The 56,936-nt window shown below is 63.9% G+C and carries 50 protein-coding genes (2 of these 50 only partly in view); 34 read left to right on the top strand and 16 right to left on the bottom strand.

Annotated features, from left to right (window positions below; translation table 11 throughout):
- The 4 genes from J2X56_RS11595 to J2X56_RS11580 form a co-directional block, all read left to right on the top strand.
- Window positions 1-1,332: the 3' portion of a methyl-accepting chemotaxis protein gene (locus J2X56_RS11595; RefSeq protein WP_310160414.1), read on the top strand. The gene continues 885 nt to the left of window position 1, outside the view; the window shows 1,332 of its 2,217 coding nt (coding positions 886-2,217); the start codon falls outside the window, past its left edge; it ends in the stop codon at window positions 1,330-1,332.
- A gap of 15 nt (window positions 1,333-1,347) precedes the next feature.
- On the top strand, window positions 1,348-3,537 hold the full coding sequence (locus tag J2X56_RS11590) for an ATP-binding protein (RefSeq protein WP_310160411.1): 2,190 nt from the start codon (window positions 1,348-1,350) through the stop codon (window positions 3,535-3,537).
- A gap of 116 nt (window positions 3,538-3,653) precedes the next feature.
- Window positions 3,654-4,388, top strand: a complete 735-nt coding sequence (locus J2X56_RS11585; protein WP_034330510.1) for a ZIP family metal transporter — start codon at window positions 3,654-3,656, stop codon at window positions 4,386-4,388.
- Between the two features lie 254 nt (window positions 4,389-4,642).
- On the top strand, window positions 4,643-5,584 hold the full coding sequence (locus tag J2X56_RS11580; protein ID WP_252695731.1) for a LysR family transcriptional regulator: 942 nt from the start codon (window positions 4,643-4,645) through the stop codon (window positions 5,582-5,584).
- Between the two features lie 25 nt (window positions 5,585-5,609).
- Here J2X56_RS11580 and J2X56_RS11575 read toward each other — a convergent pair whose 3' ends face one another.
- The 3 genes from J2X56_RS11575 to J2X56_RS11565 all read right to left on the bottom strand — a co-directional run bounded on the left by J2X56_RS11575 (window position 5,610) and on the right by J2X56_RS11565 (window position 8,794).
- The gene (locus tag J2X56_RS11575; RefSeq protein ID WP_310160407.1) at window positions 5,610-6,467 is read right to left on the bottom strand and encodes a sulfurtransferase; all 858 of its coding nucleotides are present in this window, start codon (window positions 6,465-6,467) and stop codon (window positions 5,610-5,612) included.
- Window positions 6,468-6,533: 66 nt separating this feature from the next.
- Window positions 6,534-7,451, bottom strand: coding sequence for a DMT family transporter (locus tag J2X56_RS11570; protein WP_034330513.1), 918 nt, complete (start codon window positions 7,449-7,451; stop codon window positions 6,534-6,536).
- Window positions 7,452-7,672: 221 nt separating this feature from the next.
- On the bottom strand, window positions 7,673-8,794 hold the full coding sequence (locus tag J2X56_RS11565) for an aromatic ring-hydroxylating dioxygenase subunit alpha (RefSeq protein ID WP_121043832.1): 1,122 nt from the start codon (window positions 8,792-8,794) through the stop codon (window positions 7,673-7,675).
- Window positions 8,795-9,061: 267 nt separating this feature from the next.
- Between J2X56_RS11565 and J2X56_RS11560 the strand changes: the two genes are divergently transcribed.
- The 3 genes from J2X56_RS11560 (at window position 9,062) to dxs (ending at window position 12,237) form a co-directional block, all read left to right on the top strand.
- A complete protein-coding gene (locus J2X56_RS11560) occupies window positions 9,062-9,346 on the top strand; it encodes an exodeoxyribonuclease VII small subunit (protein WP_051156416.1) in 285 nt (94 codons plus the stop codon).
- Complete coding sequence (locus J2X56_RS11555; RefSeq protein ID WP_134223278.1) at window positions 9,346-10,293, top strand: polyprenyl synthetase family protein; 948 nt, start codon at window positions 9,346-9,348, stop codon at window positions 10,291-10,293. Before J2X56_RS11560 ends, J2X56_RS11555 begins: the two co-directional genes overlap by 1 nt.
- A 78-nt stretch (window positions 10,294-10,371) precedes the next feature.
- Window positions 10,372-12,237 (top strand): 1-deoxy-D-xylulose-5-phosphate synthase, encoded by a 1,866-nt coding sequence (gene dxs, locus J2X56_RS11550; RefSeq protein WP_310160397.1) that lies wholly within the window; start codon window positions 10,372-10,374, stop codon window positions 12,235-12,237.
- 147 nt (window positions 12,238-12,384) lie between these two features.
- Here dxs and J2X56_RS11545 read toward each other — a convergent pair whose 3' ends face one another.
- Window positions 12,385-12,939 (bottom strand): cob(I)yrinic acid a,c-diamide adenosyltransferase, encoded by a 555-nt coding sequence (locus J2X56_RS11545; RefSeq protein ID WP_034330523.1) that lies wholly within the window; start codon window positions 12,937-12,939, stop codon window positions 12,385-12,387.
- A gap of 305 nt (window positions 12,940-13,244) precedes the next feature.
- Between J2X56_RS11545 and J2X56_RS11540 the strand changes: the two genes are divergently transcribed.
- From J2X56_RS11540 to J2X56_RS11510, 7 genes are all read left to right on the top strand, one after another.
- Window positions 13,245-14,660: an FAD-binding oxidoreductase gene (locus J2X56_RS11540; protein WP_088755702.1), complete on the top strand. Its 1,416-nt coding sequence runs from the start codon at window positions 13,245-13,247 to the stop codon at window positions 14,658-14,660.
- A 125-nt stretch (window positions 14,661-14,785) separates the two neighbouring features.
- Window positions 14,786-15,676 carry a LysR substrate-binding domain-containing protein gene (locus J2X56_RS11535; protein WP_121043818.1) on the top strand — a complete coding sequence of 297 codons (891 nt, stop codon included), beginning with the start codon at window positions 14,786-14,788 and terminating at the stop codon, window positions 15,674-15,676.
- A gap of 249 nt (window positions 15,677-15,925) precedes the next feature.
- A complete protein-coding gene (locus J2X56_RS11530; RefSeq protein ID WP_039786927.1) occupies window positions 15,926-17,413 on the top strand; it encodes an FAD-linked oxidase C-terminal domain-containing protein in 1,488 nt (495 codons plus the stop codon).
- A gap of 2 nt (window positions 17,414-17,415) precedes the next feature.
- The gene (glcE, locus tag J2X56_RS11525; RefSeq protein WP_166675791.1) at window positions 17,416-18,489 is read left to right on the top strand and encodes a glycolate oxidase subunit GlcE; all 1,074 of its coding nucleotides are present in this window, start codon (window positions 17,416-17,418) and stop codon (window positions 18,487-18,489) included.
- Between the two features lie 24 nt (window positions 18,490-18,513).
- Window positions 18,514-19,755 (top strand): glycolate oxidase subunit GlcF, encoded by a 1,242-nt coding sequence (glcF, locus tag J2X56_RS11520; protein WP_039786929.1) that lies wholly within the window; start codon window positions 18,514-18,516, stop codon window positions 19,753-19,755.
- 204 nt (window positions 19,756-19,959) lie between these two features.
- A complete protein-coding gene (locus J2X56_RS11515) occupies window positions 19,960-22,074 on the top strand; it encodes a phosphocholine-specific phospholipase C (protein ID WP_310160384.1) in 2,115 nt (704 codons plus the stop codon).
- A gap of 344 nt (window positions 22,075-22,418) precedes the next feature.
- Window positions 22,419-23,714: a dicarboxylate/amino acid:cation symporter gene (locus J2X56_RS11510; RefSeq protein WP_121043809.1), complete on the top strand. Its 1,296-nt coding sequence runs from the start codon at window positions 22,419-22,421 to the stop codon at window positions 23,712-23,714.
- Window positions 23,715-23,795: 81 nt separating this feature from the next.
- On the opposite strand, the gene J2X56_RS11505 is transcribed toward J2X56_RS11510, so the two are convergent.
- The 4 genes from J2X56_RS11505 to J2X56_RS11490 all read right to left on the bottom strand — a co-directional run bounded on the left by J2X56_RS11505 (window position 23,796) and on the right by J2X56_RS11490 (window position 27,735).
- Window positions 23,796-24,248 (bottom strand): PPC domain-containing DNA-binding protein, encoded by a 453-nt coding sequence (locus J2X56_RS11505; protein ID WP_227022731.1) that lies wholly within the window; start codon window positions 24,246-24,248, stop codon window positions 23,796-23,798.
- Between the two features lie 2 nt (window positions 24,249-24,250).
- Window positions 24,251-24,820 (bottom strand): hypothetical protein, encoded by a 570-nt coding sequence (locus J2X56_RS11500; protein WP_134136577.1) that lies wholly within the window; start codon window positions 24,818-24,820, stop codon window positions 24,251-24,253.
- The gene (locus tag J2X56_RS11495) at window positions 24,817-26,433 is read right to left on the bottom strand and encodes an acyl-CoA synthetase (RefSeq protein ID WP_310160479.1); all 1,617 of its coding nucleotides are present in this window, start codon (window positions 26,431-26,433) and stop codon (window positions 24,817-24,819) included. The genes J2X56_RS11500 and J2X56_RS11495 overlap by 4 nt, the downstream gene beginning before the upstream one ends.
- Window positions 26,434-26,553: 120 nt before the next feature.
- A complete protein-coding gene (locus tag J2X56_RS11490; RefSeq protein ID WP_209567590.1) occupies window positions 26,554-27,735 on the bottom strand; it encodes an acetyl-CoA acetyltransferase in 1,182 nt (393 codons plus the stop codon).
- A 754-nt stretch (window positions 27,736-28,489) separates the two neighbouring features.
- Between J2X56_RS11490 and J2X56_RS11485 the strand changes: the two genes are divergently transcribed.
- The 4 genes from J2X56_RS11485 to J2X56_RS11470 all read left to right on the top strand — a co-directional run bounded on the left by J2X56_RS11485 (window position 28,490) and on the right by J2X56_RS11470 (window position 33,212).
- Window positions 28,490-29,524 (top strand): TRAP transporter substrate-binding protein, encoded by a 1,035-nt coding sequence (locus J2X56_RS11485; protein WP_034329140.1) that lies wholly within the window; start codon window positions 28,490-28,492, stop codon window positions 29,522-29,524.
- A gap of 105 nt (window positions 29,525-29,629) precedes the next feature.
- Window positions 29,630-31,513, top strand: a complete 1,884-nt coding sequence (locus tag J2X56_RS11480) for a TRAP transporter large permease subunit (protein WP_034329143.1) — start codon at window positions 29,630-29,632, stop codon at window positions 31,511-31,513.
- Between the two features lie 117 nt (window positions 31,514-31,630).
- Window positions 31,631-32,401 (top strand): SDR family NAD(P)-dependent oxidoreductase, encoded by a 771-nt coding sequence (locus J2X56_RS11475; RefSeq protein WP_034329145.1) that lies wholly within the window; start codon window positions 31,631-31,633, stop codon window positions 32,399-32,401.
- Between the two features lie 10 nt (window positions 32,402-32,411).
- Entirely contained in the window at window positions 32,412-33,212 is an 801-nt protein-coding gene (locus J2X56_RS11470) for an SDR family NAD(P)-dependent oxidoreductase (RefSeq protein WP_310160374.1), read from the top strand.
- A 107-nt stretch (window positions 33,213-33,319) separates the two neighbouring features.
- Here the strand turns inward: J2X56_RS11470 and J2X56_RS11465 are convergent, their stop codons facing one another.
- Window positions 33,320-34,228 (bottom strand): LysR family transcriptional regulator, encoded by a 909-nt coding sequence (locus J2X56_RS11465; RefSeq protein WP_121043788.1) that lies wholly within the window; start codon window positions 34,226-34,228, stop codon window positions 33,320-33,322.
- A 192-nt stretch (window positions 34,229-34,420) separates the two neighbouring features.
- On the opposite strand from J2X56_RS11465, the gene J2X56_RS11460 reads away from it, so the two are divergent.
- The 4 genes from J2X56_RS11460 to J2X56_RS11445 all read left to right on the top strand — a co-directional run bounded on the left by J2X56_RS11460 (window position 34,421) and on the right by J2X56_RS11445 (window position 39,409).
- The gene (locus J2X56_RS11460) at window positions 34,421-35,548 is read left to right on the top strand and encodes a sigma-54-dependent Fis family transcriptional regulator (RefSeq protein ID WP_134136583.1); all 1,128 of its coding nucleotides are present in this window, start codon (window positions 34,421-34,423) and stop codon (window positions 35,546-35,548) included.
- A 266-nt stretch (window positions 35,549-35,814) separates the two neighbouring features.
- Window positions 35,815-38,100: an EAL domain-containing protein gene (locus J2X56_RS11455; protein WP_134136584.1), complete on the top strand. Its 2,286-nt coding sequence runs from the start codon at window positions 35,815-35,817 to the stop codon at window positions 38,098-38,100.
- Complete coding sequence (locus tag J2X56_RS11450) at window positions 38,097-38,993, top strand: phosphate/phosphite/phosphonate ABC transporter substrate-binding protein (RefSeq protein WP_121043779.1); 897 nt, start codon at window positions 38,097-38,099, stop codon at window positions 38,991-38,993. Before J2X56_RS11455 ends, J2X56_RS11450 begins: the two co-directional genes overlap by 4 nt.
- 35 nt (window positions 38,994-39,028) lie before the next feature.
- A complete protein-coding gene (locus tag J2X56_RS11445) occupies window positions 39,029-39,409 on the top strand; it encodes a gamma-glutamylcyclotransferase (RefSeq protein ID WP_121043776.1) in 381 nt (126 codons plus the stop codon).
- A gap of 13 nt (window positions 39,410-39,422) precedes the next feature.
- On the opposite strand, the gene J2X56_RS11440 is transcribed toward J2X56_RS11445, so the two are convergent.
- Together J2X56_RS11440 and J2X56_RS11435 are read right to left on the bottom strand one after the other, a co-directional pair.
- Window positions 39,423-39,908, bottom strand: coding sequence for a glutathione peroxidase (locus J2X56_RS11440; RefSeq protein ID WP_039786962.1), 486 nt, complete (start codon window positions 39,906-39,908; stop codon window positions 39,423-39,425).
- An 85-nt stretch (window positions 39,909-39,993) separates the two neighbouring features.
- Window positions 39,994-41,022, bottom strand: coding sequence for a type IV pilus twitching motility protein PilT (locus tag J2X56_RS11435; RefSeq protein ID WP_134136586.1), 1,029 nt, complete (start codon window positions 41,020-41,022; stop codon window positions 39,994-39,996).
- Between the two features lie 72 nt (window positions 41,023-41,094).
- Between J2X56_RS11435 and J2X56_RS11430 the strand changes: the two genes are divergently transcribed.
- From J2X56_RS11430 to J2X56_RS11415, 4 genes are all read left to right on the top strand, one after another.
- Entirely contained in the window at window positions 41,095-41,796 is a 702-nt protein-coding gene (locus tag J2X56_RS11430) for a YggS family pyridoxal phosphate-dependent enzyme (protein ID WP_134136587.1), read from the top strand.
- A gap of 85 nt (window positions 41,797-41,881) precedes the next feature.
- Complete coding sequence (gene proC / locus J2X56_RS11425; RefSeq protein ID WP_121043767.1) at window positions 41,882-42,694, top strand: pyrroline-5-carboxylate reductase; 813 nt, start codon at window positions 41,882-41,884, stop codon at window positions 42,692-42,694.
- Window positions 42,694-43,452, top strand: a complete 759-nt coding sequence (locus tag J2X56_RS11420; protein ID WP_121043764.1) for a peptidoglycan DD-metalloendopeptidase family protein — start codon at window positions 42,694-42,696, stop codon at window positions 43,450-43,452. The genes proC and J2X56_RS11420 overlap by 1 nt, the downstream gene beginning before the upstream one ends.
- A 61-nt stretch (window positions 43,453-43,513) precedes the next feature.
- Window positions 43,514-43,741, top strand: coding sequence for a hypothetical protein (locus J2X56_RS11415; RefSeq protein ID WP_088755680.1), 228 nt, complete (start codon window positions 43,514-43,516; stop codon window positions 43,739-43,741).
- Between the two features lie 7 nt (window positions 43,742-43,748).
- Here J2X56_RS11415 and J2X56_RS11410 read toward each other — a convergent pair whose 3' ends face one another.
- Together J2X56_RS11410 and ubiA are read right to left on the bottom strand one after the other, a co-directional pair.
- Entirely contained in the window at window positions 43,749-44,408 is a 660-nt protein-coding gene (locus tag J2X56_RS11410; protein ID WP_121043761.1) for a thiopurine S-methyltransferase, read from the bottom strand.
- 72 nt (window positions 44,409-44,480) lie between these two features.
- On the bottom strand, window positions 44,481-45,335 hold the full coding sequence (gene ubiA, locus J2X56_RS11405) for a 4-hydroxybenzoate octaprenyltransferase (RefSeq protein WP_121043758.1): 855 nt from the start codon (window positions 45,333-45,335) through the stop codon (window positions 44,481-44,483).
- Between the two features lie 296 nt (window positions 45,336-45,631).
- Between ubiA and ugpB the strand changes: the two genes are divergently transcribed.
- From ugpB to J2X56_RS11385, 4 genes are all read left to right on the top strand, one after another.
- Complete coding sequence (ugpB, locus tag J2X56_RS11400) at window positions 45,632-46,945, top strand: sn-glycerol-3-phosphate ABC transporter substrate-binding protein UgpB (RefSeq protein ID WP_121043755.1); 1,314 nt, start codon at window positions 45,632-45,634, stop codon at window positions 46,943-46,945.
- A gap of 175 nt (window positions 46,946-47,120) precedes the next feature.
- Window positions 47,121-48,005, top strand: coding sequence for a sn-glycerol-3-phosphate ABC transporter permease UgpA (gene ugpA / locus J2X56_RS11395; RefSeq protein WP_088755676.1), 885 nt, complete (start codon window positions 47,121-47,123; stop codon window positions 48,003-48,005).
- Window positions 48,006-48,057: 52 nt separating this feature from the next.
- Window positions 48,058-48,909, top strand: a complete 852-nt coding sequence (ugpE, locus tag J2X56_RS11390) for a sn-glycerol-3-phosphate ABC transporter permease UgpE (RefSeq protein ID WP_034341291.1) — start codon at window positions 48,058-48,060, stop codon at window positions 48,907-48,909.
- Between the two features lie 34 nt (window positions 48,910-48,943).
- Entirely contained in the window at window positions 48,944-50,038 is a 1,095-nt protein-coding gene (locus tag J2X56_RS11385) for a sn-glycerol-3-phosphate import ATP-binding protein UgpC (protein ID WP_310160342.1), read from the top strand.
- Between the two features lie 80 nt (window positions 50,039-50,118).
- On the opposite strand, the gene J2X56_RS11380 is transcribed toward J2X56_RS11385, so the two are convergent.
- Window positions 50,119-51,066 (bottom strand): LysR substrate-binding domain-containing protein, encoded by a 948-nt coding sequence (locus tag J2X56_RS11380; RefSeq protein ID WP_121043749.1) that lies wholly within the window; start codon window positions 51,064-51,066, stop codon window positions 50,119-50,121.
- A 244-nt stretch (window positions 51,067-51,310) separates the two neighbouring features.
- On the opposite strand from J2X56_RS11380, the gene ppk2 reads away from it, so the two are divergent.
- On the top strand, window positions 51,311-52,222 hold the full coding sequence (gene ppk2, locus J2X56_RS11375) for a polyphosphate kinase 2 (protein WP_034341306.1): 912 nt from the start codon (window positions 51,311-51,313) through the stop codon (window positions 52,220-52,222).
- A gap of 111 nt (window positions 52,223-52,333) precedes the next feature.
- Here ppk2 and J2X56_RS11370 read toward each other — a convergent pair whose 3' ends face one another.
- A complete protein-coding gene (locus tag J2X56_RS11370) occupies window positions 52,334-52,876 on the bottom strand; it encodes a hypothetical protein (protein ID WP_034341298.1) in 543 nt (180 codons plus the stop codon).
- Between the two features lie 328 nt (window positions 52,877-53,204).
- On the opposite strand from J2X56_RS11370, the gene J2X56_RS11365 reads away from it, so the two are divergent.
- Window positions 53,205-54,362 carry a metallophosphoesterase gene (locus J2X56_RS11365; protein WP_121043746.1) on the top strand — a complete coding sequence of 386 codons (1,158 nt, stop codon included), beginning with the start codon at window positions 53,205-53,207 and terminating at the stop codon, window positions 54,360-54,362.
- A gap of 6 nt (window positions 54,363-54,368) precedes the next feature.
- On the opposite strand, the gene J2X56_RS11360 is transcribed toward J2X56_RS11365, so the two are convergent.
- Window positions 54,369-55,325, bottom strand: a complete 957-nt coding sequence (locus J2X56_RS11360; RefSeq protein ID WP_310160336.1) for a GlxA family transcriptional regulator — start codon at window positions 55,323-55,325, stop codon at window positions 54,369-54,371.
- Between the two features lie 101 nt (window positions 55,326-55,426).
- Between J2X56_RS11360 and J2X56_RS11355 the strand changes: the two genes are divergently transcribed.
- Together J2X56_RS11355 and J2X56_RS11350 are read left to right on the top strand one after the other, a co-directional pair.
- Window positions 55,427-56,674 carry an MFS transporter gene (locus tag J2X56_RS11355; RefSeq protein ID WP_121043741.1) on the top strand — a complete coding sequence of 416 codons (1,248 nt, stop codon included), beginning with the start codon at window positions 55,427-55,429 and terminating at the stop codon, window positions 56,672-56,674.
- Window positions 56,675-56,732: 58 nt separating this feature from the next.
- Window positions 56,733-56,936: the 5' portion of a TetR/AcrR family transcriptional regulator gene (locus J2X56_RS11350; protein WP_039787399.1), read on the top strand. It continues 396 nt past the right edge of the window; only the first 204 of its 600 coding nucleotides appear in the window; the start codon lies at window positions 56,733-56,735; its stop codon lies beyond the right edge, outside the window.

Raw genomic sequence — 56,936 nt, 5'->3', positions numbered from 1 at the left:
TACCAGCCGCAGATCGCCGGCATCCTCGGCAACCTGCAGAATTTCATCGCGGCCAAGCGTTCCGAGCAACTGGTGTTCATGGAAAACGAAACCTTGAAACGCCACCTCACCGAATTGCAGGATGCCTACCGCGTCGCCCTGAAAGCGCGCTCCTGGACCTTCTGGGCCATGCTGTGCGCCATGGCAATGGCCCTGCTCAGTGCCATCGGCATCGCCCTGGTGCAATTGCAGAGCAGCCGCAATAATGCCGCCGCCGCCGAAGCCCGCCGCCAGGAAGCCGAACTGCAGCGCCAGCTGGCCCAGCAGGAAGAAGAAAAGGCCATGCGCGCCAACCACCTGACCCAGGCCGCCGTGCTGCGGCTGATGACCGAGCTGCAGCGCGTGGCCGATGGCGATCTGACGGTGCACACCACGGTCTCGGACGACGTCACGGGTGCCATTGCCGATTCCGTGAACTACACCGTGGAAGCCCTGCGCGGGCTGGTCGAACAGGTCACGCAGATGGCCGCCAAGGTGGCCTGGAGTTCCGAGCACGTGCGCGGCACCACCACCGAGCTGGGGGCCGCTGCCCGTGCGCAGGCCCGGCGCATCCAGCGCATCGCCCAGGCCATGCTGGAAATGTCCAACCAGATCACCGGCATCTCGGTGTCGGCCGATGAATCCGCGGATGTGGCCCGCCACGCCGTGGTGGTGGCCGAGCGCGGCGCGCGTGCCGTGGAAGATGCAGTCAAGGCCATGGATGGCATCGGCGAGCAGATCCGCGAGACCTCCGAGCGCATCAAGCGCTTGGGCGCGTCCTCGCAGATGATCGGCGAGATCACCGACCTGATTTCGGATATCACTGAACGCACCAATGTGCTGGCCCTCAATGCCGCCATCCAGGCAGCGTCGGCGGGCGAGGCCGGGCGCGGCTTCTCGGTGGTGGCCGAGGAGGTGCAGCACCTGGCCGAGCGCTCCAGCGCCGCCACGCGCGAGATCGGCGCGCTGGTGCGCATGATCCAGGCCGATACCCGCGACGTGGTGGTTGCCATGGAAAAATCCACCAATGGCGTCACCGATGGTGCCGTGCTGTCGGACGCGGCCGGCAGCGCCCTGGCCGATATCCGCAGCGTCTCCAAGCGCCTGGCCGACCTGATCCAGGGCATGGCGGTATCGACCCGCGAACAGGCGGTCTCGGCCAATGGGGTGGCCCAGCAGATCCAGGGCATCCTGAGCGAGAACGACATCATCGAGCAGAGCCGCGAACAGGTCGCCTCGCTCTATGAAGAACTGTGGGATGCGGCGCGCCAGCTGGAAAGCTCGGTCTCGCGTTTCCGCGTCAAAGTTTCCTGAGCCGGTGCTGCTGCCATGATCCTCGGTACCGACAACGCAACAGTCCAGACTCAGGCCGGATCCGGCATCCGGTCCGGCGCGGGCGATGAGCGTCTGCGCGAGACCCTGCGTCCGCTGCTGGCCATCGTGCGCCAGCAAAGCGCCGCCTGGTGTGCCCGCCTCGACCAGCAGCAAGCACGTCCCGGCCTGCCGGCACTGGCCCTGCGTACGCTGGCGGCGCTGCGTGACTATGCCGGTGCCAGCGGTGCCGCTGCCTTTGCCTCCTCCGCCTCGGCACTGCTGGAGACCTTGCAGCAGCAGGGCAGCGATGGCAGCTCACACGCAGGCACCCGCAGTCTGCTGGAAGCCGGCATCCATTCCCTGGCCAGCCAGCTGGAAGGCCCGCTTGCCCCGGCCAGCGAACCGCAGGCACCGGAGCTGATCGATCCACTCCTGCTGCCGGTCTTCCTGGAAGAAGCACAAGAGCTCATCGCCGGTATCGGCGAGACCTTGCTGGTGCTGTCGGAGGGCGGACAGCCTGGTGCGGTCGATGCCAGTCTGCTGGCCGAACTGGCGCGCCCGCTGCATACGCTCAAGGGCAGTGCGCGCATGGTGGGGGCCTTGCACCTGAGCCGCTGCCTGCACGACATGGAAGGCGCCCTGCAGCGTCTCGGCGAGGGCAGCCCTGCCCCCCGGAGCGTGGCGGCGCTGCTGGCCTTGTATGACCAGGCCGTGGAGCATTTCAGTACGCTGGAACAGGGCATGGCCACGTTGTCGGCAGCCGGCACACAGGCCGCCCCTTCCGCCTTGCCCGGCACCGCAGCGGCAGAGGGGCGGCTGACCGCGCCCTTGGTCCGTATCCGTACCACCGTGCTGGACAAGCTGCTGAATCAGGTAGGTGAAGTTTCCATCAGTCGTGCCCAGCTGGACAACGAAATCGGGGCCCTGCAGGGCGACGCGCGCCTCTTGGGTGAAGATTTGGACGCCATGGCACAGCAGCTGCAGCGATGGCAGCGCAGTTGGGAGCAGGGCAGCCTGCAGCCCCGGGACGAGGCCGCGACCGGCCTGACCGAACTGGCCAAGGCCATGGAAGCCGCCCTGGGTGCTGCCGTGGCGCGCCAGAAGCGGCTGCTGCAACGGGTGGTGAGAACCCGCGAAGGCCTGCGCCAGCAAGGCCGCACCACGCGCGAGCTGCAGCAGGAGCTGATGCATGCGCGTATGGTCAAGTTCAACAGCATGGAGCCGCGCATGCAGCACCTGGTGCGCCAGGTCGCGGCTGAAACCGGCAAGCCACTGGTACTGGACCTGTCGGACTGCCGGCTGCAAATCGACCGCGCCATCCTGGAACGCCTCATGGGCCCGCTGGAACACCTGTTGCGCAATGCCGCCGTACATGGCATCGAAGAAGCGCCGGTGCGCCGCGCGGCCGCCAAGCCGCCCAATGGCTGCCTGCGCATCCAGGCGGGGCACGAGGGCAATGAAGCCGTCATCCGTGTCAGCGACGACGGCCGCGGGCTGGACCTCGCCGCGATTCGCCACAAGGCGATGCAACGCGGATTGCCGGGCGTGGAACAGTGGAGCGAAACGCGCCTGGCCGAGCTGATCTTCGAACCCGGCTTCAGTACGCAATCGCAAGTCTCTGCCCTGGCCGGACGCGGCATCGGCATGGATGTGGTGCGCGCCGAAGTGGCGGCACTGGGCGGGCGCATGACGGTGCATTCGCGGCCCGGCCAGGGCGTGCTCTTCACGCTCTACCTGCCGCTCTCGCTGGCGGTGCAGCAGGTCTGCCTGCTGCATCACGGGCAGCAGCAGTACGCCATTCCTTCCACCCTCATCGACAGCGTCATCCAGTTGCGCAGCGACCAGGCGCGCCAGGCCCTGGCGCGGCGCGCCCTGGAGCTCCATGGCCGCGAGCTGCTGTTGCATCCGCTGCACGTCCTGCTGGACGAGCCGCCGCCGGTGCCGCTGCCAGGCACCAGTGATGCCGGTTCGGCCTTTGCCTTGCTCATCAAGAACGGCGATGAACTGATGGTCATCATGGCCGACCACGTCAGCGGCAACCGCGAAGTGGTGGTCAAGCCGGTCGGGCCGCAGGTGGCGACCTTGGCCGGCATGGTCGGGGCCACCGTACTGGGGGACGGGCAGATCGTGCTCATCATCAATCCGCTGCTGCTGGCCGGCTCGCGCCGCGTCGATGGCAGCGGCCGGGCGGCGGGCGTACAATAGCGGGCTTTGGCTGCGCGGCTGGCACGCCTGCCATTTGCCCCTGCATCGTCTTTCGCCCGAGGTCCGTCATCGACTCCACACTCGTCTCCATCCTGCTGGCCACCACCCTGGCCGGCGTGGTCAGCATTACCGCTGCGGCGGTGTTCTCCTTCGCGCTGCTGTCGAAGGTGGTCGAGCGCATGGTCAGCCTGTCGGTGGGCATCATGCTGTCGACCTCGCTGTTGCATGCGCTGCCGGAAGCCTTTGAATCGCAAGCCGAACCGCATACGCTCTTCGCGGTGCTGCTGGGTGGCCTGCTGGTGTTCTTCCTGCTGGAGAAGACGGCCATCCTGCGCCACTCGCACCACCACGAAGACGATGGCCACGGCCATCACCACGGTCACGACAAGAAGGAAGCCGGCAAGGCCGGCTGGATGATCCTGGTCGGCGACGGCCTGCACAATTTCACCGATGGCATCCTGATTGCGGCGGCTTTCCTGGCGGATCCGCACCTGGGCCTGGTCACCGGACTGGCCATCATCGCGCATGAGATCCCGCAGGAAATCGGTGACTTCATCGTGCTGCTCAATGCCGGTTTTTCGCGCACCCGCGCCTATGTCTACAACCTCATCTGCAGCCTGATGGCGGTGGCCGGCGGCGTGCTGGGCTACTTCATGCTGGAACGCGGCATGGAGTGGATTCCCTTCGTGCTGGTGTTTGCCTCCTCGGGCTTCATCTACATCGCCGTTTCCGATTTGATGCCGCAGATGCAGCGCCGCGCCACGCTGCGCGAGACGATCCCGCAGGTGATCCTGATTGCAGCGGGCGTGCTGATCGTGCTGGCACTGACGCATCAGGCGCACGTTCACTGAGGGCATCCGGCCGCGCGGACGCGTCGCGTTGCCGGCGCAATATCCAGCGCATGCCCACGCTGCAGACCAGGCCCAGCAGGCCGAAGAAAAACAAGAGATCCTGGAGCACGATCCATCCTTTCATCGCCTGAAGGCGGGGTTGCGGATGGCTTCACTGTAGGGGTGCCGCGCGCGGTACGCCAATATCAAATCAGCCGGCCCGCCATCTCGAAACGAGATGGATGCGCCGGCGAAACCGGGCAGGGGAGAACAGCATGATTTCCATCCGGCAGTTGCGCTACTTCGTCGAGATCGTCGAGGCACGCGGCTATACCCGCGCGTCCGAGCGCCTCTTCATCGCGCAATCAGCGTTGAGCCGCCAGATCAAGGAGCTGGAAGCAGACCTCGATGTGCTGCTCATCAAGCGCGAGGCCAAGGCCTTCGAGCTGACCCAGGCGGGCCAGGATTTCTATGAACGCAGCCGCCGCATCCTGCTCGACCTGGACCGCGCCGTAGCGCAGGCACGCACCATCGGCAAGGGCGAGCACGGGGCCTTGCGCCTGCTGCACTCCAGCTCGGTGCCGCTGTCGGCACCGCTGGGTCCGACCCTCAATGCTGCGTTGAAGGATTTCCCCGGCATCTCGCTGGAAATCTCGCAGGCTCCCTCCGAATACCAGGCCCGCGAGATCGTCGAAGGCAGTGCCGATATCGGCCTGGCGCGTTTGCCCATCCTGCGCGCGCATCCGAATCTGGAGAGCACCGTGCTCTACCGTGAGCGTCTGGTGGCGGCCGTACCTGCCACCCATCGACTGGCCGCGCGCAGCGAAGTGGAGATTGCGGAATTGCGGGATGAATTCTTCGTGACAGTGCCCCACCGCGATCGCGGCGGACTGAGTTATCTGGTAGCCGAGCGCTGTATTGCGCACGGTTTCTATCCGCGTGTGGCGCGTGCCACCTCGCGCAAGAATTCCTTGCTGAGCCTGGTCAATGCGGGCTTCGGCATCGCTGTCGTACCGCAGAGCATGGCCAGTATTTCACTCTCGGCGGGCGTCAGTTTTCCCGCGCTCAAGGATGCCGATTTCCATTCGGAGGTGGCCCTGCTGCGCCGACGCGATGCGCCGGCCATGGTGCAGCAGTTCGTGGAAGCTTTCGTGACCCGCCTGCAGGAGGCGGGGATCACGGGAATGACAGGTATCGTTGCGCCCGACCTGCCATAGGGTGCAGCACGCCTCCCTGCAAGGATCAGTTGCCGGTGGCCACCGGACGCTGCGGATCGGAGCTCCATTCGCTCCAGGAACCCGGATACAGATGCGCGCCCGGCAAGCCCGCCACTTCCAGCGCCAGCAGGTTGTGGCAGGCGGTCACGCCGGAGCCGCATTGCATGACCGCAGCCTGCGGATCACCCACCACCGACAGCCATTCCTCGCGCAATTGCGTGGCACTCTTGAAGTGGCCATCGGCCTGCAGGTTGTCCTTGAAGAAGCGGTTCTTCGCGCCCGGAATGTGCCCGCCCACTGCATCGATGGTTTCGTTCTCGCCACGGAAGCGATCCGGTGCGCGCGCGTCGACCACTTGCAGGGTTTGGCTCTTGAGATTGTCGAGCAGGGCTTGCGCATCCACGGTCTTGACCAGCGAGGACAGATCCTGGATGTTGCCCGGCGCAGCCGGTGCCGGCGTCTCGCTGGTCAGCGTTTCACCCAGCGCCTGCCAGGCCGCCATGCCGCCATCGAGCACGGCCACGTCGCTGTGGCCGATCCAGCGCAGCAGCCACCACAGGCGTGCGGCATACATGCCACCGTGGGCGTCATACGCCACCACTTGGGTGTCATTGTTGATGCCCAGGTCGCGCATCGCCTGCACGAACTGCTGGCGGTCCGGCAGCGGATGGCGGCCATGGAAGCGGCCGGCGGCATCGGTCTTGGGACCGGAGAGCAGCTCATCCAGGTGGGCGAAGCGGGCCTGCGGAAGATGGCCGACGGCATAGGCTTCACGGCCGTAGGCGGGGTTGGTCAGGTCGTGACGGCAGTCCACGACCACAACGTTCAGATACTGCGCACGCGATTTCAATTCGCTGGCGCTGATGAGGGTCTGGTAGGTCATGCGGCTCTCCTTTTGTTCATAAGCCCTGCAAGCGGGCAGGATTCAGGGATTCATGGATTCCTGGATTCAGACTTCGGTGGCGATCGGGTCCACCTTGGGTACGTTCTTGGCCACGGCTTGGCTCTTGCGCTGGTTGCGATACGTCGCCAGCATGCCGCTGGCCAGGATGATCGCCATGCCCAGCCAGCCGATCCAGCCCGGCGCATCATCCCAGATCAGCACGCCGAAGAGGCTGGAAAAGACGATGCCCGTGTATTGCAGGTTGGCCGTCACCAGGGTATTGCCGAGCCGGTAGGCGCGCGTCATGGCGATCTGCGCCGTGGTGGCCGTCAAGCCTATCATGAGCACCAGCAGCGCACCGATCCAGGAGTGGCTGTGCCACAGCGGCACGCGTCCCGTCACCACGCTGCCGACCAGGCCGGCCAACACGCCCGTGGCAGAAAAGTAGAACACCACGCGGTACTCCGGTTCCCCCAGCAGGCCCAGCTTGCGTACTTGCAAGTAGACCAGTGCCGAGAGCACACCTGAGGCCAGCGAGATGGCACCGCCCAGCAACTGCTCGGCATTGAGCGATGGGCGCATCAGCAGTGCCACCCCGAGGAAGCTCAGCGCCACCGTGCCGGCCAGGCCCCATTCGAATTTCTTGTGGCCCTGCCACCAGCCGGCCACGAACAGCATCACCGCAATCCAGATCGAGGACATGTAGTTCAGCGTGGTGGCCGTGGCGATCGGCAGCAGGCTGAAGGAATAGAACCACATCCACAGCGAGACCACGCCCACACCGCCGCGAATGAAGTGATCGCGCGGGAAAGGCGTGCGCAGCGTACCCCCGCGCAGGCGGATCAGGCAGAGGATGAAGAGCACGCCGATCACGCCACGGCAGAGCACGATCTCGGAGGTCGTGTAGTACTGGCTGGCGAGCTTGACGCACACGCCCATGACGGCAAAGAGGAATGAGGCGACGAGCATCCAGAGCGATTGCATGGCGGCGGTTCAGTAGTGTGAGGGGAGAGTGGGGAAGGCGCACGCGTGGCGAGCACCAAATAAAACGGCAGCCCCGGCGTGAACCGGGGCTGCCGTCTTGCAGCTGGAGCGGGAGGGGCGGATGCGGGAGGGCGGGCGACAATGACGGCGCAGACTACGTCCGTCGTGAGCTTGCCGCGATGCCTGCATCTGCTTTCCCCCTGCGCGGCCTGTTGGCCTGGTTATGGTGTGCTGGTTCCTTGCGGCACGTCCAGCTGCTGGCGATACCACTCGTGGAAGTGCTGCATGCCGTCTTCCATGGGCGACTGGTAGGGACCGACTTCGCTGGTGCCGCGATCCATCAGTATACGACGGCCGGCATCCATGCGCAGGGCGATCTCGTCATCCTCGACGCAGGTCTCCATGTAGGCGGCGCGCTCGGCTTCCACCAGCTCGCGCTCGAACAGGGCGATCTCTTCCGGATAGTAGAACTCCACCACGTTGGTGGTCTTCTGCGGACCGGTCGGCCAGAGCGTGGACACGACCAGCACGTGCGGATACCACTCCACCATGATGTTGGGATAGAGCGTGAGCCAGATGGCACCGTACTTGGGCGGCTTGCCGTTGGAGAATTGCAGCAGCTTTTCCTGCCACTTGGCATAGGTCGGCGAGCCGGACTTGATCAGGCCGTGGTTCACGCCCACGGTCTGCACGCTGTAGTCGCGGCCGAATTCCCACTTCAGGTCGGAGCAGCTGACGAAGTTGCCCAAGCCAGGATGGAAGGGCTCGACGTGGTAATCCTCCAGGTAGACCTCGATGAAGGTCTTCCAGTTGTAGTCGCACTCGTGCACTTCGGTGTGGTCGTACAGGTAGCCGGAGAAGTCCAGGTCGCGCGTCACGCCCAGATGCTTGAGCTTGTCGGCGATGTTGACGCCGTTGTTCTCGAACAGCAGGCCATTCCAGCTTTGCAGCGGGGTCTTGGACAGGTTCATGCACGGCGTCTCGCCGAAATGCGGCGCGCCGATCAATTCGCCCTTCAGATCATAGGTCCAGCGATGCAGGGGGCAGACGATGTTGCTGGCGTGACCGCGGCCATCGAGCATCTTGGCCTGGCGGTGGCGGCAGACGTTGGACAGCAGTTCAATGCCCTGCGCATTGCGCACCAGCATGCGGCCTTCGTTTTCCCAGGGCAGCGTGGAGTAGTCGCCAGCCTCGGGCACCATCAGCTCATGGCCGACGTAACGAGGTCCCTGCTGGAAGAGTTGTTTCAGTTCCCGCTGATGGAGCGGTTCGTCAAAGTAGACGTGGACTGGAAGTTGCGCGTTTGAACGCGCCAATTTGGCAAAAGTAGCAAGATCGGACATTTCCGCCCCCAAATTAATTTGCACCAACCTAAGGAAGAAAATCCGCAAAAACCTATGTTCAAATAATATGAAGAGGAAATTTTGGACAGAACCGAGGATTATGCCACAAAACCCCCATAAGGGGCCGGATTTTGTGGCCAAAATGCCAGTAAATTGGCCGAATTTACAAGCTCGGCTCGAAATCCGCTGACATTTCCACGCCCTCGATTGACTTGGGCATCGCCGGTTTGTTCTAAAATACCGGGTTGGAATTTTGAATGGGTCGATATGCCTAGAACCTCTGCCGCTGCTTCCTCTGCTGCCGCCTCTGCGGCGAGCGCCGCCTTGCCTGCTTCTTTCGAGGAAGCGATGGAAGAGCTGGAGCAGCTCGTGGCCCGCATGGAAGCCGGCGAACTGCCGCTGGAAGCCTCGGTGGCTGCCTACAAACGCGGCTCCGAACTGGTGAAGTTCTGCGCCGGCCAGCTCGACAAGGTGGACAGCCAGGTCAAGCTGCTCGAAGGCGACATGCTCAAGCCGTTCAATGCGGCGGACGCTGCTGGCGGGGACGACTGATGAATGCACAGATGCCGGCCGCCAGTGCGCAGGCCCCGCTGACGTTTGCCGACTGGATGCGCCAGGTGCAGGGCGGCATGGAAGACGTGCTGGACCGATTCCTGCCCGCGACCTCGGTGGTGCCGGCGCGCCTGCACGAAGCCATGCGCTATACCGCAATGGATGGCGGCAAGCGCGTGCGTCCGTTGCTGGTCTATGCTGCCGGGGACATCTTCGATACCCCGCGCGCGCTGCTGGACCGGGCTGCGGCGGCCGTGGAGATGATCCACGTGTATTCGCTCGTGCATGACGACATGCCCTGCATGGATGACGATGCCCTGCGCCGTGGCAAGCCCACGGTGCACGTACAGTACGATGAAGCGACTGCGCTGCTGGTCGGCGATGCGTTGCAGGCGCAGGCCTTCGATACCTTGTCGGCCCCGCTGGAGGCCGAGCTTGGCAAGAGCGATGCCGGCGTGACGGCACGCCAGCTGCGCATGGTGAACCTGCTGGCCCAGGCGGCCGGTTCGGTGGGCATGTGCGGCGGCCAGGCCATCGACCTGGCCAGCGTGGGCATGACCCTGTCGCTGGCCGAGCTGGAACAGATGCATCGCCTGAAAACCGGTGCTCTGCTGCGCGCAGCGGTGCTGCTGGGCGCGCTGGGCGGCAAGGCGCTCAGCGCCGACGAGAGTGCAGCGCTGGACGAGTATGCGCGGGCCATCGGCCTGGCCTTCCAGGTGGTGGACGACATCCTAGATGCCACGGCCGACTCGGCCACGCTGGGCAAGACGGCCGGCAAGGATGCGGCGGACAACAAGCCGACCTATGTCTCGATCCTGGGCCTGGCCGAATCGCAGGCGCTGGCCGAGAAGCTGCGCGGCAATGCCCACGCGGCGCTGGCACCCTTCGGCGAGAAGGCGCGCCGCCTGCGCGAGCTGGCTGACCTGATCGTGCAGAGAAAGACTTAAGCGACGTAACCCGGCATGAAGACGGACCGCGCGGCATGTGCCAGGCGCGGCCTTCAGACCCCAACACGGTAAGAACAGATGCTCCTCAATACCATCAACGACCCGGCCGACCTGCGCCGCCTGTCCCGCCATCAATTGAAGCCGCTGGCCGAAGAGCTGCGCGGTTTCCTGCTGGACTCGGTCTCCAAGACCGGCGGCCACCTGTCCTCCAACCTGGGCACGGTGGAGCTGACCATCGCGCTGCATTACGTCTTCAATACGCCGCAGGACCGCATCGTCTGGGACGTGGGCCATCAGACCTATCCGCACAAGATCCTCACCGGCCGCCGCGAGCGCATGGCCTCGCTGCGCCAGCAGGAGGGCATCTCGGGCTTCCCGCGCCGCATCGAAAGTGAATACGACACCTTCGGCACCGCCCACTCCTCGACCTCGATCTCGGCGGCGCTCGGCATGGCGCTGGCGGCCAAGACCCAGGGCTCGGACCGCCATGCCATCGCCGTCATCGGCGACGGCGCGATGACCGCCGGCATGGCCTTCGAAGCGCTCAACAATGCGGGCGTGCACGAGGACATCAACCTGCTGGTGATCCTCAACGACAACGACATGTCGATCTCGCCGCCGGTGGGAGCGCTCAATCGCTACCTGGCGCGCCTGATGTCGGGCAAGTTCTACGCCAAGGCGCGTGACGTGGGCAAGTCGGTACTGCCCGGCCCGGTGCTGGAACTGGCCAAGCGCCTGGAAGAACATGCCAAGGGCATGGTGGTCCCGGCCACCATGTTCGAGGAATTCGGCTTCAACTATATTGGCCCCATCGATGGTCATGACCTCGACTCGCTGGTCCCCACGCTGCAGAACCTGAAGCACCTGAAGGGACCGCAATTCCTGCACGTGGTCACCAAGAAGGGACAAGGCTACAAGCTGGCCGAGGCTGATCCGGTGCTCTATCACGGCCCCGGCAAATTCAACCCCAGCGAAGGCATCAAGCCCAGCGCGGGCGGCAAGCTGACCTATACCCAGGTTTTCGGCGACTGGCTGTGCGACATGGCCGCCGCCGACGAGAAGCTGGTCGGCATCACCCCGGCCATGCGCGAAGGCTCGGGCATGGTGGGCTTTGAAAAGAAATTCCCGAACCGCTACTACGACGTTGGCATCGCCGAACAGCACGCCGTCACCTTCGCCGCCGGCATGGCCTGCGAGGGCATGAAACCGGTGGTGGCGATCTACTCGACCTTCCTGCAGCGCGCCTACGACCAGCTGATCCACGACGTGGCCCTGCAGAACCTGGACGTGACCTTCGCCCTGGACCGCGCTGGTCTGGTCGGTGCCGATGGCGCGACCCACGCCGGCAATTACGACCTGGCGTTCCTGCGCTGTATCCCGAACATGGTGGTGATGGCGGCCTCCGATGAGGATGAGTGCCGCAAGATGCTCTCGACCGCGTATCAGTATCCGGGGCCGGCATCGGTGCGCTATCCGCGCGGTGCCGGCATCGGTGCGACCGTGGAGAAATCGCTCGAGACCCTGCCGCTGGGCAAGGGTGAAATCCGCCGCCAGGGCAAGGATGTCGCCATCCTGGCCTTCGGCAGCCTGCTGGCACCGGCATTGGGCGCGGGCGACAAGCTCAACGCCACGGTGGCCAACATGCGCTTCATCAAGCCGCTGGACGTGGAACTGGTCAAGCAGCTGGCCGCCTCGCACGATGCGCTGGTGACGGTGGAAGAGGGCTGCATCATGGGCGGCGCCGGTGCTGCCGTCTCCGAGGCATTGGCCGCCGCCGGCATCAACAAGCCGGTGCTGCACCTGGGCTTGCCGGATCGCTTCATCGATCATGGCGACGCCGCGCAACTGCTGGCGCAGTGCGGGCTGGATGCCGATGGCATCGCCCAATCCATCAGCCAGCGCTTTGGCAAGGATGAGCCCAAGCTGGTGGTCAACAACGGCTGAGGATGCGCATTTTCCAATCTTAGTTTTTGCTCGGCGGAAACTAAGAAAATCGCCGCGTAAAACTAAGTCATTGCGTCCCCCCAAATTGAAAACGCCCCGCCGGTTTCCCGCGGGGCGTTTCGCATTTCTCGTGCAGTGGAACACCGATCAGCGCTCTCGCCCCTTCTCCCACAACACATCCTGTCCACCCGCCTCCCGGTTGAGCACGCGCGCCAGCACGAAGCACAGGTCGGAGAGACGATTCAGATACTGCCGCGCCGGCGCATTCACGCCGGCCTCGGATTTTTCCAGCATCACCACGCTGCGCTCGGCGCGACGGCACACGGTGCGGCATACGTGCGCCAGCGCGGCCGTGCGCGAGCCACCCGGCAGGATGAACTCCTTGAGCGGGGGCAGGGTGGCGTTGTACTTTTCCAGCAGGGCGTCCAGCCGCGCCAGGTGCGCATCGGCCAGCACCGTATAGCCCGGGATGCACAGCTCGCCGCCCAGGTCGAAGAGGTCATGCTGGATCGACACCAGTTCCTCCCGCAGCGCGGCCGGCAGGGTCTCGCACAACAGCAGGCCCAGCTGCGAATTGAGCTCATCCACATCGCCCAGCGCCTGGATGCGCAGGTTGTCCTTGCCCACGCGGCTGCCATCGCCCAGTCCAGTGCTGCCATCATCGCCGGTGCGGGTGGCGATCTTCGAAAGTCGGTTGCCCATCATTGCTCCTTGTTGATCCGCCGAGGAGCTTAAGCGCAAGGCCCGTCCAAGGCAAGCGCTTCCCATGCGCTGCGAGCCGCCGCGCGCCTGCTGGAAAAAGGCGTAAACAATTCACTTGATTTGGCCGATCGGGCAGCACGGAGGGGGACATTTGCGCAAACTAAAGTCGGCAAGAGAGTAAAATTCATCGATTGGATCAGTGGTCAGTCCACTGGAGCGGCAGGGGATGCCGCTTCACCGGCCCTGCATCTTCCCCGCACAAGACCATAAAAACACCGAGACACCAGACCCCTGAGAGACATTGCATGAATCACCTAGTTGACGCCCGGAAACTGAAACGCCCCGTGCCCCAGGCCCTGCTCGACGAGCTCAAGGCCCTCTTCGGCGAGCGCTGTTCCACCACCCTGGCCATGCGCGAGCACCACGGCCGCGACGAATCCTCCTACGATCCCATGCTGCCGGACGCCGTGGTCTTCGCCCACAGCACCGAGGAAGTCGCCGCCTTCGTCAAGCTCTGCAGCCAGTATGACACCCCCATCATCCCCTACGGCGCCGGCACCTCGCTGGAAGGCCATGTGCTGGCCCTGCAGGGCGGCGTGACGGTGGACCTGTCGCAGATGAACCAGGTCCTGGCCGTCAACGCCGAAGACCTGACCGCCACCGTCCAGGCCGGCGTCACCCGCAAGCAACTGAACCAGGAGATCAAGGATACGGGCCTGTTCTTCCCCATCGATCCGGGCGCCGATGCCTCGCTGGGCGGCATGGCCTCGACCCGTGCGTCGGGCACCAATGCCGTGCGCTACGGCACGATGAAGGAAAACACCCTGACCCTGACCGTGGTCACGGCGCAAGGCGAGATCATCAAGACCGGCACCCGTGCCAAGAAATCCTCGGCCGGCTACGACCTGACCCGCGTCTACGTGGGCAGCGAAGGCACCCTCGGCATCATCACCGAGGTGACCGTGCGCCTGTATCCGCAGCCGGAAGCCATTTCGGCCGCGATCTGCTCCTTCCCCAGCGTGGCCGATGCGGTCAACACCGTCATCCAGACCATCCAGATGGGCGTGCCGCTGGCGCGTGTGGAACTGCTCGATGAAAATGGCGTGCGCGCCATCAACGCCCACGACAAGCTGAACCTGCCGGTCAACCCGCTGCTGCTGTTCGAATTCCATGGCAGCGAGAACGGCGTCAAGGAACAAGCCGAGCTGGTGCAGGATATCGCCAAGGAATTCCATGCACTCGGTTTCGAATGGGCCACCCGCCCCGAAGACCGTACCCGTCTCTGGACCGCGCGTCATAACGCCTACTTCGCGCTGCTGCAATTGCGCCCCGGTGCCCGCGCGATTTCCACCGACTGCTGCGTGCCGATCTCGCGCTTGGCCGAATGCGTGCTGGCCACCAAGGCCGATTGCGAAGAGCAGGGGCTCATTCACGCCATCATCGGCCACGTCGGCGATGGCAACTTCCATGTGCAGATGATGGTGGACCCCAACGACCCGGCCGACATCGCCCGCGCCGAAGGCGTCAACGCCCGCATGGTGGCGCGGGCCCTCGGCATGGATGGCACCTGCACCGGTGAACACGGCGTCGGCCTGCACAAGATGGATTTCCTGATCCAGGAACACGGTGATGGTGCCATTGCCGTCATGCGTGCCATCAAGCATGCGCTTGATCCGAAGAACATCATGAACCCCGGCAAGATCCTGCGCTGGGAACAGTGAGGTCGCTGTATCACGCAGGCCAGGGGAGAAAAACTTAGTTTTGCGCACCTGGCCGTTTAGTTTTTCGGCAACGCAGTGTTAGTTTTCATCAGTTTTGCTTGAACCGCAGCAGGAATCCACCATTCATGGCCACCCGCCTTCCCCCCGTTCACGCCCTGTCCGCCTTCGAAGCGGCAGCCCGTCACAACTCGTTTGCGATCGCCGCCGAGGAACTGTGCATCACCCCGTCGGCGCTGTCGCACCGGATCCGCCTGCTGGAAGATTTCGTGGGCGAGCGCCTGTTCTATCGCGATGGCCGTTCCATCGGCCTGTCCGAGTTCGGCCGCCGCTATCTCGACGTGGTGCGCAGTGCCTTGCGCACGCTGACCGATTTTCCGATGCCCCACCGCAATGCGGCCGTACAGCCCAAGATCAAGGTGATGCTGCCGCCGACTTTCGCGCGCCACCTGCTCATGCCGCGCATCGCCGATTTCACCCAGCGCCATCCGGAGATCGTGGTCGAGCTGTACCTCTCGGTACCGCTGTATGACCTGTCGCTCTCGGAGAGCGATGTCGAGATCCGGTTCGGTGCAGGCAACTATCCCAACATCATCACCGAGAAGCTGTTCGAGGAACCGGCCTTCGCCGTGGCCAGCCCCGGCTACCTGAAGACCCTGCCGCCGATGAAGTCGCCCTCCGACCTGCAGCATGCGACCCTGCTGCGCTCGGCGCTGGAACCCTGGCAGCCCTGGTTCGAAGCGGCTGGCCTGAAGGACTGGGTGGAACCCTCGTCCGGCCTGCGCGTGGACGACCTCGGCCTCTTGCTGGAGGCCGTGCGCCACGGCTACGGGATTGGCCTGACGCGCCAGCACTTCGCCGAAGAACTGCTGGCCCGGGGCGAGATCGTGGAATTGTTCGATGTGCGCCTGCGTACCCCGCCACATGCGTATTACGTGGTCTACGAGCGCGCGGTGCGCGAGCGGCCGGAGGTCGATACCTTCATCAGCTGGATGCAGAACGCCTTCCGCAACATCTGACCCGGCTTTGCATCGCCCATCCCGTCCGGCCGCCCTGAAAATAATTCACGGCGGCCGGAAATTCTTTTCAGTGGGCCGCCAGGCAACACGGCACCGTGCAGAGCGGCAAAATTCGTTACACTTGTCGGACTGAAAAAGCCCGCCCCATGCGGGCTCACAACAAACGAGACAGCGTGAGCCGCAGCACCGGATGCAAGAAGAGGGACATCCAGCGCCGCACGCCTGCCTAGCTTACCGCCGAGGTCCAGCATGAATGCTCCCGCCCAACCGTCCTTCGCGCCGGCCCGCCAGCGCGAAGTCGTCGATGCCCTGCGCCGGGTCGTCCCCGCGCACTGCGTGCTGTTCGACGAGGAAGACACCCGCCCCTACGAATGCGACGGCCTGGCCGCCTACCGCCAGCTGCCCATGGTGGTGGTGCTGCCCGAAAACGAGGCGCAGGTCATCGCCATCATGAAGGCCTGCCACGCGCTGCAGGTGCAGATCGTGCCGCGCGGTGCTGGCACGGGCCTGTCGGGCGGGGCCATGCCCATCGCCGATGGCGTGGTGGTCTCCACCGCCAAGTTCAACCAGATCCTCAAGATGGACAAGTACTCGCGCACCGCCGTGGTCCAGCCCGGCGTGCGCAACCTGGCCATCTCCGAAGCAGCGGCCCCGCACGGGCTGTATTACGCGCCGGACCCGTCCTCGCAGATCGCCTGTTCCATCGGCGGCAACGTGGCCGAGAATTCGGGCGGCGTGCACTGCCTGAAATACGGCCTGACGGTGCACAACGTGCTGCGCGTGCGCATGGTCACCATTGAAGGCGAGGTGGTGGAACTGGGCAGCGGTGCATTGGATGCGCCGGGCCTGGACCTGCTGGCCGTCTTCATCGGTTCCGAAGGCATGCTGGGCGTGGTCACCGAAGTGACCGTCAAGCTGGTGCCCAAGCCGCAGGCCGCGCGCGTGATCATGGCCTCCTTCGACGATGTGGTCAAAGGCGGCAATGCAGTGGCCAACGTGATCGCCGCCGGCATCATCCCGGCCGGACTGGAGATGATGGACAAGACCAGCTCGCGCATGGTCGAGCCCTTCGTCAAAGCCGGCTATGACATCGATGCCGAAGCCATCCTGCTGTGCGAATCCGATGGCACCGTGGAAGAGGTGGAAGAAGAAATCGGCCGCATGACCGACGTGCTCAACGCCAGCGGCGCGACGGCCATTGCCTGCTCGCAGTCGGAAGCCGAGCGCCTGCGCTTCTGGTCCGGCCGCAAGAACGCCTTCCCGGCCGCCGGCCGCATCTCGCCCGACTATTACTGCATGGATGGCACCATCCCGCGCAAGAAGCTGGCGCAGGTGCTCTTGGGCATCGCCGAGATGGAAAAGAAATACGGCCTGCGCTGCGCCAACGTCTTCCATGCGGGCGATGGCAACCTGCATCCGCTGATCCTCTTCGATGCCAACATCGCCGACGAATTCCACCGCGCCGAACTGTTCGGTGCCGAGATCCTGGAGCTGTGCGTGGAAGTGGGCGGCACCATCACCGGTGAACACGGCGTGGGCATCGAGAAGATCAACTCCATGTGCGTGCAGTTTTCACCCGCCGAGCGCGAGGCCTTCTTCAAGTTGAAGCGCGCTTTCGACCCGGCCTTCCTGCTCAATCCGGACAAAGCCATTCCCACCCTGCATCGCTGTGCCGAGTACGGCAAGATGCACGTGCAGCGCGGCCAGCTGCGCTTTCCCGATCTGCCGAGATTCTGACCATGCAAGCACAACAAGACATGGACGCCGTGCTGGCCTCCTTCCGCGAACGCATCCTCTCCGGCCGCGCCCTGCAGATCCGTGGCGGCGGCACCAAGGACTGGTACGGACAGGAGCCCGCCGGCGACCTGCTCGACACACGCCCCTACAGCGGCATCATCGACTATGAACCGACCGAGCTGGTCATCACCGCCCGCTGCGGTACGCCCCTGGCCGAGATCGATGCGGCACTGGCCCAGCACAACCAGATGCTGGCCTGGGAGCCGCCGCGTTTCGGTGGTGCGGCCACCGTCGGCGGCATGGTCGCGGCCGGCCTGTCCGGTCCCTCGCGCGCCAGCGCAGGTGCCGTGCGCGATTTCGTACTGGGTGCCGTGCTCATGGATGCACAGGGCGAGCAACTGCACTTCGGCGGACAGGTCATGAAGAACGTCGCCGGCTATGACATCTCGCGCCTTCTGGCCGGTTCGCTGGGCACGCTGGGACTGATCCTGCAGGTCTCGCTGAAGGTCTTGCCGCGTCCCATCGCCAGCAGTACCCGCGTCTTCGAGATCAACCAGGAAGGCGCGCTGCGCCTGCTGAACCAGAGCGCAGGACAACCCCTGCCGCTGGTGGCCAGCGCCTGGGTCAACAATGTGCTCACGATCCGTTTGTCGGGTGCACAGGCCGCCGTCGATTCAGCAATCAAAAAGATGGGTGGCACCGAATTAAGCAATCCGGAAGATTACTGGACCGACCTGCGCGAGCAGACCCATCCTTTCTTCGCCGACCCGCAAGCACCGCTGTGGCGTCTGTCGGTGCCGTCGGTGGCCCCGCCCGTCGACCTGCCGGGCCGCCAGCTGATCGAGTGGGGCGGGGCGCAGCGCTGGCTGCGGCCTGAGGGAAATGTGGATGCCGTTGCCATCCGCGCCGCCGCACTGGCCGTGGGCGGACACGCCAGCCTGCATCGTGGCGGTGACAAGGCCATCGGTGTCTTCCACCCCTTGCAGCCGGCGGTGGAAACGATCCATCGCCGTCTCAAGCAGCAATTCGACCCGCAGGGCATCTTCAATCCCGGCCGCCTGTACGCCAGCCTGTAAGCGCCTCTTTTCCAAGCGATCATCATGCAGACCAACTTGGCTGATTTCATCCGCAACACCCAGGCCGGCGAGGAAGCCGACAGCATCCTGCGTTCCTGCGTGCATTGCGGTTTCTGTACCGCCACTTGTCCCACCTATCAACTGCTGGGCGATGAACTGGATGGCCCGCGCGGCCGCATCTATCTCATCAAGCAGGTGCTCGAAGGCAAGCCCGCCACGGCCGCCACGCAATCGCACCTGGACCGCTGTCTGACCTGCCGCAACTGCGAATCCACTTGCCCCTCCGGCGTGCAGTACGGGCGCCTGGTCGACATCGGCCGCAAGGTGGTGGAAGAGCAGGTGCAGCGCCCCTTCGGCGAGCGTGTCTTGCGCACTGCCTTGAAGGAGCTGGTGCCGCGCAAGTGGATCTTCCGTCCGGCCATGAAGGCGGGGCAGATGGTGCGCCCGCTCTTGCCCAAGCTGTTGCAGAACAAGGTGCCGCTGCCGCAGGATGCGGGAAGCTGGCCCACGCGCACGCATGCGCGCCAGATGCTGCTGCTCGAAGGTTGCGTGCAACCGTCGATGGCCCCCAACATCAACAGCGCCACCGCGCGCGTGCTCGATGCCCTCGGCGTGCAATTGTTCGCGCCGCCCAAGGCCGGCTGCTGCGGGGCCATCCGTTATCACCTCAATGACCAGGACGGCGGCCTCGACGACATGCGCCGCAACATCGACGCCTGGTGGCCCTACATCGAAGGACGTGACGGCGTGCGTGCCGACACCATCGTCATGAATGCCTCCGGCTGCGGGGCCACCGTCAAGGAATACGGGCACCTGCTGCAGCACGATCCGGATTACGCCGAGAAGGCGCGCCGCATCTCCCGCATGACGCGCGACATCAGCGAGATCCTGCCCGAGTTCGAAGAGCAGCTGCAGCACAAGCTCAAGGATTTCAACGGCAAGCGCGTGGCCTATCACCCGCCCTGCACCCTGCAGCATGGCCAGAAGATCCGCGGCAAGGTCGAGGGCATCCTGCGCGCCGCCGGCGTGGATGTGCAGCTGTGTGCGGACAGTCATCTCTGCTGCGGTTCGGCCGGCACCTATTCGGTACTGCAGCCCGAGCTTTCCTATCGCCTGCGCGACAACAAGATCAGCAAGCTGCAGGCCACCGATCCGGACATGATCGTCACCGGCAACATCGGGTGCGTCACGCACCTGCAATCCGGGACCGACACGCCGGTGCGGCACTGGATCGAATTGCTGGACAGCGCCCTGCAACAGGCCTGAGGACGCGGATAGTCAGGATAGTCAGGATAGTCAGGATAGTCAGGATAGTCAGGATAGTCCGGATGACATCGTGATGCGTCTCACGATGTCATTGTCCTGTCAGATCAAAAACTTAGACTTTCGCCTTCACCGATACCAGCGGTGTAGTCAGGCGAAGCCCGCAAGGTCTTGTCGCGCCTGGCTGCCCGCACGAGGACCAGGACCATGGGCGGAACCAGTCGACGCGATTTCCTAAGATTGTCGGCCAGCGTGGCCGGTGCCGCCAGCGCCGCCGCGCTGCTGCCGGCCTCGATCAGCAAGGCCCTGGCCATTGCGCCCCGGGTGCGCACGGGCAGCATCGAGGACGTCGAGCACATCGTGGTCTTCATGCAGGAGAACCGGTCCTTCGATCACTACCTGGGGCATCTGTCCGGTGTGCGCGGCTACAACGACCGTTTTCCGGTGACGCTGCCCAATGGCCGTCCGGTCTGGTTCCAGCCACGTCAGGAGGATCCCGCCGCCATCATCGCACCGTTCCGTTACGACACCACCGATCCGGCGATGAATGCGCAATGCGTCGGCAGCCTGCCGCACACCTGGGCCACCACCCAGGGGGCCATCAACGGCGGACGCGCCGATCAATGGGCGCAGCAGAAGGGCAATCTGTGCATGGGTTACCACGTGCGCGAGGACATTCCCTTCCACTATGCCCTGGCCGATGCCTTCACCGTGTGCGACCAGTATTTCTGCTCGATTCCCGGCAACACCCATCCCAACCGCATGTACCTGATGACGGGCATGATCGATCCGCTGGGCAGCGGAGGTGGACCGCTGCTGGACAATACCGACTACATCGACAACCAGTTCAGCAGCACCAAGCTGCCGCCCTTCACCTGGACCACCTATCCGGAACGGCTGGAGCAGGCCGGCATTTCCTGGCAGGTCTACCAGCAGGGCACTGACTTCGACAAGTTCAGTGGCAACTACGGCACCAACATGCTGGCTTCGTTCGAGAACTTCGTGCATGCCCCCATCGGTTCCTCCCTGCACGCGCGCGGCATGAGTACCCGCAGCGTCGCGCAGCTCAGGGCCGATGTGGAGCAGGGCAAGCTGCCGCAGGTGTCGTGGCTGCTGCCGCCGGCGGTGTATTCCGAGCATCCGGATTACACGCCGCTGTATGGCGCGCGCTATCTCTCCGACATCCTCGATGCGCTCACCGCCAATCCCGAGGTGTGGAGCAAGACCGTGCTCTTCATCATGTATGACGAGAACGACGGCTTCTTCGACCACGTGGTCCCGCCGCAGGCGCCCACGGTGCCGGGTTCCGGCAAGAGCACGGTGGACATCGCGCTGGAGCGCCATGCCGTGGTGGCCGCGAGCCAGCAGGGCAAGTTCACTGCCGACCAGTTGCCCTACGGGCTGGGCCCGCGCGTGCCGATGTTCGTGGTCTCGCCATGGTCGCGCGGCGGACGGGTCAATTCGCAGGTGTTCGATCACACGTCCGTACTGCAATTCATCGAGCGCCGCTTCGGCGTCATCGAGCCCAACATTTCTCCGTGGCGGCGTGCGGTGTGCGGCGACCTCACATCGACGCTGGATTTCAGCCGGCGCGATACCTCGGCACCGCGCCTGCCCGATACCACGCACTACCTGGCCGATTCCGACCTGCAATGCAAACGTCCGCTCGCCATCAGCGCGCCCGCACCCGGCGCCGCGCTGTCCATCGCGCCGCAGGAAGCGGGCGTGCGGACTGCCTGTGCCTTGCCCTATGCGCTGCACGTGCATGGCAGCCGCGAGGGCGACCGTTACATCCTGCGCTTCGACAATGTCGGCCGGCAGGGCGCGCATTTCCAGGTCCACGACGATGTCCTCGGTACAGCGCCGCGCGGCTATACCGTGGAAGCCGGCAAGCAGCTCGCTGACAGCTGGCCGCTTGTTGCCGGAGGCCGTTACCAGTTCAGCGTGTGGGGACCGAACGGCTATTTCCGCCGTTTCGCAGGGCAGGCCGGAAGCACGTCGCAGCCGGAACCGGAACTGCGCAGCCATTACGATGCGGCCCGCGGCGTGCTGAACGTCAGCTTGCTCAATCCCGGCCCGGCACCCTTGATCGCCACGGTCACCGATCTGGCCTACGGCCACACCCCGCGCGTGCTGCACGTGCCGGCCGGGCAGAGCGTCAGCAGCGCTTGGGATCTGGCGGCCAGCCACCACTGGTACGACCTGCAGTGGCAACTGCAGGACCGGCCGCACTGGCTGCGCCGGCTGGCGGGCCATCTGGAAACCGGTCGCCCCAGCATGAGCGATCCGGCCGCCACGGCACCGGTGACGACCGCACTCTGAAGCCCCTGCAGGCGGGTGTTTCGTGGCTGACAAAGCGCTGACAAGTTGGCTTCAGGCATGTTGGCAAAATCGCCACATTCCGGCTCCTGTGGACGGTTTGCTGCGTTTTGGGGCAGTTTTACCTGCTTAGCCTTGACGGCGGGGGGCATAAGTCAATAAGCTTCGTCCTTTTTTCCGCGCGGCGGGAAAAAACGGTCAGAGTTTCTCATCAGAAACTGACGCTTTCTGACCATCCAAAAGCATGGCGCCCCTGTTACCGCACCGGCCGGCGCCGCCCGCAAGCCTTACATCATCGTCCTCTCACCGGTGCCTCGTGCCGGTGGCGAGCGAGGGCAGGAGAACACATGAAGAAACGCATTCCACAAGCCGCCTACATCTTTGCAGCCATGCTGCTGGGCATCCTGGTCGGCTACCTGATTTTCAATCACTACGACAAGGGCGAGGCCAAGGAGCTGGCGGGTTATATCTCGATTGCCTCCGACCTGTTCCTGCGCCTCATCAAGATGGTCATCGCACCGCTGGTGTTCTCGACCCTGGTGGTGGGCATCGCCCACATGGGCGACGCCAAGTCGGTGGGCCGCATCTTCGGCAAGTCGCTGGCCTGGTTCTTCATCGCTTCGCTGGTGTCGCTGGCGTTGGGCATGATCATGGCCAACCTGCTGCAACCGGGCGCCGGCGTGGCGCTGCCGTCGCCGGATGCTGCCGGTGCGGGCCTGGCCACCAGCAAGTTCACGGTCAAGGAATTCTTCAACCACCTGGTGCCCAAGTCGATTGTGGAAGCCATGGCGCAGAACGAGATCCTGCAGGTGGTGGTGTTCTCCATGTTCTTCGGCATCGCCCTGGCGGCGCTGGGTGAACGCGGCAAGCACCTGCTGCTCGTCATCGACGACCTGTCGCACACCATGCTGAAGATCACCGTCTACGTCATGAAGTTCGCGCCGGTGGCCGTGTTTGCCGCCATGGCCGCAACGGTCGCCGTCAATGGCCTGGACATCCTGGTCAGCTTCGCAGTCTTCATGCGTGACTTCTACTTCTCGCTGGTGCTGCTGTGGGTGATCCTGATCGCGGTGGGCTTCGTGTTCCTGAAGAAGCGCATCTTCCACCTGCTGGCGCTGATCAAGGAAGCCTTCCTGCTGGCCTTCGCTACCGCCAGCTCGGAAGCGGCCTATCCGAAGCTGCTGGACGCGCTGGACCGCTTTGGCGTCAAGCGCAAGATCTCCAGCTTCGTCATGCCGATGGGGTATTCGTTCAACCTCGACGGCTCGATGATCTACTGCACCTTCGCTACGCTCTTCATCGCGCAGGCCTATGGCATCCACATGCCCATCTCCACCCAGATCACCATGATGCTGGTGCTGATGCTGACCTCCAAGGGCATCGCAGGCGTGCCGCGCGCCTCGCTGGTGGTGATCGCCGCCACGCTGCACCAGTTCAACATCCCGGAAGCGGGCCTGCTGGTGATCCTGGGCATCGATACCTTCCTCGACATGGGCCGTTCTGCTACCAATGCGGTGGGCAACTCGATCGCTTCGGCCGTGGTGGCCAAGTGGGAAGGCGGCCTGCTGAGCGAAGAAGAAGCCGCGCGCGCCGAAGTCGAGATCGAACAGGAAGCCGAAGCCACGCTGCATACGGAAGCCTGATCCGATAGTTAGTCCAAGAATGAAACAATGCCGCCCGGTGATGAGCCGCGCGGCATTTTTCATGGGCGAAAGGAAAGTGATTCAGGCCGGCAGCGCCTCGGATTGCTTGACCGCAATCCATTCCTGCAAGGTGATCTCGATGGTGATGAAAGAGAGATTGGCGCCGCGCACGAAGCGTCCGGCAAAGATGCGGCCCTCGGTATCGGCCACCACGCCCTGCAGCGGATGCGCGCTGCCCGGTCCATCGCTAAAACCGATTTCGCCGAAGACGTTGAGGATTTCCACACCTGGCCCGTTGATCTCCATCGCACGCACCCCGGCCGGGGTGGCGTATTGCAGATGGGCATCGATGAGGCTGCCGATGGCGCCCCGCACGATGGCCTTGTCCATGCCATGCTGGCGGCACAGCGCTTCCACGCTTTCGGTCAGGTCCTGGTTGGGTTTGAGCCGGGCCATCACCAGCTTGCCGAGCTGGCCCTGTTCTACGTGGATGTGGTCGTCAAGGGAGTCGCTGTCATGGGCAGGGAGCGTCATCATCATTCCATGGGTGTCGGATGCAATAGACTGAAGTGCGTCTCTTCATCGCTGTTGACGACGAAGGCGCTGCGGGAGAACAGGCACAGGCGCAGGATGAGCGGATCGTCGCCCACCTCCACCGTGTCGAGCAGCAGATGGCCGCCATGCAGCGTGCCATCGCCATCGATGAAACCTGAGTGGCAATGCAGCAAGACTTTTCCATCGGCGTTCTGGCCGATGGTGATGGCGCCGGTCACGAAGCTGATGACGCCTTCCAATACATGCGGTGGTCCATAGTCATAAGGCCGGCTGGCATCGCCGGTCTGTTCGATGCGGTGATAATGCAGCCGCCGCGCAGTCCCGCCGCACAGCCGTCCCACGCCGCCGCGCTGGCCGTAGCGTGCCAGCACGCGCCGCAAGGCCGGGCCCACCGGCGTGCCTGGTTGCAGGGTGATACGAAGTTCCTCGGCCGGATCGGCCTCCAGATCCAGCGTGCGCGGATAGCTCGGCTGGCCTGCATGAAGGAACTTGCGCACCGCGAGGAAACCGGCGCTGGCCTTGGTCTCGCCAGGTTGGCTGGCGCGTTTCATAGCCGGTAGTCGCCTTGTTCTTCGAGCAGCGCCTTGATCTGTTTCTTGACGATCTTGCCGTAGCCCGACTTGGGCATGCTGTCCCAGTAGACGAAGCGGCGCGGCCATTTGTACTTGCCGATGCGGGTTTCCAGATGCGTCAGCAAGGCCTCGCCATCGGCCTGTTGGCCAGCCTTGCAGACGATCACCGCCAGTCCGCTTTCGCCCCACTTGGGATCGGGCACGCCCAGCACCGCCACTTCGGAGACGGCTGGGTGCGTCAGCAGGGCTTCCTCGATCTCGCGCGGATAGACGTTGGAGCCGCCCGAGATGTACATGTCCGAGGAACGTCCGGTGATGTAGAGGAAGCCATCCTTGTCCACATGCCCGAGGTCGCCGGTGTGGAACCAGTCATGCTTGAAGGCCTTGGCATTGGCCTCCGGATTGTTGTGATAGCCCATGAAGACGGCCGGTCCGCGCACGCAGATTTCGCCGGTCTCGAAGGGCGCCAGTTCTTGTCCATCGTCGTTCAGGATGGCGACCTGCATGCCGGTACGCGGCATGCCGCAGGACCCCACGCGTGCCTGCGGATGGGCGTCATCCTCGAAGTGCAAATAGGACGGCAGGAAGGTGATATTGCCGGTCACTTCGCCCAGGCCGTAATACTGCACCAGCACCTTGCCCAGCTTCTTCAATGCATGGACCTGGTCGGCGCGATACATGGGTGCGCCGGCATAGATGACGTGTTTCAGCGAGCTGTGATCGTAGCGGTCCACGGACTCATCTTCGACCAGGATCTTGACGATGGTGGGCACGGTGAAGAGATTGTCCACCTTGTATTTTTCCACCAGCTGCCAGGCTTCCTCGACCACCAGCCGTTCGGAAGAGAGCAGGATGCTGGCCGCACCGCGCGCGGTATTGACCACCGCATGCACGCCTGCGCCGTGCGACAGCGGTGCCACCACCAGCGAGCGCGATTGATGCGTGAGGCCCGGCATCAGGTCGGCCAGATGATTGGTCACCACGAAGGCCATCTGGCCGTGCGAGAGCATGCCCGCCTTCGGATGGCCGGTGGTGCCGGAGGTATAGAAGAACCACAGCGGATCGTCGTAATCGACTTCGGCCTCGCGGAAGGTTTCGCCGCTGCCATCGGCCACCAGGGTTTCGTAATCGAGTTCGCCCGGCCGTGCGTCGGCCAGGGCCACCACGTGTTCGAGCGTGGGCGAGGCGGATTTCACCGCATCGACATACGGTGCGAAACCGCGGTCATACAGCATCACGCAGGCGCCGCTGGACTGGCCGAGATAGGCGGCCTCGGGCGGCGTGATGCGGAAATTGGTCGGCACCCAGACCACGCCCATCTTGAAGGCGGCCCAGGCACTCTCGAAGATCTGCTGGTTGTTGCGCGAGTGGACCAGCATCTTGTCGCCCTTCTTGACGCCGCGCCGGGTGAGGGCGTGGGCCAGCGCATCGACGCGGGCATTGATCTCGCGCCAAGGGATCTGGCGGTCGCTGCCATCGGCTGCGCCTTGCGCCAGGATCAGTCCCGGCTCCTCCGGAAAGCGGCGCGCCACGTCCGAGAGCAGGCGGCCCAGGTTCATCACTTTGCTTAACATCGTCTCACTCGTCCCGATTCTTCTGATGGAATTCTGATGGAAATTGGCGTGCTGCCTTGTTCTGTTTTTTGTACATCACTTCATGCGGCGCACCGGCCTTCAACGACAGGACGGCGCGCCGGTGCTGCTACCGCATTTTCAGTTCACACGCTCCAGGATGCTCACATAGTTGGCCACCGCCGCGCCGCCCATGTTGAACACGCCGGCATAGCGCGCATTGGCGATCTGCATGTCGCCCGCATCATGGGATGCCTGCATGGCCGCCATCACGTGCATCGAGACACCGGTGGCACCGACCGGATGGCCCTTGGACTTCAGCCCGCCCGAGGGATTGACCGGCAGCTTGCCGTCCTTGGCGGTGATGCCTTCGGCAATCACGCGTGCGCCCTGGCCGTGCGGGGCCAGGCCCATGGCTTCGTATTCCAGCAGTTCGGCCACGGTGAAGCAGTCGTGCGTCTCCACCAGCGAGAGATCATCGAGGCTCAGGCTGGCTGCGCCCAGCGCCTTCTTCCAGGCCAGCTCGGCCGCTTCGAAGCGGGTCGGGTCGCGGCGCGACAGCGGCAGGAAATCATTGACGTGGACCGCCGCACGGAACTGCACCGCGCGCGGCATGGACTTGGCCACATCGGCAGCGCTGATGACGAGGGCAGCTGCACCATCGGAAATGAGCGAGCAGTCGGTGCGCTTGAGCGGACCGGCCACATACGGATTCTTGTCGGAGACCGTGCGGCAGAAATCGAAACCGAAATCCTTGCGCATGTGCGCATAGGGATTGACCATGCCGTTCTTGTGATTCTTGGCCGCGATCATCGCCAGCGCATCGGACTGGTCGCCGAAGCGCTCGAAGTAGCTCTGCGCGATCTTGCCGAAGACGCCGGCAAAGCCACCCGGAATGCCCGCTTCTTCCTTGGCGTAGCAAGCCTTGAGCAGCACCTCGCCCACTTGCGCGGTGGCCAGCTCGGTCATCTTCTCGAAGCCGATCACCAGCACGTGTTTCGATTCGCCCGCCTTGATCGCCTGCAGGCCCGAATGGATCGCCGCCGAACCGGTGGCGCAGGCATTCTCCAGGCGCGTGGCGGGTTTGAAGCGCAGCTGCGGCAGCGTGTTCAGGACCAGCGAGGACGGGAAATCCTGGTACAGGAAACCGGCATTGAAGGTGCCGAAGTGTACCGAATCGATGTCTTCCGGTTGCAGTCCTGCGTGTTCGATGGCGGCCTTGGCGACCTGGCCGATCAGCACTTCCGGATCGATGCCGTCGAGCTTGCCGAACTGCGAATGGTTCCAGCCGGTGATGCAGGGTGAGGATGCAGAAACAGTCATGGGGTTGTCCTTGTGTCCGTAGTCACGGGGTCAATGGAGCGGGGTCGCTCCGTTACACACAGGGGCAATATGCAAAATCGGTGCCACGCGCAGGACCGCTCGCGCCACCGCATGCAGCCGGTGTCGCGCGTCCCTTGCCTCGGCATCGCGCAGCCGGTGATGGCGCATCGCGCCAGGTGCCGGCCTGCATCTTGCCCGTCTCCTGAGAGTGCCGGCGCAAAGCCGCGCCGGGTCTCGCTTTGTTGTTGATGTTGATGCGTGCTGATGTGTCCGGCAGGCCGCCCGCTCATTCCCGACATGCAGGAAAAATCCAACGGAACAGGGCAGTGCCCGCCGACCGCATGAAGATATCACGTACTTTACGTTAACGTAAATCATTGCGCTGCAGCAGCCAGCAGGCAGCACTATTGCCGGTGAGCAGCATGAACAGGTGTCGACGCCTGCGACAGTGCAGCGACACTTCTGCGACAGGTGTCGCAGTCACGCTGCGCGCAAATAAATGGCGGCGGCGATGATTGCGCGCTTGTACAGGCCCGCCCTTATCGCAGAGAATACAGGCGCAGTGCCGTTGAGGGAGAGGGGGAGCGCCATGCCGACAAGGGAAGACCGGAGGCTTGGCATCCAATTTGCTCTGTCGAGGCACAGGCAGTGTTGACCACCCGGAACAGGGAGCTGCACGCCCGATCCAGCACCCCTGGTAGCGCCGGATTCAGCGATTTTCAAAATTACAAACAGACAGACAGGAGACAAGCAGATGGAACAATCCACTGGCAAGATCACGCGCCGCCATTTTCTGAAGACGGCTTCGGTGGCCTCGGCTGCCGCCGCTACCGGCCTGGTATCGACCTCCGCGCATGCGGCCGAGTTCACCTTCAAGTACGCCAACAATCTGCCGGTGACACACCCGATGAATGCGCGCGCCAAGGAAATGGCCGCGGCCATCGCGGAACAATCCAAGGGCCGCATCGAACTGCAGCTCTATCCCAACAACCAGCTGGGCACCGATACCGACATGCTCTCGCAGGTGCGTGCGGGTGCCATTGATTTCTTCACGCTCTCGCCGCTGATCCTGGGCACGCTGGTGCCGGCCGCGCAGATCTCCGGCATCGGTTTTGCCTTCAAGGATTACAGCCAGGTCTGGCCGGCCATGGATGGCGAGCTGGGTGCGCACGTGCGCAAGCAGATCGAAGCCAAGTCCACGCTGTTCGCCTTTGAAAAGATCTGGGACAACGGCTATCGCCAGATCACCAACAGCACCAAGCCCATCAAGGCGGCCGACGACCTCAAGGGCATGAAGCTGCGCGTGCCGCCCAGCCCGCTGTGGACCTCGATGTTCAAGGCCTTCGATGCGGCCCCGACCTCGATCAACTTCGCCGAAGTCTATTCGGCCCTGCAGACCAAGATCGTGGAAGGCCAGGAAAACCCCATGGCCATCATCTCCACCGCCAAGCTCTACGAAGTGCAGAAGTACTGCTCCATCACCAACCACATGTGGGATGGCTTCTGGTTCCTGGGCAACAAGAAATCCTTCGAGCGCCTGCCCAAGGACCTGCAAGACATGATGGCCCGCATCATCAACGAAGCCGCCATGAACCAGCGCGCCGACGTGCGCAAGCTCAACGATTCGCTGGTCGATGAAATGAAGGGCAAGGGTCTGGCCTTCAACAATGCCGATGCCGATTCCTTCCGCGCCAAGCTGCGCAGTGCCGGTTTCTATGCCGAGTGGAAGAAGAAGTTCGGCGACGAGCCCTGGGCCCTGCTGGAAAAGTACACCGGCAAGCTGGCCTGAGCGCTTCGTTTGCCGGGGCTCATGCCTGCATGAGCCCGTGCGCCGGAGTGCTGCCCTCGCCGTGAGGGCAGCGCTCCCGCCCTGAATCCATTTCGCTGGAGCTTGATGATGGAAGCTGCAATGACTTACCGCGCCCCGGTCAACATGAACCCGGCTGCGCGCGCGCTGGTCGCATTCAATCGCATGGTGATGCACGTGGTCGGTGCCGTGGCGGCCGCCCTGGTGGTGGCTGAAACCGTGGTGCTGCTGACCGGCGTGATCTACCGCTATGCGCTGCATGACCCCCTGGTATGGTCGGATGAACTGGCCTCGATTCTGTTCATCTGGCTGTCGATGCTGGGGGCCGTGCTGGCGCTGGATCGTGGCGAGCACATGCGGCTCACCGCCATCATCAACAAGTGTTCCGAGAAAGGCCGCGTGTGGCTCGAAACGGTGGCGGCACTGGTGGTCTGCATCTTCGTGCTGATGGTGATCCACCCGGCCGTGGACCATGCGGTGGAGCAGATGCCGATCACCACACCGGCGCTGGAAATCCCCGATGGCCTGCGCGCTGCGGCCCTGCCGGTCGGTGCGATCCTGATGCTGCTGGCGGCGGTCTCGCGCATGGCGGCCATGACGACGATGCGACTGCTGCTCTCGGCACTGGCCGTGGTGGCCGTGATTGCGGGCGCGCTGTGGCTGGCCAAGCCCATGCTGCTGGGCATGGGCAATTACAACCTGATCGTGTTCTTCGTGCTGCTCATCGGCGTGTGCGTGGCCGGCGGCATCCCCATCGCCTTTGCTTTCGGTACGGCCACCATGGCCTATCTGGCCCTGGCCACTACGGCACCGCTGATGATCGTGGTCAGCCGCATGGACGAGGGCATGTCCAGCCTGATCCTGCTGTCGGTGCCGCTGTTCGTGCTGCTGGGCTCCTTGCTGGAAATGTCGGGCCTGGCCAAGACCCTGATCGACTTCATGGCCGCGCTGCTGGGCCACGTGCGCGGCGGCCTGCAATACGTGCTGCTGGGGGCGATGTTCCTGGTCTCCGGCATCTCCGGTTCCAAGGCAGCCGACATGGCCGCGATTGCCCCGGCGCTGTTCCCCGAGATGAAGAAGCGCGGTTCCAAGCCGGAAGAACTGGTGGCCTTGCTGTCCTCCTCCGGTGCCATGACCGAAACCATTCCGCCGAGCCTGGTGCTCATCACCATCGGTGCGGTCTGCAGCGTGTCGATCACGGCGCTGTTCATTGGCGGACTGATGCCGGCGGCCATTGCCACCATCGCCATTGCGGTCGTGTGCTGGATGCGGGCGCGCCGCGAGCCGATGCCGGATGTGCAGCGCGCGCCGGTCTCGCTGATCGTCAAGACCCTGATCGCGGCCATTCCGGCGCTGGCGCTGCCCATGCTCATCCGCGTGGCCGTCATCGAAGGCGTCGCCACGGCGACCGAAGTGGCCACCATCGGCGTGGCCTATACGGTGGTGGTCGGGCTGATCATGCACCTGTTCCTGAAGCACCTGAACTTCAAGCGGCTCTATCCCATGCTGATCGAATCGGCGGCCTTGTCGGGTGCCATCCTGCTCATCATCGGCATGGCTACCGCGATGGCCTGGGCGCTCACGCAATCGGGATTCTCGGCCAAGCTGGTGGCGCTGATGCAGGGCGTGCCGGGCGGCGGTGCCGGGTTCCTGCTGATCACCATCGTCATCTTCATCGTGCTGGGCAGCCTGCTGGAAGGCATTCCCGCCATCGTGCTGTTCGGGCCGCTGCTGTTCCCGGTGGCGCGTTCGCTGGGCGTGCATGACGTGCACTATGCGATGGTGGTGATCCTGGCCATGGGCATCGGCCTGTTCGCACCGCCTTTCGGGGTCGGCTTCTATGCCGCCTGCGCCATCGGCAAGGTCTCGCCGGATGGCGTGTTCAACCGGGTCTGGGGCTACCTGGCCGCGCTGGTGGTAGCGCTGCTGGTGGTGGCCTTCGTGCCCTGGATTTCCATCGGTTTCCTCTGATCCCCGCATGAGTCTTGCGAGCGATCGGGAAGCTTCCTTGATTGACCTGTCAATGACGAATTAAAAACGGCGGCCCCCTTTCCCTCTTCCGGGGCCGCCTCCATCCACGGAGACAATATGAATCGCAATGATAGCGGCGCCCGCGTGGCGCTCGTGACGGGCGGAGCCATGGGCATCGGCGCCAGCATTTCCGCACAACTGGCCGCCAAGGGACACACCGTCCTGGTGGCCGACATCAACCTGGAAGCGGCGTCCAAGACCGCCGATGCGCTGGTGGCTGCCGGCCATCGCGCAGCCGCGCTGCAGATGGATCTGGGCAGTCCGGAGGCGATTGCCCAGGCCTTCGCCCACATCGAGAAGGATTACGGACGCTGCGACGTGCTGGTCAACAATGCCGGCGTGGCGCGCACGTATTCCTTCCTCGACTATCCCCTCGACAACTGGCTGCAGACCATGAACGTGAACGTGACCGGCGTGCTGCTGGCGGGTCAGCATGCGGCGCGGCTGATGGTCAAGCAAGGATGGGGGCGCATCGTCAACATCTCGTCGATCTCGGGCATCCGCGCCGGTGCCGGCCGCACGGCCTATGGCACCTCGAAGGCGGCGGTCATCGGGCTCACGCGCCAGATGGCCATCGAGCTGGCGCAGTACGGCATCACCGTCAACAGCGTCGCCCCCGGTCCGGTCGACACGCCCATGACCCAGGCCATGCATTCGGAGCAGACGCGCGAGAGCTATTACCGGCTGGTCCCGATGCGCCGTTATGGCACCACCGATGAGATCGCCTCGGCGGTGTGCTATCTGGCGGCGGAGGAATCGGCCTACATCACCGGTCACGTGATTCCGGTCGATGGCGGCTTCGTTGCCGGTGGCGTGCTGGAAATCTGAGAGGGCATCGATGGACAAGCTCATGCAAGACAAGGCCATCATCGTCACCGGTGCCGGTTCGGTGGGCGAGGGCTGGGGCAACGGCAAGGCCGCTGCCGTGCTGTATGCGCGCGAGGGCGGCCGGGTGCTGGCGGTAGATCGCAGCATCGAAGCCGCATTGGAGACCCAGGAGATCATCCGCCGCGAAGGTGGCGTGTGTGAAGTGCTGGCGGCGGACGTCTCGCGCAGTGCCGATGTGAAAGCCATTGCGGAGGCGGCCATGGCGCATTTCGGGCGGGTCGACGTCTTGCACAACAACGTCGGCATCGCCGAAGTCGGCGGGCCGGTGGAGACCAGCGAAGAAAGCTGGAACCGGCTGGTGGCGGTCAACCAGACCAGCCTGTTCCTGACGCACAAGCATGTGCTGCCGATCATGGAAAAGCAGAGGAAGGGCGCCATCGTCAACATCTCCTCGATGGCGGCTTTGCGCTGGATCGGTTTTCCCTACCTGGGCTATACGGCGACCAAGGCGGCGATCCTGGCCTTCACCAAGAACGTGGCGATGCAGTATGCGCCCATGGGCATCCGCGCCAATTGCGTGCTGCCCGGCATGATGGACACGCCCATGATCCGCGAGCCGCTCAAGGCTTCCTATGGGGGCGACATCGAGGAGATGCGCGCCAAGCGCAATGCGCAATGTCCGATGGGATTCATGGGGGATGCGTGGGACGTGGCGCATGCCTCGCTGTTCCTGGCGTCTGACCGCGCGCGCTACATCACCGGGCTGGACATGATTGTCGATGGCGGGCTGTCGTTGCGCTGTGTCGGGTGAGAGCGGCTCGTTGAAGCTTGTTTGTTGACCGCGGCCAGGCGGGCGTGGAAGCCGACCTGCTGCGGTTTGATGCCCGGACGTTCAAGAGCGTCCGGGCTTTTTTATGTTCAGGCTGCGCACGACGTTGTCTGCATCCTCCGCCACACCTCCACCGCCGTCTCCGCAAACGTCCGTATGCAGGGATTGGTATTTTCCCGGTTCCAGATCACCGCCACCTCCACCGTCGGCGCACCGATGAGCGGTTTGAAGACCGTGGTGTCCAGATGCATGGCCTGCATCGAGGTCGGCACCAGCGCCACGCCCAGGCCTTCACCGACCAGGTTGACGATGGTCTGCTGCAGGTTGGTCTCCAGCACGATGCGGGGACGGAAACCATGCAGCTGGCAATGCTGCTGGATCAGGTCATACACCACCGGCGCAATCGGACGCGGAATGCTGATGAAGGCATCCTCGGCCAGCTCGGCGGCCGAGATGTCGGGCTTGTGCGCCAGCCGGTGCCCGCGCGGCAGCACCGCCAGCAAGGGCTCGGCATAGATGGTGTAGCTGTCGAGCCGGCGGCAATCCTCCGGCCGATACATGATGCCCACGTCGATCTTCTCATCCTCGATGTCGGTGGCCAGCAGGTTGGGCACGTATTCGCTCAGGCGCATGTCCACCTCCGGATAGGCCGCCGAATAATGGCGCGTCACCGCCGGCAGGATGTTGTAGGCCGAGGACATCATGAACCCCACCTTCAGCGCACCGCTCTGCCCGGTGCTGGAAGAGGCCGCATTGCGCTTGGCCCGCTCCAGTGCCTTGAAAATTTCTGTGGTATCGCGATAAAAATATTTGCCCGCTGACGTCAGCTGGATGGCGCGTTTGCTGCGGTCGAACAATTGCGCGCCCAACTCCCTCTCCAGCGCCGCAATCTGCCGTGTCAGCGGCGGTTGCGAGATATGCAGCAACTCTGCCGCGCGTCCGAAATGGAGGGTTTCTGCTACGGTGCGGAAATAGGTGAGGTGTCTCAATTCGATCATTTGATACCTTCAAGGTATTGATTCTGTCTGTACATTGTATTGGAAGTCATGGATCGGACTGGCTATTCTTTGCCGCAGACGTGCCGTTGCGACACATCTCCGGGCCCGCCCCAGGCGGCTTCCCGCGCATAAAGAACCGGTCCCGAGGGAAGCCGGCTCGATAAAAAAAGCAGTCCAAGACAGGAGACCATCATGCCGACCACCCCGGTAGCGCAGCCCTTGCCTGACAGTGACGTTTGCCTCACCCCCGCACCCCTTTCGGCTTCCACGCGCCACGCCCCGCGCTATCGCGACATCGGCCAGCTCGCCGCCGGCGACGAGCTGATGCGCGACCTGGTCGAGCGCGGCAAGCGCCTGATCGATCGCGGCATTCCCGTGCTGATCCTGGGCGAGACCGGTACCGGCAAGGAATACCTCGCGCGCGCCCTGCATGACTACAGCGCGCGCCGCCGCGCCAGCTGGATCGCCATCAACTGCGCCTCCATCCCCGAGAGCCTGGCCGAAAGCGAATTGTTCGGCTACGCCAAGGGGGCCTTCTCCGGTGCGCTGCCCGGCGGCATGAAGGGCAAGGTCCAGCAGGCCGATGGCGGCACGCTCTTCCTCGATGAAATCGGCGACATGCCCTTTGCGCTGCAGACACGCCTGTTGCGCGTACTCTCCGAACGCGAAGTGATTCCGCTGGGCGCATTGCGTCCGGTACCGGTGGACGTGCAACTGATCTGCGCTACCCACCAGGACCTCAAAACCCTGGTCGCCGAAGGCCGCTTCCGTGAAGACCTGTATTACCGCATCGCCGGTGGCGTACTGCGTCTGCCGGCCCTGCGCGACCGCAGCGACCGGCCCGCGCTGGTGATGCAGATGATCGCCGATGAGCTTGGCCATGCGGCCGACGAGAGCATGCTCGATCCCGCCGCCCTGCAGCGCCTGCTGGCCTATCCCTGGCCGGGCAATCTGCGCCAGCTGCATGCGGTGATCCGCTACAGCTGTGCCGTCATGAATGACGGCCGCATCACCCTGCGTGATCTGCCGGAAGAACTGATGCAGTTCCAGCCCGCGACGCTAGCGCAGGTGCTGCCGCTGCACCGTCCGGCATCGCGCCTGGCCGCCGGGAGCAGCAGCCAGGCCGACGCCGCCGATCCAGGGCGTGATGAACGCACCCGCGTCATCGAAGCCCTGAACGGCAGCCGCTGGAACATCTCCGCCGCCTCGCGGCAACTGGGCATGTGCCGGGCCTCGCTGTACCGCAAGCTGCGCCAGCTCGATATCCCCCATGTGCGCGATCAGGCCATGCCTGCGCATGCTGCCTATGCGGTTGCCTGAAACGATATAAATCATTTGCGCAGCATCTGGTGCACGGCAAGAGCGTTCCCCCGGCGCGTTTGCCAGCATTAAATTTCTGTTAATGCTCGTGCGTTTGTCATTCACTTGAAATAAATGCCCGCTACCCTCAGCCAGTCAAAAAGGGACAAGCGAAGGTGCCGGTCTCGGCACCATGATCAGGCGGGTGGGGATTGCGTAAGCCGTTATCGTTCGAGCCACAAGGGCTGCTGACCAGACTGCTCGCGGGCAGGGGCGTGTCGGCGGGGATGGTGCTGCTCGCCGCCGGCGCGTTGTCGCTGCTGTGGTATTTCACGCTGATCCGCATCGAGAATGAAAAACAGCTGGCCATCGCCGGCTCGGTGGCCGACAGCCGCAACGTGGCCGCCATCGTCTCGGCCAATCTGGATGAAGTGCTGGGCAAGACCCTGCTGTATTCGCGCATCGGGCAGTCCATGCTCAATGGCGAGCAATCATCCTCGGCGTATTTCAATCCGCTCTTCAATGGCGATTCGGCCTACCTGCGTGTGGCCATGTTCGATGCGCGCGGACGGCTGGTCTATTCCTCGGCACGCCAGAAGAGCGAGCCGGAACTGAGCCGTCTCATCAATGCCGGTTTCATGAGTACGCTGACCAGTACCGGTGAACAGAACCAGATGATCATCAAGCCGCCCCTGAACCGCGACGGCTACAGCTGGCGCGTGCCGCTGCTCATTCCGCTGCAGGATGGCAAGGGAACGCTGCAGGGATTCTTCGCCGCCATTCTCGATCTCGGCTATTTCCTCAAGACCTATGAAGAGGTCAGCGTCGATGGTGCCAGCCGTATCGAGATCATCAACACCGCCGGGCTGCAACTGGCCGAGCTGGCCGGGGGCATCCTCTCGGGCGGCTCCAACTACGCCGGGCAGGAGTACGCCACCTTCCTGCTCACCGGCAAGGGCGATGGCCTCATCCATGCACTGCGTCCGGGTGATGCGGCCCAGCATGTGGGCGTGCAGCGCCGGCTGGCGCATTACCCGCTGGCGGTGGTGGTCAGCCGCGACCAGCAGGTATTGCTGGGCAAGCTGTGGCCGGCGCACCGGCAGTATTACCTGCAGGCCATCCTGATCTCGCTGCTGGTGGTGGTGCTCTCGGGCGGCCTGATCGCGATGGCCCACCGTCGCCGTTTCCTGTACGAGCAACTGCTGTATTCCGAGCGCGAGAAGAGCGGCCTGATCCAGCAGCTGGAACAGGAAAAGAGCCGCGCCTACCAGCTCGCCTCGCACGATTACCTGACCGGCATCCCCAACCGCATGCTGTTCTACGAGCTGGCCGCCACCGAACTCTCGCGGGCGCGGCGCAGCCGCAACCTGTACGCGCTGTTCTTCCTCGATCTCGACAAGTTCAAACTCATCAACGACACGCTCGGCCATGCCGTGGGAGACGCCCTGCTGCAGGAAGTGGCACGCCGCCTGCGCGCGGCCGTGCGCGAATACGACCTGGTGGCGCGGCTGGGCGGCGATGAATTCGTGGTGCTGGTGTCCGAGATCCGCAGCGAGGAAGTGGTTGCCGAGATCGCCGACAAGCTGGTCGAAACCCTGCGCGCACCGTATCCCGATCTGCTGGGCTGCGATGTCGAAACCGCGCCCAGCATCGGCATCGCGCTGTATCCGCGCGATGGCCAGAGCATCACCACGCTGATGACCAATGCCGACTCGGCCATGTACACCGCCAAGAGCGCTGGCAGCGGCCTCTATCGTTTCTACGATGCCTCGCTCAATGCGATTGCGGTGCGCGGGCTGGAGTTGCTGGGACGCTTCCGCCAGGCCCTCAAGGAAAACGAATTCTGCCTGCACTACCAGCCCAAGGTGGCGCTGCAGGACTATAGCGTGGTCGGCATGGAAGCGCTGATCCGCTGGCAGCATCCCGAGCATGGCCTGATCTTTCCCGGCGAATTCATTGGTCTGGCCGAAACGCATGACCTGGTCCAGCCGCTGGGCCACTGGATCATCGAGGCAGTCTGCCGGCAACTGGCGCAATGGCGTGCCGACGGGCTGCCGCTGGTGCCGGTGGCCATCAATGTCTCGGCCAAGCAATTGAATGACGAGCGCCTCATCGCCACCGTGCGCGAATCCCTGCAGCGCCATCAGCTGAGCGCGCATTGGCTGGAGATCGAGGTCACCGAGAGCTGCTTCATCGCCGACCTGGAACAGGCGCGCCAGACCCTGGAAAAACTGCGCGACGAGGGGCTGCGCATTTACCTGGATGACTACGGCACCGGCTATTCCAGCCTCAGCCACATCAAGGCGCTTCCGGTGTATGCGCTCAAGATCGATCGCTCCTTCGTGCGCGACATCCGCAACGACAACAGCGACGGCATGATCGTCGCTTCCACTGTCACGCTGGCCCGCAATCTCGGCTTGAAGGTGGTGGCCGAAGGCGTGGAAACCCGTGAACAACTCATGCACCTCAAGCTGATGGGGTGCGACGAAGTGCAGGGGTTCTATCTGCAACGCCCGGTCGCCGCCGCCCAGCTGGTGCCGCTCCTGCAGAAAGGCAGCTTCGATTTCTCATGATGACCCGCATCGCTTCCCTGTCCCTGGCCGTTGGTGCGCTCTGCTGCCTGCTGTTGGCCCTGCCGTCGCTGGCCGCCAACCGCAGCGCCTGTGAACGGCCGCAGCGGCTGCGCTTTTCCTTCGTGCCGCAGGGGCGCGACGTCGACCAGCAATCGGCCCTGGCACCGCTGGTGGAAGAATTGCGCGAACGGTTGAAGATGCCGGTGGACGTGATCATCCCGACCTCCTACGGCGGGGTCATCGAAGGACTGATCGCCGGCGCCATCGATGTCGCGCGGCTGGGGCCGGCGTCCTACGTGACGGCGCGCAAGGGCGATCCGCAGATTACGCCTTTTGCTTCGATGGAGCAGGTGGAGCCCAATTTTGCGGCGCAGGGCGGCGTGTCGTCGGTGTATTACGCGCTGCTGATCACGCGCCAGCAGGGACCGTATGACAGCGTGGCCTCGCTCAGGGGCAAGGTGCTGGCGCTGGCCGATCCCGACAGCACGTCCGGCGCGCTGATCCCGCGCCACCTCTTTGCGCGCCAGTACAAGCTGCAGTTCGACCAGTATTTCTCGCGCATCGGCTATTCAGGCAATCATGAGAAATCGGTCATGGCCGTGCTGAACCACAATGCCGATGCGGCTTTCGTGGCCAGTACCAATCTCTCGCGCATGATCAGCGACGGCCAACTCAAGAAGAGCGATGTGCGGGTACTATGGCGTTCGGGGCCGATTCCTTTCGACCCCTTCGTCTATCGGGGCCAGCTGTGCGCCGATATCCGCAACAAGATCCGCGAAGTGTTCCTGGACAAGAACGCGCTGCGCGTGAAGCTGGCCCTGGACAACCTGCGTGCCACCCACTTCGTGCCGGTGCACGACGCGGCTTACCAGATCATCCGTGCATTGCCGTAACGGCGGGCTGCACGGCGCTTTGCAGGAGAGAAGCTGTGCCCAAGGTGTTCGTCTATGGTTCGCTCAAGCGCGGGCAATCCAATGCTTTCATGATGGATGGTGCGCAGTTCGTGGCCCCGGCCCGCAGCGTGCAGTGCTGGCGGCTGGTGGCCTTGCCGCATTATCCGGCGCTGGTGTGGGAGCAGGGGCCGTGCCGCATCGCCGGTGAAGTGTGGGAAGTGCCCGAGACCATGATGGCGCAGCTGGACCGCTTCGAGGAAGTGCCGGTGCTCTACACGCGGCAGGAGATCGAGGTGGAGCTTGAAGCGCCGGACCCTGCGCAGCCGGGCCGCTTGCTGATGGCCCATGCGTATTTCATGCCGGCTGCGTTGGCCGCTGCCGGGCGCGAGCTGCACGAGGGCTGCTGGCCGGCATGAAGAGGGGAGTGACTTATTCGGCCAGCAGCGTTTCGATATCGGAAATCATTTCCTCAGGGCGCGTCTGCGGCGCATAGCGCTTGAAGACGGTGCCGTCACGGCGCACCAGGAACTTGGTGAAATTCCATTTGATGGCCTTGCTGCCCAGGAGGCCCGGTGCTTCCTTCTTCAGGTACTGGTAGAGCGGATCGGCCTGGTCGCCATTGACATCGATCTTGGCGAACAGCGGAAAGCTCACGCCGTAATTCTTTTCGCAGAAGGCACCGATTTCCTCGGCATTGCCCGGCTCCTGCGCCCCGAACTGGTTGCAGGGGAAGCCCATCACTTCCAGCCCGCGTGCGTGGAACTGGCGATGGATGGCTTCCAGGCCGTTGTATTGCGGGGTGAAGCCGCACTTGCTGGCGGTATTGACGATGAGCAGCACCTTGCCGCGCAGCTGTTCCAGCGGGAAGGGCGTCTGGTCGGCCAGCTTGGGCTGGAAATCGTAGAGAGTGGTCATGGATCGTTCCTTGAGGCTAGCATCGGTGTGGCCGCCATTCTAAACCGCTGCGGGCGGGCTTGCTCGGGGCCGCCCGTACCGGGGATCAGGCCTGCAGGCCGTGTTCGCGTGCGCTCGCCGCACTGATGCGGCCCTGTTGCACCAGCAGCGACAGGCTCGCCTGCAGTGTCTGCATGCCCTGCGCGGCACCGGCCTGCATGGCCGAAAGCAGTTGCGCACTGCGTCCCTCGCGGATGAGGTTGCGCACCGCCGCCGTGGCCACCAGCACTTCATGGGCCGCCACCCTTGCGGCACCGTCAGCGGCCGGCACCAGGATCTGGGCGACCACGCCCTGCAGTGCCTCGGCCAGCAGGGCGCGCGCGGTGTCCTTCTCGCCTTCGGGGAAGGCATCGATGATGCGATCCACGGCGCGCGCGGCCGAGGCCGCATGCAGTGTGGCCAGCACCAGATGGCCGGTCTCGGCGGCGGTCAGAGCCAGGCGGATGGTCTCCGTGTCACGCAGCTCGCCGACCAGCAAGACATCCGGATCCTCGCGCAGCGCCGCCCGCAGGGCCTGCGCGAAGCTGGCGACGTGGGTGCCGATCTCGCGCTGGCTGACCAGGGCGCGACAGGGCGTGTGCAGGAATTCAATGGGATCTTCGAGGGTGAGGATGTGGACCGGGCGCGTCTCATTGATGAGCCTGGCCATGGCCGCCAGCGTGCTGCTCTTGCCCGACCCGGTCGGTCCGCTCACCAGCACCAGGCCATGCGGGCGGGTGGCCAGTTCGGCACAGGCGGGCGGTGCGTGCAACTCGGCCAGTGCCGGCGGCTGCTGGCCCAGCGGGCGGATGGCGGCGGCCGGGCCGCGTTGCTGGTGGAAGGCGTGGATGCGGAAGCGGCCCAGTCCCGGCAGCGCCAGGGCGAAGTCGCAATCGGTCCCGGCGCGGTAGTGCGGCTGCAGGGGCGCGGGCATCACCGCCAGCAGGGATTGCTGCAGGTGAGCGCCGTCCAGCGGCTGCAGGTTGATGCGGCGAATGGCCCCGTGGACCCGCAGCAAGGGGGGCAGCCCCGCACAAAGATGCAGATCGGAAGCCTGATTCCTGACGGCAAATGCCAGTAGGGTGGCAATGTCCATTTATAATCCCGGCAAGGTTGGACCAACAATATCGTTATCTCCCTGCAGGCTGCCCCTTCCGGCTCCCGGATTATGTCGTCAATCGCTCAACACTTGCAACACGTGCAACAACAGATCGCCCAGGCTGCCGGCCAGGCCGGGCGGGCTCCATCCTCGGTGCAACTGCTGGCCGTTTCCAAGACCTTTGGACCGGAGGCGGTGGCCGAAGCAGTGGCCGCCGGCCAGCGCGCCTTTGGCGAAAATTATTTGCAGGAAGCGCTCGACAAGATCGCCGCGCTGCCCGCCCTGGTGCCGGATACGCCACTGGAATGGCATTTCATCGGCCCCATCCAGAGCAACAAGACCCGGGCCATCGCCGAGCACTTCGACTGGGTGCATTCGGTGGACCGTCTCAAGATCGCCCAGCGCCTGTCGGAACAGCGGCCTGAGGAACTGGGCGCACTTAACATTTGTCTGCAGGTCAACATCAGCGCCGAAGCCAGCAAGAGCGGCCTGACCCCGGAGGAATTGCCCGAGGTCGCGGCCCAGGTGGCGCAATTGCCCCGGCTGCGCCTGCGTGGCCTGATGGCGATACCGGCCCCCAGCGACGATATGAAGCAACAGCGCGCCGCCTTTGCGGCGGTTCGCGGCCTGTATGAACAATTGCGCACAGTCGGACTGCCGTTGGACACTCTGTCCATGGGCATGTCGGCCGACCTGGAGGCAGCGGTGGCCGAAGGGGCCACCATTGTGCGGGTCGGCAGTGCCATCTTCGGGGCGCGGCATTACGCGTGATGGCCCGTGAGGGGCCACGCGATTTGGCCCCTGTGAAGTTTTTTACCCAATCATCAAGCCTCAACACAAGACACAAGGAGCGGAAGTGAAGATAGCGTTCATCGGCGGCGGCAACATGGCAGCGGCATTGATCGGCGGACTGGCCGGCAAGGTCGCGGCGGCAGAAGACATCCACGTGGTCGATCTCAATGCCGATGCGCTGCAGGCGCTCAAGGACAAGTTCGGTGTGACGACCGCGCAGTCCATCGATGGCACCCTCGCCAACGCGGACGTGGTGGTGCTGGCGGTCAAGCCGCAGCAGATGCGCGAGGTGGTGGCCAGCTTGAAGCCCTTCATCGGGGCCCAACTGATCGTCTCGATTGCCGCCGGCATCCGCATGGTGGACCTGTCGCGCTGGCTGGACGGCCACCAGGCCATCGTGCGCGCGATGCCCAATACCCCGGCCCTGATCGGCAAGGGCATCTCGGGCGTGGTACCGCATGCGCAGGTCTCGACCCTGCAGCGCGCGCAGGCCGATTCCATCCTCAAGGCCGTGGGCGAGACCCTGTGGCTGGACAGCGAAGAAAAGCTCGACGCCGTCACCGCCGTCTCCGGCAGCGGCCCGGCCTACGTGTTCTACTTCCTCGAAGCGATGGAGCAGGCAGCGGCCCAGCTGGGCCTGTCGCCGGAAGACGGCCTGCAACTGGCCAAGGCGACCTTCGCCGGTGCCACCGAACTGGCGCGCCGCTCCGATGAATCCGTGGCCACGCTGCGCGAGCGCGTGACCTCCAAGGGCGGCACCACCTATGCCGCGCTGACCAGCCTGGAGCAATCGGGCGTGAAGGGGGCCATCGTGCAGGCCCTGCAAGCCGCCGCCCATCGCAGCAAGGAGCTGGGCGACGAGTTCGGCAAGGCCTGATGGGACAGGCTGACCGCTTCCTGGGCCTGCTGGCGGCCTTGCCGCTGGCTTCCGTGCTGCTGCTGTCCGGTTGCGCCTCCACGGCCGACAGCGAGGGCTATTACACGGTCAAGCGCGGCGACACGCTCTACAGCATCGGCCGCGACTTCGACCAGAGCCCGGCCAACCTGCGCACCTGGAACCGCCTGCGCAATCCGGATGACCTCGAAGTCGGCCAGCGCATCCTGGTGCGCCCGCCGGCTGGCGTGGTGGCCCGTACCGGCGCCGGGCAGACGCCGCGTGCGTCCGCCTCTTCCGGTGCGGAGACCACACCGCGCAAGAATGCCGGCAAGCCCGCCGCCAAACCAGCGCCCAAGTCGCAAGATGATGACGATGCCCCGGCCCCGGCCGATGCCAAGCTGGACTGGATGTGGCCCACGCAGGGCAAGTCCGCCCCCAGCGCTGACAGCTACAAGAAGGGCATCGACATCACCGGTACCCAGGGCCAGACGGTGGTGGCCGCTGCAGCGGGCAAGGTGACGTATGCCGGGCATGGCATTCGCGGCTACGGCAACATGGTGATCATCAAGCACACGCCGCAGCTGCTGTCGGTGTATGCGCACAATGCGACGATCACGGTCAAGGAAGGCCAGATGGTCACGCGCGGCCAGCAGATCGCCACCATGGGCAACAGCGATACCAACAAGGTCAAGCTGTATTTCGAAATCCGCCGCAACGGCAAGCCGGTCAACGTGATGGCGCTGCTGCCGGCGCGTTGAGGCAGCGGCCGCGCATCTGCGCGTGCCGCCCTTGACGCCATCTCAAGAATCAGGAATTCACATGGCCAAACTGGAAGACATCGTGCGCCGGCAGAAGACCGGCGCCACCTTCGTCATCAGCGCACAGATGCTGCAGATGACTCCGCGCGACTTCGATGCGTTAGCCCAGGTCTGGGACGACGAGGGCGGCCCCGGATTCAACGTGGCCGGGGTGCCGTTTCGGGTGGTGGTGGAGGGGGAGTTCCTCATCAGCCGGGTGACGGTGGTGAGGACGACGGCTGAGGTCTGAGGGAAGCTCAGCCCTTGCGCTGCAAGCGATACACCACCGTATCCAGCGCCCGCAATCCGCGCTCCATGAACTTGGGTTCCTTCTCCAGGATATCGCGCCGGTCGATGGCCACCGCCTCGCTATGCGATGCGTAGAGGCGCAACACTTCTTCTTCGGCCACCGAGAACGGCGGGCCTTCCATTTTTTCCTGATCGTATTCCAGCGTGATCAGGAGGCTGCGTGCCTGGGCTGGCAGCCGTCCATAGATTTCTTCCACGTAGCGCGCACGCATGTCCGGGGGCAGGGCGATGAGGGCGGCGCGGTCGTAGGCACCCGCACAGCTGGCCAGGGTGGCATCCTCCAGCGCGAAGATGTCGCCGCAGATCAGTTCGATCTGTCCCGCCACGTAATGGCGGCCCTGCGCGCTGTCATGCACCAGCGGGGACAGTTGATGTTCGCTGAAGAACTGGGTAATGGCCAGTTCCGACAACTCCACCCCCAGCACGCGATGGCCCTGTTCGGCCAGCCACAGCATGTCCAGCGACTTGCCGCACAAGGGCACCAGCACCGTGCTGCCGGCCGGCAGCGCCAGTTGCGGCCAGTATTTCTGCAGCAGCGGCGTCACCCGCGACTGGTGAAAGTGCGTGCGTCCATCGCGCCAGCGTTCGAGCCAAAATTCCGCTTTCATCCCGTTTCCTTTGAATTTTCGCCAGGCAGCCGCAGGGCCTGCCTGTCATCAATGCATCAGCACATCAGCGCATCAGCGCATCAGGTAATCCAGCGCGACACCGGCGAAGATCGCCGCACCCAGCCAGTTGTTGTTGTTGAAGGCCGCGAAGCAGCGCATGCGGTCGCGCTCGCGGATCAGGGTGTAGTGATATACGGCAAAACCGCAGGCCACCAGCATGCCCACCGTGAACCACAGCCCCAGTCCGTATTGCAGGCCGACCACCCAGATCAGCGCCAGCGCCGCCACGTAGCACAGCATGATGGCCGCAACGTCGTAGCGGCCAAAGGTGATGGCCGAGGTCTTGATGCCGATCTTCAGGTCGTCGTCCCGGTCCACCATCGCATACTCGGTGTCATAGGCCACGGCCCAGAAGATGTTGGCCACCAGCAGCACCCAGGCCGCCAGCGGCACGCTGCCGGTCACGCTGGCAAATCCCATGGGAATGCCGAAGCCGAAGGCGATGCCCAGGTAAGCCTGGGGGATGGCGAAGAAACGCTTGAAGTACGGATAGCTGCCCGCGATGATCACGGCTGCCACCGACAGTTGCAGCGTCAGCGCATTGAGCGGCAGGATCAGCAGGAAGGACACCAGCGCCAGCACCCCGGCCACCATCAGCGCTTCCCACGATTTGATCTTGCCGGAGGTGAGGGGACGCTGTTCGGTACGCTTGACGTGCCGGTCGAAGTCGCGGTCGGCATAGTCGTTGATGGCGCAGCCGGCCGAACGCATCAGCACCGTACCCAGCACGTAGATCACCAGGATGCGCCAGTCGGGAACGCCGCCCGAGGCCAGCCACAGCGCAATGAGCGTGGGCCACAGCAAGAGCAGGATGCCGATGGGTTTGTGGGCGCGCACCAGCAGCGCGTATAGCCTGAGCCTGTCCATGGAATGTCCGCAAAATCGAAAGTCCGCATTATAATTCGCGTCGCCGTTTCCGCACTGTCGTGCTTTTCAAGGCTTGTTTGCTGATGAGCTGACAAAGTACTGACAGTGGATGCGGTGTGCTACACATCAGCAGAACTTATAAAAACGAATTCTTATTTTCCGAGACATCCCCCGGGTTTCGTGCTGCACGGCCACATGCATTTCTTTTGCCCAAAGCCGGCAGGACGGCTAATGTAACGCGGCTGTCATGGAGCGTTGTTAGCATCAAACCCCCTTTTTTCGAGAGGTCCCCTCTGATGAACATGATGAAAACGCTGATCGCGACCGGTGTCCTGGCGACGATCACTTCCTCTGCCTTCGCTGCAACCGAGATCACCTGGTGGCATTCCATGACCGGCGCCCTGGGCGAACGCGTCAATGCCCTGGCCGACGACTTCAACAAGACCCAGGGCGATTACAAGATCGTGCCGGTCTACAAGGGGACCTACGACGAATCGATGTCGGCTGCCATCGCCGCCTATCGTGCCGGCAATGCGCCCAGCATCCTGCAGGTGTTCGAAGTGGGCACCGCCACCATGATCTACGCCAAGGGCGCGGTCAAGCCGGTGTATGAAGTGATGCAGCAGGCTGGCGAGAAGTTCGACCAGAACGCCTACGTGCCTGCGGTGGCCGGTTACTACTCGACCCCGAAGGGCATGATGTCCTTCCCCTTCAACAGCTCCACCACCATCATGTTCTACAACAAGGACATGTTCGCCAAGGCCGGCCTGGATCCCGAAAAGCCGCCCGTCACTTGGCAGGAATTCGTCGGCATGGCCGCCAAGATCAAGGCCAGCGGTGCATCGTGTGCTTACACCACGACCTGGCAATCCTGGGTGCATTTGGAATCGTTTTCAACCTGGCACAACGTTGAGCTGGCCACCAAGAACAACGGCTTCGGCGGCCTCGATGCCCGTCTGAAGATGAACAGCCCGCTGCACGTGCGCCACATCGAGAACCTGTCGAACTGGGCCAAGCAGGGCTACTTCACCTACGCCGGCCGCAAGGACGAGGCCAATGCCAAGTTCAATGCGGGCGAGTGCGCCATCATCACCGGTTCGTCCTCGGCCTATGCGGATATCCGCAAGAACGCCAAGTTCAAGTTCGGCGTGGCCACCCTGCCGTATTACAACGACGTGCAGGGCGCACCGCAGAACACCGTCATCGGCGGTGCCTCGCTGTGGGTCATGAACGGCAAGAAGAGCGACGAGTACAAGGGCGTGGCCAAGTTCTTCAGCTACCTCTCCAAGCCGGAAGTGGCCGCCAAGTGGCACCAGGACACCGGCTACCTGCCGGTCACCAAGGCCGCCTACGAACTCACCAAGAGCTCCGGTTTCTATGAGCGCAACCCGGGCACCGACGTCGCCGTCAAGCAGATGATCGTCAAGACCACCGAGAAGTCGCGCGGCCTGCGCCTGGGCAATTACGCCCAGGTTCGTACCGTCTTCGACGAGGAACTGGAAAACGTCTGGACCGGCAAGAAGACCGCCAAGGAAGCCCTGGACTCCGCCGTCAAGCGCGGCGACGAACTGCTGGCCCGCTTCGAGAAGGCCAACAAGGGCAACCAGTAAGTCTCATCAGCAACACCTCCCGTCCCGCCTGAACGCGGTGACGGGGCAGGAACCGGCGTTGTACTCCGTGATCGCGGAGGGCAGCGCCGGCTTCCGTTTTGGGATGTCGGCAAGCTGACCTCCGTTTCCGATTCATTCAACTTCTGCGGCCAGGCGATCCCTGGCTGGAACGATCGTGGAAAAACGCGCGCGATTCACTTCGAAGTGGTTGCCTTATCTGCTGGTGGCACCGCAGATCATCATCACTTTGCTGTTCTTTTTCTGGCCGGCCATCCAGGCCTTGTATCAGTCCATGCTGCTGCAGGATGCCTTCGGCGGCTATTCCGAATTCGTCTGGTTCGACAATTTCAAGACGCTCTTTGCCGATCCGACCTATCTCGAATCCTTCCGCACCACTGCGCTCTTCTCTGCGCTGGTGGCCTTCTTCGGGCTGGCGCTCTCGCTGCTGCTGGCGGTCTTCGCCGACCGCGTGCGCCGGGGCGCTTCGGTCTACAAGACCTTCCTGATCTGGCCTTATGCGGTCTCGCCGGTGGTGGTGGGGGTGCTGTGGATGTTCCTGCTGAGTCCCTCGCTGGGCATCCTCTCGCATGTGCTGGCCTGGCTGGGTTTGCCGTGGGATTACATGATCAATGGCACGCACGCCATGATCCTCATCGTCATTGCCGCCATCTGGAAGCAGATCAGCTACAACTTCCTGTTCTTCCTGGCCGGCCTGCAATCGATTCCCAAGTCGCTCATCGAAGCGGCCGCCATCGATGGTGCGGGTCCGGTCAAGCGCTTCTTCACCATCGTCTTCCCGCTGATCTCGCCGACCACCTTCTTCCTGTTCGTGGTCAACGTGGTCTATGCCTTCTTCGATACTTTCGTCATCGTCGACGCCACTACCCACGGCGGTCCCGGCAAGGATACCGAGATCCTGGTCTACAAGGTCTTCACCGATGGCTTCAAGGGCGGCGACCTGGGCGGCTCGGCGGCGCAATCGGTGGTGCTCATGGCACTGGTGATCCTGCTGACCGTGGTGCAGTTCAAGTACGTTGAAAAGAAGGTGCAATACGCATGAAGCCCGTCGCCATGAACGCTTTCCTGATCTTCCTCACTGCAGAGGTGGCCGCATGATCGAACGCCGTCCCGTCCTCGATTTCCTCAGCCACGTGGTCCTGGTGCTGGGTGTGCTGATCGTGTTCTTCCCGCTGTATGTCGCCTTCGTGGCCAGCACGCAGACTGCCGAGCAGTCGGCCCTGTCGCCGCTGTCGCTGGTGCCGGGCGGGGAATTCATCAACAACTACAGCGCCGTGCTCTTCAAGGGCGCGGCCGGGCAGGTGACCGCACCGCCCGTGCTCAACATGCTGTGGGTGAGCCTGGCCACGGCGCTCATCATCGCCATCGGCAAGATCTCCATCTCCATGCTGTCAGCCTTTGCCATCGTGTATTTCCGTTTTCCGGGGCGCGGGCTGTTCTTCTGGATGATCTTCGTCACGCTGATGCTGCCGGTGGAAGTGCGTATCACGCCGACCTATCAGGTGGTGTCCGATCTCGGCATGCTCAACAGCTATGCGGGCTTGAGCGTACCGCTGATCGCCTCGGCGACCGCCACCTTCCTGTTCCGCCAGTTCTTCCTGACGGTGCCCGATGAACTGGCCGAAGCCGCGCGCATCGATGGGGCCGGGCCGCTGCGCTTCCTCAAGGATGTGCTGTGGCCGCTGTCGCGCACCAACGTCATCGCGCTGTTCGTGATCATGTTCATCTATGGCTGGAACCAGTACCTGTGGCCGCTCATCATCGCCACCGACACCAGCATGTATCCCATCGGCATCGGCATCAAGACGCTGATCTCCGGCGGTGATTCGGCGGTGGAGTGGAACCTGGTGATGGCCACCATGATCCTGGCCATGCTCCCGCCCGGACTGGTGGTGGTGGTCATGCAGAAATGGTTCGTCAAGGGCCTGGTTGATTCCGAGAAATAATTTATATCATTCCGAGAGTTAGAGACTGACAATCATGGCAGCAATCCATCTCAAGCAAGTCCGCAAGGCCTATGGTGCCGGCACCAAGGCGGTCGACGTGATCCATGGCATCGATGCCGACATCGCCGATGGCGAATTCATCGTCATGGTCGGGCCCTCGGGCTGCGGCAAATCCACGCTGCTGCGCATGGTCGCCGGGCTGGAAGAAGTCAGCAGCGGACAGATCGTCATCGGCAAGCGCGTGGTCAATGACCTGGAACCCAAGGAACGCGACATCGCCATGGTGTTCCAGAACTATGCGCTGTATCCGCACATGACGGTGTACCAGAACATGGCGTATGGCCTGAAGATCCAGGGCCTGTCCAAGACCGAGATCGACGAGCGCGTGCAGCGTGCCGCCGCCATCCTGGAACTGGGCGCGCTGCTGGAACGCACGCCGCGCCAGCTTTCCGGTGGCCAGCGCCAGCGCGTGGCCATGGGCCGCGCCATCGTGCGCAAGCCCGCCGTGTTCCTCTTCGACGAACCGCTCTCCAACCTGGACGCCAAGCTGCGCGTGCAGATGCGGCTGGAAATCCAGAAGCTGCATGCCAGCCTGCGCACCACCAGCCTCTATGTGACCCACGACCAGGTCGAGGCCATGACCCTGGGCCAGCGGATGATCGTGATGAATCGCGGCGTGGCCGAACAGATCGGCACCCCGGCTGAAGTCTATGCCCGTCCGGCCACCACCTTCGTGGCCAGTTTCATCGGTTCACCGCCGATGAATTTGCTGCAGGGCAGCCTGTCGGCCGACGGGGCCAGCTTCGAGGCCAGCAGGGGCGAGGCCACCGCTACCGTGCGCCTGCCGCAGCCGGTGACCGGTGCGGCCGGCCAGGAGCGCATCCTGGGCGTGCGCCCGGAACACCTGCTGCCCATCCTCGACGGCTCGGCTGCGCAGCTGTCACTGGAGGTGGAGCTGGTCGAAGCGCTGGGTGCGGAATTGCTGGTGCATGCGCGCTGCGGCGGGCAATCGCTGGTGCTGCGTTGCCCGGCCAATGTGCCGGTCAGCACCGGTCAGCGCATCGGGGCGTCGTTCGGGGCGGGGGATGTGCATTGGTTTGATGTGAAGAGCACCCATCGCATCGCCTGACGATCATCGTTTCCCACAGTGGGAAACGAAACGGGCCTCGCAATGGCGAGGCCCGTTTTGCTTGCAAGCTCGCGCAGGGATCAGGCCGCGCTGGCCGACTCTTCGGTGAGCATCTGAACACCATTGAGCTTGCACGCCAGCACCGCCTGATGCACGGCATCGATGGCCGCCTGCCGCGTAAAGCTCTTGCGCCAGGCGATGACCACGCGGCGCGAGGGGGCCGGCGCCACGAAGGGCACATAGCGCACCATGCCTTCGCGCGTATCGGTATCGGGAATGGAGGCGCGTGGCAGCACCGTCACGCCGATGCCGGAAGACACCATGTGACGGATGGTCTCCAGTGACGAGCCTTCGAAGGTGCGGGCGATGCCATCGCCATTGGTGGAGAAGCGCGACATCTCCGGGCAGACTTCCAGCACCTGGTCGCGGAAGCAGTGGCCATTGCCCAGCAACAGCATGGTCTCGCTCTTGAGTTCACGGGCATCGATTTCCTTGCGCTCGGCCCACTTGTGCTGGCGCGGCAATGCCACCATGAATTCTTCATCGTAGAGCGGCAGCACATTCAGTCCGTGCTCGGGGAAGGGCAGGGCCATGATGGCCGCATCGAGTTCACCCTGGCGCAGCAGTTCGATCAGGCGCGTGGTGAAATTCTCCTGCAGGATCAGCGGCATCTGCGGCACGCGCTCGATCATGGTCTTGACCAGCGAAGGCAGCAGGTAGGGACCAATCGTGTAGATGATGCCCAGGCGCAAGGGACCGGAAAGCGGATCCTTGTTCTGGTTGGCGATTTCCTTGATGGCGGCGGTCTGTTCCAGCACGCGCTCGGCCTGGGCCACGATCTGCGCGCCCAGCGGCGTGACCGAGACCTCGGTGCCGCCGCGCTCGAAGATGACCACGCCCAGCTCATCTTCCAGTTTCTTGATGGCCACCGACAGCGTGGGCTGGGCGACGAAACAAGCTTCTGCTGCATGGCCGAAATGCTTTTCCCGCGCGACGGCCACGATGTATTTGAGTTCTGTAAGTGTCATGCTGTTATGCCGGAATCGTTTTCGGGACTATAGCGTATTTTCGCCCGGCTGGTTCTGTGCGGCATCATGGCGCTTTCCCGCCAGATGGCGCAGGATGGAGGCGCATGCGCCAGCGCAGGCAGGCTTTGATTTTGATGTTATCGGCCTGTCATGTCTTGGTCACAATGGGCAGGTATGTTGTCACGCACTTTTCAGGCGAAGGGGAGTGCAGCGTTCGCCACTTTATCTTGGATACGAGGACATGATGGATAAGGAAGAACTGGTCAAGCGCGTTCACCGCGAACTGGCCGACAGCTACGATGAAGAAATGGAACTGGAGCTGGAAGACCGCACCGTCGATCCGGTCACCGGCGAATTTTCCAGCGCCCACGGCAGCGAGGAAAAGGAATACCGCCGCCTGTATTTCCGCGAACTGTTCCGCCTGCAGGGCGAACTGGTCAAGCTGCAGGACTGGGTGGTGCAGACCGGCCACAAGGTGGTGATCGTCTTCGAGGGACGCGATGCGGCCGGCAAGGGCGGTGTCATCAAGCGCATCACCCAGCGCCTGAACCCGCGCGTGGCCCGCGTGGCGGCGCTGCCGGCACCCAATGACCGCGAACGCACGCAATGGTATTTCCAGCGCTATGTATCGCACCTGCCGGCAGCCGGCGAGATCGTGCTGTTTGACCGCAGCTGGTACAACCGTGCGGGTGTGGAGCGCGTGATGGGTTTCTGTACCGACGAGCAATACGAGGAATTCTTCCGCTCGGTGCCCGAGTTCGAACGCATGCTCACGCGTGCCGGCATCCAGGTCATCAAGTACTGGTTCTCGATCACCGATGAAGAGCAGCACCTGCGCTTCCTCTCGCGCATCCACGATCCGCTCAAGCAGTGGAAGCTGAGCCCCATGGACCTGGAATCGCGCCGCCGCTGGGAGGAATACACCAAGGCCAAGGAAGTGATGCTGGAACGCACCCACATTCCGGAAGCGCCATGGTGGATCGTGCAGGCGGTGGACAAGAAGAAGGCCCGCCTGAACTGCATCAGCCATCTGCTGCAGCAGATGCCTTACGCGGAAGTGCCGCATCCGCCCGTGCAACTGCCCGAGCGCGAACGCCATGAGGATTACGAGCGCCATCCGGTGCCCGATTCCATGATCGTGCCGGAAATCTACTGATCGGCAGAGCAGGGCGCCGCAATGAAAATGGCCGGAGACTGAGCTCCGGCCATTTTCGTTCGGAGGACGGAACGGCCTGCGCCGCCTGCCGTCCCGGACCCTGTATCAGGCTCAGTCGAAGTACTTGGAAATGACTTCACCGAAGGCCTGTTCCGCCGACATGCCATTGAGCATCAGCTTGCTGATCTCATCGGAATGCTGGTTGATTTCATCGGGCAGCATGTGGCGGTTGGCCTTGAAGTAAGCGTACTTCTCTCCATCGACCGCTTCGCGCGCACGGGCGGCGGCGGTGGTCGGACGGGCGCTGCCGGCGGCGCTGCGGGCCGAGGAGGCACGCGCCGAACGCGGCGTGCTGCGGGTGCCGCTGCCGCCGGTGGCGACGATGCGCTTGATCTGGTCGAGGGTGAAGATGGGCGTCACGTTGCCGGGACCGAATTCGGTTTCCTCGGCGCGGTGCAGGTGATGATTGCCATCGAAGGCCATCTTCTTGTCGAAGCTGTTGATGACTTCATAGTGCGGCTTCTGCACCGAACCGAACATGCTGAAATGGACGCGGTCGCCGTAGGAGCTCATCTGGGTAATCACGCCGTTGAGGAATTCGGCCTTGATCGCCTCGACATTGCCATGCCAGCGTTTGGTTTTGCTTGAACTCAAAATAACTCTTCCAATGATGCAGGCGCGGCCTGGTGTCGATGCTCTTGCCATCGATGCGGCTCTCGCCGCCAAGGTCGCGCGAATTAAAAACGGGGGGATAGAGGCAATATTATCCTCCTCTGCGCGTCTTATTGCATACCCGCGGCGGACTTTTTCTTCATCTGACCATTTCTGCTGCCTGCCGATGAGCCATTTTGGGCAGGATTTACGAGGTTTTTCGCAGAAATTGCTTGAAAAGCATGTCTCAAGCCTTCATATGCTTGCTTTCCGGCAAGTTTGGTCCGGCCCCCGCAGTTCCGGGCAATGTGTCCTCTTTCAAAGGTTTTCCATGCGCCGTAGCCTCTTTTCGCTGTTGACCGTCCTCGGCCTGCTGGCCGCGCTGCATGCCTGGATAGGCTGGCAGCTGCTGCCGGCGCTGACCACCCACGCGGGCTGGATCACGTTGGGCGCAGCGGTGTTGCTGCTGTCCTTCCTGCTGATGCCGGTAGCGCTGGCGGTGCCTTATCTCAAGCGGCGCGGCCTGTCCGAAATCGCCGCCGACCGCGTGGCCTGGGCCGGCATGCTGGCCATGGGGGCGTTCTCTTCGGCGCTGCTGCTCACGCTCTTGCGCGCGCTGGCGCTGGCCGCGCTGCCGTGGCTGCACCTGCCGGCCATCCAGCAGCACGAGATGGTGGAACTGAGCGCCTGGCTGGTGCTGGCCCTCACCGCAGCGGCCACGGTCATCGGCTATCTCAACGCCCGCCGCACCGCTGCCGTGGTGGAGGTCAGCGTGCCCATCGCCAACCTGCCCGCGGCGCTGGAGGGATTCACCATCGTCCAGATCAGCGACATCCACGTCGGCCCCACCATCAAGGCGCCCTATCTGCAAGCCATCGTCGACAAGGTCAATGCGTTGCAGCCCGACGTGGTGGCCATCACCGGCGACCTGGTCGATGGCAGCGTGCGCCAGCTGGCCCCGCACACCGCGCCGCTGGCGCAACTGCGGGCGCGGCATGGTGCCTACTTCGTCACCGGCAATCACGAGTACTACTCCAATGCCCACGAATGGATCGATGAAGTCCGTCGCCTGGGTGTGACCGTGCTGATGAATGAACACGTGGTCCTGCGCCATGAAGGGGCGGGTCTGGTGCTGGCCGGGGTGACGGACTACACCGCCCATCATTTCGACGAAGCCCATCGCAGCGATCCGCACGCCGCCATTGCCGATGCGCCCACCGGCCATCCGCGCGTGCTGCTGGCGCACCAGCCGCGCAGCGCCACGGCGGCCGTCGAGGCCGGTTTCGACCTGCAACTGTCGGGCCATACGCATGGCGGACAATTCTTCCCGTGGAATTTCTTCGTGCCGCTGCAACAGCCGTATGTGGCCGGGCTCAAGCGCCTGCAAGGCCTGTGGGTCTACGTCAGCCGCGGCACCGGCTACTGGGGCCCGCCCAAGCGGCTGCTGGCCCCGTCCGAAATCACCCGCGTGCGCCTGACCACCCGCTGAACCGAGTCACTCCTCGTCCAGCCGCGCCAGCCGCCGCATGGCTTGCGGCGGTTGGCCGAACAGCCGCAGGCAGGCGCGCCGCATGCGCTCGGCATCGCCAAAGCCGGTGGCGCGGGCGATGCTCTCCAGGCTGTCCTGTGATTGTTCGATGCGCAGCCGCGCCGCTTCCGCGCGCATCTGTTCGATGGCGCGCGCCGGGGTCTGGCCGGTCTCGGCCGCAAAGCTGCGGTCGAACTGGCGGCGACTGAGACAGGCCACTTCGGCCAGCGTGTCGACGGTCACTTCCTGGTGCAGATGCGCGCGCGCAAAACTTAGTGCGCGGCGGATGCGCTCCGAGCCCCCATCCATTTCCTGCAAGGCCGAGAATTGTGACTGGCCGCCCGGACGGCGGTGATACACCACCAGTTCGCGCGCCACCGATTTGGCCAGTTCCGCACCGTGGTCTTCCTCGATCAGGGCCAGCGCCAGGTCGATCCCGGCGGAAATGCCGGCCGAGGTCCACACCTTGCCATCGCAGGAATAGATGCGGTCGCTGTCCACCTTTACCTGCGGATGCATCTGTTGCAGCTTGGCCGCCATGCGCCAGTGCGTGGTGGCGCGCTTGCCATCGAGCAGGCCTGCGGCCGCCAGCACGAAAGCCCCGGTGCATACACCGGCGATGCGGCGCGAACGGTTGGCTGCGCGCAGGATGTAGCGGCGCAGTCCTTCGGACACCAGCCCCTCGCGCGGCGCACCGCCCCCCGCCACCACCAGCGTATCGAAACTCGCGCGGCCAATGCGCTCGGTCTGGATCATCGCCCCGGCCGAACTGCGGATCAGGCCGCCCGGCTCGGAATGCAGCGTGATCCGGTAGAGCGCGCGTCCACTCACGCGGTTGGCGGCATCGAAGGCCGACAGCGGGCCGGTGAAATCGAGCATGCTGCAATCGGCAAAAATGAGGAAGGAAATGTCGCGCGCGGGCATGGTGCAGAAAACGTCAAATGGCTGGGGATGCCGGAATTATGACATTCAAGCCATGCGGCTGCACGCCACACTGCAAGGCCTGATCCCTACTGGAGCCTGCCTTGTCCACGCTATCCACTCATCCCGCCACCCTCCCCGGCAGGCCGTCAGCGCATCGCTGGAAGGTCCTGGCCGCAGGCGTTGCCGCCAATGCCAGTTTCTCGGCCGTGTTTTCCGGGATCCCCGTGACTTCGCTGGTGCTGCGCAGCGACTATCACCTGAGCAATGTGCAATTGGGCCTGGCGCTCGGGTTGCTGAGTCTGGGCGTGGCCCTGGGCGAACTGCCCTGGGGCGTGCTGACCGATCGCCTGGGGGACCGCAAGGTGCTGCTGGCCGGACTATTGGGGACCAGCGCCGCGCTGTGCCTGTTGATGGCGATGGCGCGGCCGGGGCAGGGCGGTTCGGCCTTTGTGTGGCTATGCGTCGGTCTCACGCTGGCCGGATTGCTGGGCGGCAGCGTCAACGGTGCCAGCGGACGCGCCATCATGGCCTGGTTCGCCGAGGGCGAGCGTGGCCTGGCCATGAGCATTCGCCAGACGGCAGTGCCGCTCGGCGGCGGTATCGGTGCCTTGCTCTTGCCCACGCTGGCAGCGCGGGCCGGCTTCGGTGCGGTGTATGGCTTGCTGATGGCACTGTGCCTGGCCAGCGTCGCGCTGGTGTTGCTGTGGCTGCGCGAGCCGCACAAGGCATCACCTTCGCACACGGCAATTTCTCCTGCGATGCCGGCCTTGCGCAGTCCGCTGGTCTGGCGGCTGGCGCTGGGCACCGGCCTCTTGTGCGCGCCCCAGGTGGCGCTGATCAGCTTCGGCGGCATCTTCCTGCATGAAGTGGGGCAGGCCGGTCTGCTCCTCATCAGCGTGTTGCTGACGCTGGTGCAAGTGGGCGCAGCGGTGGCGCGCATTGCCAGTGGCCGCTGGACGGACACACGCGGCCAGCGCCGTCCCTATCTGCGTGCTTGCGCATTGGTCAGTGCGCTGCTGTTCCTGCTGCTCGGCGTGTCTTCGCTCAGCAGCCTCTCCGTCTCGCTGCAATGGCTGGGCGGCGTGCTGGTGGCGGCGGGCGTGGTGGTCTCCGCATGGCATGGCGTGGCCTATACCGAGCTGGCGGTGGCTGCGGGTCCGGCACAGGTCGGCACCGCGCTGGGACTGGGCAACAGCTGCGTGTTCGGCGTCTTCTTCCTCACCGCCCAGGCCATTCCGCTGCTGCTGCACTGGCACGGCTGGCCCGCTGTGTGGATAGTCACTGCAGGGGTGGCCTTGCTGGTGTGGCCGCTGTTTCCACCTGCGCGCAATGTACCGGCATCACGCTGATCTGATGAAAAAAACCGGTCTTAGACGACCGGTCTAATTTTCCGTTAGAATGGTCCGCATGCGAGAACACTACGACCACAACAAGCGTCACATCCTGCAAGCCGGCCATGCGCTCATTGCGCAGAAGGGCTACACCGGCGTCGGCCTGGCCGAGATCCTGGCGGCGGCGCAGATTCCCAAGGGTTCCTTCTATCACTACTTCGGATCGAAGGAACAATATGGCCGGGAACTGATCGAGCATTATGTGGCCGGCTATCTGGAC

Source organism: Herbaspirillum sp. 1173 (assembly GCF_031455335.1).
GTDB classification, from domain to species: domain Bacteria; phylum Pseudomonadota; class Gammaproteobacteria; order Burkholderiales; family Burkholderiaceae_D; genus Herbaspirillum; species Herbaspirillum huttiense.
This window is presented reverse-complemented; position numbering and strand designations above follow the sequence as displayed.

What these genes read in the sequence shown, in the direction of transcription:
- J2X56_RS11455 (WP_134136584.1), top strand. Translation starts at nt 35,815, where the DNA reads ATGGTGCTGCTCGCCGCCGGCGCGTTGTCGCTGCTGTGGTATTTCACG.
- J2X56_RS11555 (WP_134223278.1), top strand. Translation starts at nt 9,346, where the DNA reads ATGAATGCACAGATGCCGGCCGCCAGTGCGCAGGCCCCGCTGACGTTT.
- ppk2 (WP_034341306.1), top strand. Translation starts at nt 51,311, where the DNA reads ATGGATAAGGAAGAACTGGTCAAGCGCGTTCACCGCGAACTGGCCGAC.
- J2X56_RS11560 (WP_051156416.1), top strand. Translation starts at nt 9,062, where the DNA reads ATGCCTAGAACCTCTGCCGCTGCTTCCTCTGCTGCCGCCTCTGCGGCG.
- J2X56_RS11380 (WP_121043749.1), bottom strand. Translation starts at nt 51,066, where the DNA reads ATGACACTTACAGAACTCAAATACATCGTGGCCGTCGCGCGGGAAAAG.
- J2X56_RS11435 (WP_134136586.1), bottom strand. Translation starts at nt 41,022, where the DNA reads ATGGACATTGCCACCCTACTGGCATTTGCCGTCAGGAATCAGGCTTCC.
- J2X56_RS11465 (WP_121043788.1), bottom strand. Translation starts at nt 34,228, where the DNA reads ATGATCGAATTGAGACACCTCACCTATTTCCGCACCGTAGCAGAAACC.
- glcE (WP_166675791.1), top strand. Translation starts at nt 17,416, where the DNA reads ATGCAAGCACAACAAGACATGGACGCCGTGCTGGCCTCCTTCCGCGAA.
- J2X56_RS11410 (WP_121043761.1), bottom strand. Translation starts at nt 44,408, where the DNA reads ATGAAAGCGGAATTTTGGCTCGAACGCTGGCGCGATGGACGCACGCAC.
- J2X56_RS11470 (WP_310160374.1), top strand. Translation starts at nt 32,412, where the DNA reads ATGGACAAGCTCATGCAAGACAAGGCCATCATCGTCACCGGTGCCGGT.
- glcF (WP_039786929.1), top strand. Translation starts at nt 18,514, where the DNA reads ATGCAGACCAACTTGGCTGATTTCATCCGCAACACCCAGGCCGGCGAG.
- J2X56_RS11590 (WP_310160411.1), top strand. Translation starts at nt 1,348, where the DNA reads ATGATCCTCGGTACCGACAACGCAACAGTCCAGACTCAGGCCGGATCC.
- J2X56_RS11540 (WP_088755702.1), top strand. Translation starts at nt 13,245, where the DNA reads ATGAATCACCTAGTTGACGCCCGGAAACTGAAACGCCCCGTGCCCCAG.
- J2X56_RS11480 (WP_034329143.1), top strand. Translation starts at nt 29,630, where the DNA reads ATGATGGAAGCTGCAATGACTTACCGCGCCCCGGTCAACATGAACCCG.
- J2X56_RS11485 (WP_034329140.1), top strand. Translation starts at nt 28,490, where the DNA reads ATGGAACAATCCACTGGCAAGATCACGCGCCGCCATTTTCTGAAGACG.
- J2X56_RS11450 (WP_121043779.1), top strand. Translation starts at nt 38,097, where the DNA reads ATGATGACCCGCATCGCTTCCCTGTCCCTGGCCGTTGGTGCGCTCTGC.
- ubiA (WP_121043758.1), bottom strand. Translation starts at nt 45,335, where the DNA reads ATGGACAGGCTCAGGCTATACGCGCTGCTGGTGCGCGCCCACAAACCC.
- J2X56_RS11365 (WP_121043746.1), top strand. Translation starts at nt 53,205, where the DNA reads ATGCGCCGTAGCCTCTTTTCGCTGTTGACCGTCCTCGGCCTGCTGGCC.
- ugpB (WP_121043755.1), top strand. Translation starts at nt 45,632, where the DNA reads ATGAACATGATGAAAACGCTGATCGCGACCGGTGTCCTGGCGACGATC.
- J2X56_RS11460 (WP_134136583.1), top strand. Translation starts at nt 34,421, where the DNA reads ATGCCGACCACCCCGGTAGCGCAGCCCTTGCCTGACAGTGACGTTTGC.
- J2X56_RS11545 (WP_034330523.1), bottom strand. Translation starts at nt 12,939, where the DNA reads ATGGGCAACCGACTTTCGAAGATCGCCACCCGCACCGGCGATGATGGC.
- dxs (WP_310160397.1), top strand. Translation starts at nt 10,372, where the DNA reads ATGCTCCTCAATACCATCAACGACCCGGCCGACCTGCGCCGCCTGTCC.
- J2X56_RS11500 (WP_134136577.1), bottom strand. Translation starts at nt 24,820, where the DNA reads ATGAAACGCGCCAGCCAACCTGGCGAGACCAAGGCCAGCGCCGGTTTC.
- J2X56_RS11515 (WP_310160384.1), top strand. Translation starts at nt 19,960, where the DNA reads ATGGGCGGAACCAGTCGACGCGATTTCCTAAGATTGTCGGCCAGCGTG.
- J2X56_RS11565 (WP_121043832.1), bottom strand. Translation starts at nt 8,794, where the DNA reads ATGTCCGATCTTGCTACTTTTGCCAAATTGGCGCGTTCAAACGCGCAA.
- J2X56_RS11440 (WP_039786962.1), bottom strand. Translation starts at nt 39,908, where the DNA reads ATGACCACTCTCTACGATTTCCAGCCCAAGCTGGCCGACCAGACGCCC.
- J2X56_RS11510 (WP_121043809.1), top strand. Translation starts at nt 22,419, where the DNA reads ATGAAGAAACGCATTCCACAAGCCGCCTACATCTTTGCAGCCATGCTG.
- J2X56_RS11580 (WP_252695731.1), top strand. Translation starts at nt 4,643, where the DNA reads ATGATTTCCATCCGGCAGTTGCGCTACTTCGTCGAGATCGTCGAGGCA.
- J2X56_RS11385 (WP_310160342.1), top strand. Translation starts at nt 48,944, where the DNA reads ATGGCAGCAATCCATCTCAAGCAAGTCCGCAAGGCCTATGGTGCCGGC.
- J2X56_RS11415 (WP_088755680.1), top strand. Translation starts at nt 43,514, where the DNA reads ATGGCCAAACTGGAAGACATCGTGCGCCGGCAGAAGACCGGCGCCACC.
- J2X56_RS11530 (WP_039786927.1), top strand. Translation starts at nt 15,926, where the DNA reads ATGAATGCTCCCGCCCAACCGTCCTTCGCGCCGGCCCGCCAGCGCGAA.
- ugpE (WP_034341291.1), top strand. Translation starts at nt 48,058, where the DNA reads ATGATCGAACGCCGTCCCGTCCTCGATTTCCTCAGCCACGTGGTCCTG.
- J2X56_RS11505 (WP_227022731.1), bottom strand. Translation starts at nt 24,248, where the DNA reads ATGACGCTCCCTGCCCATGACAGCGACTCCCTTGACGACCACATCCAC.
- J2X56_RS11475 (WP_034329145.1), top strand. Translation starts at nt 31,631, where the DNA reads ATGAATCGCAATGATAGCGGCGCCCGCGTGGCGCTCGTGACGGGCGGA.
- J2X56_RS11570 (WP_034330513.1), bottom strand. Translation starts at nt 7,451, where the DNA reads ATGCAATCGCTCTGGATGCTCGTCGCCTCATTCCTCTTTGCCGTCATG.
- J2X56_RS11490 (WP_209567590.1), bottom strand. Translation starts at nt 27,735, where the DNA reads ATGACTGTTTCTGCATCCTCACCCTGCATCACCGGCTGGAACCATTCG.
- J2X56_RS11535 (WP_121043818.1), top strand. Translation starts at nt 14,786, where the DNA reads ATGGCCACCCGCCTTCCCCCCGTTCACGCCCTGTCCGCCTTCGAAGCG.
- J2X56_RS11420 (WP_121043764.1), top strand. Translation starts at nt 42,694, where the DNA reads ATGGGACAGGCTGACCGCTTCCTGGGCCTGCTGGCGGCCTTGCCGCTG.
- J2X56_RS11430 (WP_134136587.1), top strand. Translation starts at nt 41,095, where the DNA reads ATGTCGTCAATCGCTCAACACTTGCAACACGTGCAACAACAGATCGCC.
- J2X56_RS11360 (WP_310160336.1), bottom strand. Translation starts at nt 55,325, where the DNA reads ATGCCCGCGCGCGACATTTCCTTCCTCATTTTTGCCGATTGCAGCATG.
- J2X56_RS11575 (WP_310160407.1), bottom strand. Translation starts at nt 6,467, where the DNA reads ATGACCTACCAGACCCTCATCAGCGCCAGCGAATTGAAATCGCGTGCG.